This is a genomic window from Halocynthiibacter namhaensis (genome assembly GCF_000812685.1).
Classification (GTDB): domain Bacteria; phylum Pseudomonadota; class Alphaproteobacteria; order Rhodobacterales; family Rhodobacteraceae; genus Halocynthiibacter; species Halocynthiibacter namhaensis.
The window spans coordinates 1-57,248 of record NZ_JWIF01000012.1 but is presented as its reverse complement, the minus strand read 5'-3'; the positions used below and the strand labels follow the sequence as shown (position 1 = coordinate 57,248).

Sequence of the window (57,248 nt, the reverse complement as noted above, 5' to 3'; positions counted from 1 at the left end):
ACCAATATCGGTGCGGCGTTGGCGAATTCGGGTCCCTGTCAGGATGCGGGCGTTGTCACGTGTCATCGTCTATCACCTTGATTTTTCACAAACTCCCGCAAGGTTTGGAAATTTTTTTACAAGTTTTCACATTGTGCTGTGTATTTCTTTACAAGAATTTTCTTTTGTTGAAGTGATTTATTGTGAAATTTTCATACCCGAGGCGATAATACCACACGCCTGTAAAAGGCAGCACTCGCAGAAACGGTGGAGGAACCTGATCTGCAATCAGTGCATTTCATAAAGGGAGGAATACATGTCTAAGCTTATAACAAACCGTCGTGGTGTCCTGCGAGGAGGTGCCGCTTTGGGTGCTGGCCTGGCAATGCCGACGATCTTCACCGCGTCATCCGCCGCAGCCTTCACCAATGATCCAACCGGCTCAACCGTGACGCTGGGCTTCAACGTGCCACAGTCCGGCCCCTACGCTGATGAGGGCGCAGACGAACTTCGCGCCTATGAACTTGCTGTTGAGCACCTGAACGGTGGCGGCGACGGCGGCATGATGAACACCTTCAGCTCTAAGGTGCTGGATGGTACAGGCATCATGGGTAAAAAAGTTGAATATGTTACGGGTGATACGCAGACGAAATCTGACGCCGCCCGCGCCTCTGCCCGGTCCATGATCGAAAAAGACGGCGCTGTCATGATCACTGGCGGCTCAAGCTCTGGTGTTGCGATTGCGGTTCAAGGCCTCTGTCAGGAAGCTGGCGTGATCTTCATGGCCGGCCTAACCCACTCAAACGACACCACAGGCAAAGACAAAAAAGCCAATGGTTTCCGTCACTTCTTTAACGGTTACATGTCTGCTGCGGCGCTTGCACCTGTTTTGGCAGCGCGTTACGGCACTGACCGGACAGCCTATCACCTGACCGCTGACTATACATGGGGTTGGACACAAGAAGAATCCATCGCAGCTGCCACCGAGGCCATGGGCTGGAACACAGTTGAGAAAGTACGCACGCCGCTGGCGTCTACCGATTTTTCATCCTATATCGCACCGGTTCTGAATTCAGGCGCGGATGTTTTGGTTCTGAACCACTACGGCGGCAACATGGTGAATTCCTTGACCAACGCTGTGCAGTTCGGCCTACGTGAAAAAGTTGTGAACGGCAAAAACTTCGAAATCGTTGTACCGCTGTATTCCCGCCTGATGGCGCGCGGTGCAGGTGCAAACGTTAAGGGCATCTTTGGCTCAACCAACTGGCACTGGTCGCTGACCGATGAAGGTTCACAAGCCTTTGTACGCAGCTTTGGTACGAAATACGGCTTCCCACCAAGCCAGGCGGCGCACACTGTTTATTGTCAAACACTTCTATACGCAGATGCGGTTCAGCGCGCGGGTTCATTCAACCCATGTGCAGTTGCAGAAGCGCTGGAAGGCTATGACTTTGATGGTCTCGGCAACGGTCCAACACATTACCGTGCTGGCGATCACCAGTGCTTTAAAGACGTGTTGGTTGTGAAGGGTAAAGAGAACCCAGAAAACGAATTCGATCTTCTCGAAATCGTTGAAATCACGCCACGTGCGCAGGTTGAATACGCTGTAGATCACCCAATGTTCGCTGGTGGCGAATTGGGCGCTTGCAACGGCGGATAATTTTCCCACCCTGCCGCAGAACCTCCGTGGCAGGCACTTTATGACGGAGCCAGGCATCCACTGTCTTGGCGGCCTCGGCTTCGTCTCTTTTTTCTAAATTTTGGGTGGCATGAGATGGACGTGATCCTTCTACAAATTCTCAATGGTCTAGATAAGGGATCGGCCTATGCCTTGATCGCCCTTGGCCTGACCTTGATCTTCGGCACGCTTGGTGTAGTGAACTTTGCCCATGGCGCATTGTTCATGATCGGCGCCTTCTGTTCCGTAACAGTGCAGCGCATTCTATCGCTGTCGTTTGAAACCATTGATCCAACCAAGGTCGATTTTCTGGGCAACCCCGCCACGGTAAAGACGCCTTATGTGATGGAATGGTTTGGCGAAAGCACAGGTGCCTCGATCATCGATTGGTCCGTACCGCTGGCCATCCTATTTTCGATCCCCATTATGATCACTGTTGGTTTCATCATGGAACGTGGCCTGATCAAACATTTCTACAAACGCCCCCATGCGGATCAGATCCTTGTGACCTTTGGCCTTGCGATTGTTCTGCAAGAAGTGATCAAAGCCTTTTACGGCGCGAACCCAATCCCAACCCCCGCCCCTGCGGCCTTTACCGGATCCTTTGACTTTGGCTTGCTGCTAGGTTTTGCGGAAAACACCATCATCTATCCGTACTGGCGCATGGTTTACTTTGCCTTCTCGTTGGTTGTGATCGGCGGCGTCTTTAGCTTCCTGCAATTCACAACCTTTGGCATGGTTGTGCGCGCTGGCATGGCGGATCGCGAAACTGTTGGCCTTCTGGGCATCGACATCGACAAACGGTTCACCTTCATGTTCGGCCTTGCCGCCGCCGTCGCGGGTGTTGCGGGCGTCATGTATGCCCCGATCAATTCCCCGAATTACCACATGGGCATGGATTTTCTTGTTCTAAGCTTCGTGGTGGTGGTTGTCGGTGGCATGGGCAGCTTGCCCGGCGCGGTCCTTGCCGGCTTCATGTTGGGCATTCTGGAAAGCTTTGCATCCATGAATATGATCAAAAACATCATCCCAGGTATTGACCAAATCATCATCTACTTGGTCGCCATTCTGATCTTGCTTACACGCCCTCGCGGGTTGATGGGGCGCAAAGGCGTGATGGAGGAATAACCCATGCTAGGTCTAAATCAACGGGACACAAAGTTCCTTATAATCGTGATCGCGCTGACAGTGTTCACCCCGATCCTTCTGCAACCATTCCCAACCGACAGCGGGCTTGCCCAATTCAACGCGGGCTATCCTGACTTGATGCAACGCTTTGCAATCTTTGGGATTTTTGCCATTGGCTTTAACATTCTATTCGGGCTGACCGGTTATCTATCCTTCGGTCACGCCGCCTTCTTGGGTGTGGGCTCTTATTCCACCGTCTGGATGTTCAAACTGCTGAATTACAATGTGTTGCCCGGTCTTGTCTTGGCGATCATCGTCTCTGGCCTGTTTGCCCTGCTGATCGGTTTTGTGTCGCTGCGCCGTTCTGGGATCTACTTTTCGATCCTGACATTGGCCTTCGCCCAGATGAGCTTCAACCTTGCATATTCCGTGTTAACCCCGATCACCAATGGTGAAACAGGTCTGCAGGTTTACAATGACGACCCACAAATCCTGATGGGCGAAAACGGCATCACCACGACGCATTTCTTCGGCTTCAAGATGAATTCCAGCTGGATCATGGATCTTGGCCCTTGGCAGTTTACCTTTAACTTTGGGTATTACTTCTGTGCCGTTATCGCGATCTTGGCCTTCTACCTTAGCCTGCGCATCTTCCGTTCCCCTTTCGGATTGATGTTGCGTGCGGTGAAATCCAACCAGCAACGTATGAACTACACCGGCGTTTCCTCGCGTCCCTATACGCTTGCGGCTTTCGTTATTTCTGGCATGTATGCGGGTCTGGCTGGTGGTTTACTTGCCTCAATGGATCCCCTTGCTGGTGCGGAACGTATGCAATGGACCGCCTCAGGCGAAGTCGTCTTGATGACCATTCTTGGCGGCGCGGGCACCATGATGGGCCCCGTTCTTGGCGCAGGTTTCATCAAGTATTTTGAGAACATCTTTTCAAAGATCAACGACCAGGTTCTGCACGGTTGGTTCGCCTTCCTGCCCGATGGTTTGGAAAACGCGCTGGTTTGGTTGCTGCACCCATTTGTGGGCAAAGGCTGGCACCTGACCCTGGGTCTGTTGTTCATGCTGGTTGTGGTTTTCTTGCCCGGTGGGCTGGTCGAACTTGGCCAACGCATCCGCAACATGTTCCGCAAAAAACCTGACGCCAATGACGACAGCAACCATAAACCGCAACAATCGCCACATGTGGCCGAATAAGGAGGGCTGATCTAATGGGTCTTCTCGAAGTCAAAGACGTCGGCAAGCGGTTTGGAGGTCTCCAGGCGCTGTCAAATGTTAACCTTTCCGTTCAGGAAAACACGGTTCATGCGATCATCGGACCCAACGGGGCAGGCAAGTCTACTTTGCTGAACTGTCTCATTGGGAAACTGATCCCGGATACCGGGTCTGTTACCTTCCAAGGGCAATCCGTTCTGGGTAAGAAACCGCATGAAATCAACCAACTGGGCATTTCACGCATCTTCCAAACACCTGAGATCTTCGGCGATCTCACCGTGCTGGAAAACGTGTTGATCCCCTGTTTTGCCAAACGCGACGGATCCTTCCGCCTGCATGCTTTTGAAACCGTTGAGGCCGAAAAAGATCTTAACGAAAAAGCCTTGGCCATGCTGGAAGACGTGAACATGCAAGACAAGCTGCATATGCAGGCGTCTAGCCTGTCACGTGGGGACAAACGCCGTCTGGAAATGGCGATGTCACTGGTGCAAGATCCCAAGCTTTTGCTGCTGGATGAACCAACGGCAGGCATGGCACGCGCGGACACCAACAGCACGATTGATCTGCTCAAAGAGATCAAGGAAAAGCGCGATATCACCATGGCGATCATCGAACATGACATGCATGTTGTGTTCTCGCTGGCGGAACGGATCACCGTTTTGGCGCAAGGCACGCCATTGGTTGAAGACACGCCAGACAACATCCGTGATCACCCCAAGGTGCGTGAAGCCTACCTTGGCGAAACACAGCAGACGTAAAGGACGCGAACATGTCACAAAAAGCAAAAACCGCATCCGCACCCGCCTATTTCTCTGTCTGGGATCTGCACGCATATTACGGCGAAAGCTATATCGTGCAGGGCGTGTCCTTTAACGTCCACGAAGGCGAAATCTTGGCCCTTCTCGGGCGCAATGGCGCGGGCAAAACATCGACCCTACGTGCGATTGCCCGACTGGATGACCCAATGGTCACCCATGGCGAGATTTGGCTTGATCACCAACATCTGCATTCCATGAAAAGTCACCAAGCGGCCCAGGCTGGCATGGCATTGGTGCCGGAAGATCGCCGCATCATTCAGGGCCTGACCGTGGAAGAAAACCTGCAATTGGCCCAAATCATGGAACCGGTGGGTTGGTCGATTGAACGTCTGTATGATTTATTTCCTCGTCTTGGTGAGCGCCGCAAACAAGAAGGCACCACGCTTTCTGGTGGTGAACAGCAGATGCTTGCCATCGCGCGCGCCCTTGCACGTGACGTGAAAGTCCTGCTTCTGGATGAACCATATGAAGGCCTAGCCCCTGTTATCGTTGATGAAATTGAGAACACCCTCAATATCATTAAGGCGCAGGGCATCACCACCGTGATCGTGGAACAGAACGCTGTGCGCGCTTTGAACCTCGCGGATCGCGCGGTGATCTTGGACACCGGCAGTGTCGTATTTGATGGAACAGCGCAAGAAGTGCTTGATAACGAGGCGCTACGCGCCGAATATCTCGCCATCTGACCGGAACAAATTCCGGCAACGGGGGGCCAGTCCCCCCGCGCCCACAACAGGGAAACGGAAGAAATGACTGACAAAATGTACCCCCCGGCAGCGGATTTCGCAGCCAGCGCCCATGCTGACAAAGCAACCTACGAAAAGATGTATGCGGAATCGATCTCTGATCCAGATGCGTTCTGGGGCGAGCAAGGCAAGCGTATTGACTGGATGAAACCTTACACAAAGATTAAAAACACCAGCTTTGAGCCGGGCAACATCGATATCCGTTGGTATGAAGACGGCACAATGAATGTCGCCGCGAACTGTATTGACCGTCATTTGGCGGAACGTGGCGATCAAACCGCCATCATCTGGGAAGCCGACAGCCCCGATACGCCCGCGCGCCATATCTCTTATAAAGAACTACATGAAAACACCTGCCGCATGGCAAATGTGCTGAAGGACCTTGGCGTCAAGAAAGGCCACCGTGTCATTCTTTACCTGCCGATGATCCCAGAAGCAGCCTATGCCATGTTGGCCTGTGCGCGTCTTGGCGCGGTTCATTCCATTGTTTTCGCGGGCTTTTCACCAGACGCCTTGGCAAACCGCATCAATGATTGTGACGCACGCGTCGTGATCACCGCAGACGAAGCCCCCCGTGGTGGTCGCGTAACAGCTTTGAAATCCAACACCGATGCCGCATTGCTGCACTGTAAAGACAGCGTGAAAATGTTGGTGGTGAAACACACTGGTGGCCAAACGACTTGGACGCAAGATCGTGATTATGATTACAACGCAATGGCGGCTGACGTGTCCCCAGATTGCCCTGCGGAAGAAATGAACGCCGAAGATCCGCTGTTCGTTTTGTATACATCAGGTTCCACCGGAAAACCAAAGGGCGTTGTACATTCATCCGGCGGTTATCTTGTCTATGCGGCGATGACCCATCAATACACCTTTGACTATCATGATGGTGACGTCTTCTGGTGTACGGCGGACGTGGGTTGGGTCACGGGCCACAGCTATATCGTCTATGGTCCATTGGCCAATGGCGCGACCACTTTGATGTTTGAAGGCGTGCCAACTTACCCGGATGCATCCCGTTTTTGGCAGGTCTGCGAAAAGCACAAGGTCAACCAATTCTACACCGCCCCAACAGCTATTCGTGCTTTGATGGCTTATGGCGAAGACTTTGTAACCAAATGCGATTTATCCGATATCAAGGTTCTTGGCACCGTGGGGGAACCCATCAATCCCGAAGCTTGGAATTGGTATAACGACGTGGTTGGCAAGGGCACAAAGCCCATCGTAGACACCTGGTGGCAGACGGAAACGGGCGGCCACTTGATGACACCACTGCCCGGCGCGACTGCGACCAAACCGGGGTCTTGCACCTTGCCGTTCTTTGGCATTACACCCGTGATGCTTGATCCCACATCAGGCGTCGAAATCACCGAAACTGAGGCAGAAGGCGTGCTGTGCATGCGTGACAGCTGGCCGGGTCAAATGCGCACGGTTTATGGCGATCATGAACGGTTCGAGAAAACCTATTTCAGCGACTATAAGGGCTATTACTTTACCGGGGATGGCGCGCGTCGCGACAGCGACGGCTATTACTGGATCACCGGGCGCGTCGATGATGTGATCAACGTCTCAGGCCACCGCATGGGCACAGCCGAAGTTGAATCAGCTTTGGTCGCCCACGCCAAAGTGGCCGAGGCCGCGGTTGTTGGTTATCCTCATGATATCAAAGGGCAAGGCATCTATGCCTATGTCACTTTAATGAACGGCGTTGAACCAACAGATGAGCTTCGCAAAGAGCTTGAAAAATGGGTCCGCACCGAGATCGGTCCAATTGCGAAACCGGACCTGATCCAATGGGCACCGGGCCTGCCAAAAACCCGTTCAGGTAAGATCATGCGTCGCATTCTGCGCAAGATCGCGGAAAACGATTTTGGCGCACTTGGTGACACTTCAACACTGGCAGAACCCGCTGTCGTGGATGAATTGATTGAGAATAGGATGAACCGTCAATAACGACGCGCGACATCCAAATGAGAAACCCGCCGCTCTCTCCCCGGCGGGTTTCTTTTTGACCGAAACACGATCAACATCGATCCAAACTGATCAACCTTCAAACAGATCCGGCATTTGACTGCGCGGTGGCGTGACCTCTGGGGCTGCCATGCCTAGGTGAGTCCATGCTTTTTGCGCCAACATTCGGCCGCGTGGGGTGCGTTGGATCAAGCCTTGTTGCAAAAGATAAGGCTCAATCACATCTTCCAGCGCATCGCGGCTTTCCGACAAGGCGGCGCACATGGTTTCCACACCAACCGGACCGCCCTGATAGTTTTCCGCAATCACACGCAGATATCGACGGTCCGCCCCATCAAGACCTAGGTGATCCACACCAAGCCGTTGCAATGCGCCATCGGCAATTTCTTGAGTGATAATGCCATCGGCCTCAACCACGGCGAAATCCACAACACGGCGCAGCAATCGGCCCGCAATACGCGGCGTACCACGGGCACGTTTGGCGATTTCAAGCGCGCCGCCCGAGGTCGCCTCGACCCCCATTTTACGTGCACCCCGGGTGACGATTTCATGCAATTCTTGCGTGGTGTAGAATTGCAAACGGATCGGAATGCCAAAACGATCACGCAGGGGTGTCGTCAACAGGCCAAGGCGCGTCGTGGCTCCGACCAGCGTGAAGGGTTGAAGTTCAATGCGTACGGTGCGTGCGGCAGGACCTTCTCCGATCACCAGATCAAGTTCAAAATCCTCAAGCGCAGGATACAGGATCTCTTCCACCACCGGGTTCATGCGATGGATTTCATCAATGAACAACACGTCGCGCGCTTCTAAGTTGGTCAGGATCGCGGCCAGGTCACCGGCCTTGGCCAACACTGGCCCAGACGTCATCTTGAAGTTCACCCCAAGTTCACGCGCCATAATCTGTGACAGGGTCGTTTTCCCAAGACCGGGAGGGCCATGAAACAACGCGTGATCCATCGGCTCGCCACGACGGCGCGCACTTTCGATAAAGATCTTCAGGTTTGATCGCGCCTCAGCCTGACCGATGAAATCATCGAGCATTTGCGGACGCATGGCACGGTCAAATTCGGGCTTGGCTTCGCCCTCCATCGGGGTTGGGCGCAGGTGTGGGTCTGGCTGGTCCATGGGTTATCCTTTAGGCGCCAAAAGCTTTAACGCTTCCCGGATCAAAGTGGAGGTATCGGCATCCGCATTGTCACTGGCAGCTTGCGCCACAGCCGACGTCGCATCCGCAGGCGCATACCCAAGGTTCCCCAGCGCTGACAATGCATCGGCTTGGGCTGCGGCACTTGTATTGCGTTTGCTTGGCTTGGCTGCTTTGGGCTGGGAGGCGACAGGCGCATCCTCAATCACACTGTCATCAATGACCGGCGCAGATAGGTTGTCATCGACAGTGCCAAGCGCCATGACGGCATAGGCTTTGTCTTTCAATTCGTTCACCACGCGTTGCGCGATTTTAGGGCCAACACCAGGGGCTGCCTTCACCGACGCCCAATCCCCAAGCGCGATCGCGCGACCAATGCCATTGGGGCCAAGCGTACCAAGGATCGCCATAGATGCCTTCGCGCCAATCCCCTGCACCGAGATCAACAAACGGTGCCATTCCTTTTCTTGCAGCGACAGAAAACCAAACAACTGCAAATTATCTTCCCGCACCAACAGTTCTGTATATAGTGCACACCCCTCACCCAATGCGGGCAATGACGCCATGGTGCGATCTGATACATAGACAAGATAGCCCACGCCGCGCACGTCGATCAATACATGGTCTGCCGCGCGGTAATTCAGAATGCCTGCGATACGTCCAATCATGAGGTGGCCTTTTGTAATGCGGCCTGAATGCGACCAGATGATTGCATATGATAGCTGTGACACATGGCAATGGCGAGGGCATCAGCAGCATCCGGCCCCGCGATCTTCACGCCTGGCAATTGCATCTTCACCATATGTTCGACTTGGTTCTTATCCGCATGCCCCACACCCACCACAGATTTTTTAACCGAATTCGGGGCGTATTCCCCCACTTGCAAACCTGCACGCGCAGGCACAAGCATTGCAATGCCCCGTGCCTGCCCCAGCTTCAGCGTGCCCGCGCCATCTTTATTAACGAAAGTTTTCTCGACCGCTGCCGTGTCAGGCTGCCACATCTCGATCACTTCGGACAATTGATCAAACAACGACAGCAAACGCGGGGCCAAATCGGTGCCCGTTGAGTGACAAATACCATTGGCGATATGAGTGAGTCGGCTTCCATCCACCGAAATCATCCCCCAACCAAGGTTTCGCAGCCCTGGATCGATGCCTAAAACACGCATTTTTGCCGCCCTGTATAAATTTATTCAGTTTTTTCTGTTGAATTCGGAGTAGCACGAAACGCGAACATTTGCCAATTGCAAAAACACGACCACACGATGTGATACCGATAACAGGCCCAATACCGACCCAAAAACGACATCCGCAATTCTGTCACCGACAGAATGAACAGCTGTGGCATTACCCTTTATTTACAAGGACCAAACTGAAAGAACACCTATGCAAAAATTGCATAAAAGGCATGCAAAAAACGCGCTTGTCGAAGTTAAACGTCACAACTAAGTGGGGGTTAGAAACAACGCGCATAGATCAGCGCCCCAATCTGAAGGAATAGACAGATGGCAGTAATCGATCACACCCGTTCAGCGGTCGTCACCCAACCCTTCGGTGGGTTCGCAGAAACTCTACGTGCAACCGTTGCTGGCTTTCAAGCTTGGAACGACACACGCATCACACGGAAATCTCTGTCTTCGCTCAGCGATCACGAGTTGGCAGACATCGGCATTGACCGCAGCGACATCGACGCTGTTGCACGCAAGATGAAGCGCTAAGAATTTAGCCAAGCTTCAAAGGCTATACGAAGCTTCAAAGGCTATACGATCCGATGCCGCGTTCATCAGATCACAAAACCATAACGCCCACTCTGAAAATCAGAGATGGGCGTTTTTCTTTACCTATTCCAACCCTATGGATCTAGCACAGTATCAGTTCCACCCGATCCAACAACATGGGTCTAGGAAATGTCATCTGCATAAAACAGAGGCCTCATCTTATCAGAGATCCAAAGGCTAAGCGGGTCAACTTGCATCAAATATGCCCCGATACGTTCAGATTTATTGCCCTGCGCCAATATCGCCGTTCGTTCGGAATATTTGGCCTCTCCCAAGGCAGCGAAAATTGCGGCTTTAAAGACAAGGCCAAGAACCAAAAATAAGATCATAAATTTCCAAGGAAATCGAATTCTACGGGGTGGATGTGCTGAAATGAGCCCATCTTTCCCCATTTTGGTTACATATCCGTTTGCCATCTTTTTGTGCCGCTTGGTAATACGGCCCAATCTTTCATCAAATGGTTCAGCTTGAAATTCTCGCATGAATAGCTCCAGACACCAATACGCTCACGGGTTACCAATTCACTCGAAACGAAGACATAATCCTCCTGAATTGTGTCATAATTGTGTCCAGCCGCCTTACTCTGAAAAACGGGCTGTTACTTAATGCGACTTTTGCAAAATCAACGTTGTCCACTCACCAATTTCAGTACGCTCAACAAGATTGATGCCGTTCTCAGCGTAAACAGAAATAACCTCGTCAGCTTGATCATTCAAAATTCCCGAAAGAATCGCATATCCACCAGGGGCAATAAATTCAGCAATATCAGGCGCTAAGCCAATTAACGGAGCTTTGAGGATATTGGCAAATACCAAATCATAAGGGGCGGCATTTTCGATATCATCATGGGCAAAACCTGCGGCTTCGATACATTCCACACGCCCCACAAGATCATTTGCCGCGACATTTGCTGCCGCCACGTCAACAGCCTGCTGGTCAATATCGCTGGCACGTACGTTTTCTGGCCAAGTGCGGGCGGCCGCCATAGCCAAAACAGCTGTACCACATCCCACGTCAATGCAGTTTTTCGCATGAAACCCTTCGCCAATCAGACGATCCAAGGCCTTCAGACAACCCAAAGTCGTGCCATGATGCCCGGTGCCGAAGGCCATCGCCGCCTCAATCAACAAAGGTTCGCAATCGGCAGGAACTTTATCCGCATCATGGCTGCCATAGACAAAGAAACGGCCCGCCTCGACCGGGGCCAATTCACGGCGTACATGCGCAACCCAATCGGTTTCAGGCAGTTCTGACACCACGAAGGATTTCGCGTCAAATGCCATCGCCAACAACGCAAGCCCGGCTTGATCAGGGTCTTCTAGGAAATACCCCCCAACTTCCCAAACACCTGAGCCATCTTCGACTTCAAAAACGCCAACGCCATAAGGTTCGGGGTTCAGACGTTCCAACGCTTCGCCAAGATTCTCGGCTTTTGACTTGTCGGACAAGGTTGTGAAGGCTGTGAAAGTAGGCATGTGTTCGTCCGATCAATGTGTAGGTTGTGCAGCACGCGCCGCAAAGATGGTTTCATGTCCCGGTTCTGGATGACGCGGGATCAAAAGCGCCAAAAGGAAGCTGCCACAGGCAATGCCTGCCGCAAAAACGAAGACCGCCGCAGGTGAAATCACCCAAAGCAGACCCAAGAGCACGGGCAAAAACACCGCGCTGATATGGTTGATGGTGAAAGCCACGGCCGCGGTCGGTGCGATGTCTCCGGGGTCCGCGATTTTTTGAAAATAGGTCTTCAAAGCAAGCGCGAGCGCAAAGAAAATATGATCCACCACATAAAGCGCCGATGCAATGACCCAGCCCCAATGGAAGAAATAGATCCCCCCATATAGCGAAAACACGACAATTAGCCCCGCATATTCAAACAGCAGCGCTCGGCGTTCTCCCCAATATGCTACAACATGGCCCATAATAGGCGCAAAGATCATCGTTGCTGTGAGATTGATCAGGTAAAGCTTTGTAATTTCATGCACTTTAAAGCCAAACAATTCGACCATCATGAAACCTGCAAATACAATAAAGATTTGTCGGCGCGCACCTGCAAAGAATTGCAATGCGTAATACAGCCAATACCGCTTACGCAGGATCAATTGCTTTTTTTGCGGATGTGGTGCTTCGAATTGTGGATATGCAAAGAATGCAAAAACCGCGAGGCCCGCCGTAATTCCACCCGACAACAAATAGACAAAATTATATGATAGATCGAAAGCCTTCCACGTTAATACGATCAGGATATAGGCCGCAGCCGTGGCTGCGGACCCGGCAGATCTAAGCCAGCCCAATGTTTGTGGAGCCTTCGATTTATCAATCCATTGCAATTGCAGCGATTGGTTTACTGTTTCGTAATAATGGAACCCGATGGAGCTGAGCATCGTGATGGTCAAAATTCCGCCATAGCTTGGAAATTGCGCAGTCACGGCGGTCGCAACGCCTAGCATTAATAGTGACACAATCCCAAGTACTTGCTCGCGCATGAACATCAAGATTGCGATCACGCCAATGGCCAGGAAACCTGGAATTTCGCGGACCGAGTGCAGAACCCCGATCTCTTTGCCGGTGAAATTTGCGAAATCGATCACGAAGTTATTCAGCAAAGCCGACCAAGTCGAAAAGGCTATGGGCATGGCCGCAGCCATCAGGAACAACAGCGTTATGGGCCTGCGCCAAAGCGGTAGGTTTTGCGCATCAGAGAGGGTCACGTTTTTCATGCCTTTCGCCATACGCCTGTTTTGCGAGAAGGGAAAGGGGAAGCCCCCTCAAGAAACATTGCACCACCTGCAAGCCATATGCCGTAAGCTTTGTTGCCCAAGTTGGGTAGACAACAAGATCAGAAAAAATTGACGGGATCGATATCGACGGCCAGCCGGATCGCGTTGGGCACGCGGAATTGATTGACCCATTGGCTAATGGCATGTTGCAAGGGGGCAGACTTATCGGATTTGATCAGCATGCGCACCCGGTGACGACCACGCACCCGGGCAATTGGGGCGGGGGCCGGTCCAAAAACCTGTGCTCCAATGGATTGTAGCGGGCCGTCACGGCGGGCCATTTCACCAGCGAATTCAAAGACCTGCTGTGCGTCTTCGGCCGATAGGATAATCCCCGCCAGTCGACCAAATGGCGGCACCGCGGCCTGCTGGCGCTCGCCGCATTCAGTTCGCCAAAACCCCTCTTCATCGCCCGACAGAATTGCACGGATTACCGGATGTTCGGGCTGAAAGGTCTGCAACATGGCAACACCAGGTTTTTCACTGCGCCCTGCACGGCCTGCGACCTGGCGCATCAGCTGAAATGTGCGTTCGGCCGCCCGCAAATCTGATCCTTGCAAGCCCAGATCAGCATCGATGACCCCCACCAAAGTAAGATGTGGGAAATTATGACCTTTTGCGACCAATTGAGTTCCAACAATAATGTCCGCTTCGCCCGCTGCGATGCTTTCTATGCGTTCTTTCAAGGCACGCGCAGATCCGAACAAATCGGACGACAAGGTCGTGACGCGGGCATCGGGAAAGCGTTCTGCCACTTCTTCAGCGAGGCGTTCTACCCCTGGACCAACCGGGGCCATTTTCCCTTCAACTTCGCAGGATGGGCAGGTATCTGGCACGGGTTTGCTTTCACCACATTGATGGCAAATCAAACGGTTTTGGAAACGATGTTCGACCATACGCGCATCGCAAAAATCACACCCCACCTGCTGCCCACAGGCACGGCAAACGGTTGTGGGCGCATAGCCGCGACGGTTGATGAACAAAAGCGCCTGCTCGCCCGCTTTCATCCGTGTTTCGACCGCATTGGCAAGGCTTGGCGAGATCCAATGGCTGGCCGGAAGTTTTTCCTGGCGCATATCAATGGCGCGCATCTCAGGCATTTCCGCGACGCCATAGCGCGCAGTCAAATTCACACGGTTGTACTTCCCGGTCTGAGCATTGTTCCAAGTTTCCAGCGAAGGCGTTGCAGAAGCCAAAATCACCGATGCGGAGCACAGGCTCGCGCGTAAAACTGCCATGTCGCGGGCATTGTACAGCACGCCCTCTTCTTGCTTGTAAGATCCATCATGTTCCTCATCTACAATGATCAGCCCAAGGTCACGGAAGGGTAAAAACAACGCCGAACGCGCGCCAACAACCAGTTCTGCGCCACCTTCGCCCACCATACGCCAGGTACGGCGGCGATCGGTCATGGTTACACCCGAATGCCATTCCGCCGGACGTGCACCAAACCGGGCCTGTACACGTGTCAGAAATTCAGCAGTCAAAGCAATCTCAGGCAACAGGACCAAGGCTTGACGCCCTTTCCTCAGGCAGGTCGCTATGGCCTCCATGTAGGTTTCGGTCTTGCCGGACCCCGTGACACCCTTCAAAAGCGTCGTGTTATAGCGACCCGTTTCCACACTGGCACATAGCGCAGCCGAGGCCTCAGCTTGTTCCGGCGAAAGAATAATGCCACCAAAATTCGGGTCTAAGGTGGGGAAAGGAACATCCCTGGGTGCGTCAAATTCTTGTACAACACCTTGTTTTACAAGCCCCTTCACAACTGTCGGCCCTGTGTCAGCCAATGTCGCCAATTCTTTCAGCGTAAAGGCTGCACCGCCATGATCTTTCAGAATTTGCAACACCCGAGTGCGCGCATCAGTCACGCGGTCAGGCGTCCCCGTACCCAGCCGATAAATCTTTCGCATTGATGGCGGACTCATCAATCCAGGCGCGCGAGTCGCGAGGCGCAACATCTGCGATATTGGCGTTAAAGTGTAAGCGCCCGAGCGGGTTAGAAAATCGCGCATCTCGGTGCGCATAGGGGCGACATCCATCACACGTGTTGCTGCGCGAATTTTTGCCGGGTTAAAACGTCCTTCGCCCGCGCCCCAAACCACACCCAACACCTTACGTGGACCCAGAGGCACTTCAACAAATGCCCCTTCGAAACAGCCTCCTTCAGGTGCCTTATAGTCCAAAAAGCGGTCTATTGGTTCCGCCGTCAAAACACTGATCAGACCACCTTCGGGGAAAAAACTTTGTTCTGTCAAAACGATACGGCCCCCTGCAGGTGTTTCTTGATGTGTCTATCGACAGTTTTACAAAAAAATCTGTAAATTTTTTGTTATTCTTGCTATAGCTGGAAAAAATCAAACAATCGAGTGCAGTAACAGGTATGAGCGACACAGCCGAAAGCGCAGAACTTTTGCGTGAAAAAATCATGTCCGAACCCGAAGTGGTTCTGGAAGACCCCGATGTGATGCGCGCCCTCATTAGCGCTGACGAAGGCCGGATGGGCAACAATGTTGTGGATCTACGGTCGGTCGCAATGGGGCGTCTAGAAACCCGTCTTGGCCAGCTGGAAGACACCCATCAAACGGTTATTTCTGCCGCCTACGAGAACCTCGCAGGGACCAATCAGGTGCACCGCGCAGTTTTGAAGATGTTAGACCCTCTCAATTTTGAGGATTTTCTACTCAACCTAGGTGGCGAAGTTTCTGAAATCTTGCGTGTGGATTCCGTACGGTTGGTGCTTGAAACCCATCAGGAGGAAACTGATGCATCTCTTGATCGTCTCGGCACGGTTCTTGCCGCCGCCGCACCAGGCGTGATTGCCGGGTATCTCGGCGCAACGGATGAAGAAACCCAGCGCAAAGTGACCCTGCGCAGCGTTTCAGATGGTGCCGATTGGCTTTACCTTGAAGGCGATGGGCATATCCAATCTGAAGCCGCAATGTTGCTTGATTTCGGGCCGGGGAAATTGCCAGGGATGCTATTGATGGGGGCACAAGACCCCGATCAATTTCAACCGTCCCAAGGCACCGACCTTCTGACATTTTTTGCAGGCGTGCTTGAACGGTCCATGCGACGCTGGCTGGCATGAGTGCCAAACCGACAGAGCTTGATCACCATATAATTGCGCCTGCCCTGTCGGATCTGCTGGCACGTTGGTTGACAACGGACAGTGCCCTTGGGCGCATTTCGGCGAACACAGTTACGGCCTATCAAAACGATTTGCTGCTGTTTTTCGCATTTCTGTCAAACCACATGGAAGGCGCGCGTGGTGTCGAAATGTTGCGAGATATCTCTGTGACGGATATGCGTTCCTTCATGGCGCATGAGAAAAATCGTGGTATTTCAGCTCGTTCCTTGGCGCGCGAGCTATCCGCTGTCAAAAGCTTCTATCGTTGGTTTTCAGAACGTGACGACTTTGACGCAACGGCTGTGATGATGACCCGCGCACCAAAATTTCACAATAAGTTGCCTCGCCCCTTGGGCAAAGATGCTGCGAAAGCCGTGCTTGAAACTGCGGCAATGCAATCGGACGAACCTTGGGTTCAAGCCCGTGATGTTGCTGTTTTGACCCTGCTTTATGGCTGTGGATTGCGGATTTCAGAGGCGCTCAGCCTGACCTTTGCAGACGTGCCATTGACCGACAAACTGCATATTCGCGGCAAAGGTGACAAAGACCGCATTGTGCCTGTCATTCCCACCGCGCGCCAAGCTGTGGCGCGTTATGTTGCGGTATGGCCAGGATCTGACGCTGCTGATCAAGCGTTATTTCGAGGCGTACGAGGTGGCCCTCTGTTGGCGCGCCAAGTACAAAAGACACTGGAAAATGTACGCATGCAGCTTGGCCTTCCGGCAAGTGTTACCCCCCATGCCATGCGCCATTCTTTTGCCACGCATTTGTTAAGCGCCGGCGGGGATCTGCGGTCTATCCAAGAACTGTTGGGGCATGCGTCGCTCGCGTCGACAGAAGCCTATACAGCCGTTGATACAGCGCGTTTGCTTGAGGTTTATGAAGACGCTCACCCGCGGAGCGCGCCCGAAAAATAACAGGGTCCTGGCATTTCGTTTAGCCCAAGTTAATTGTTGCGTTGCCTTCACTCGTAAGATGCGGCATGAGGGGCTATGACCCAAAAAATCAAAGCATATTCCGTACATCTTCTCACGGCGACTGGGGCTGTTTTTGCCATGCTCGCCATGCTTGCAGCCGTTGACGAAAAATGGAGCCTGATGTTTGTCTGGCTGGTCGTGGCCTTTGCTGTCGACGGCATCGATGGCCCCCTTGCCCGACGTTTTGACGTAAAAACCAACGCACCAATCTATGATGGTGTTTTGTTGGACTTGATCATCGACTACCTCACTTATGTCTTTGTTCCCACCTATGCTTTGTTTAAATCGGGTCTCCTTGATGGTTGGTCTGGATGGCTTTCGATCATCGTGATCACCTTCACATCGGCGCTGTATTATTCAGATAGCCGCATGAAAACAGACGATAATTCTTTCTCTGGGTTTCCTGGATGCTGGAACATGGTGATCTTGGTTCTTTTTGCAACCGCGCCAAGTTGGCAGGTTATTCTGTTCATCGTCTTGGCATTTTCAGTCGCGATGTTCTTGCCCATCAAATTCGTCCACCCCATGCGCACCGAGCGCTGGCGCACACTAACAGCCCCTATGGCAATTGCTTGGACCGGATTTGCAGGTTGGGCGGCGATGGTTGAATTCCACCCAGAAAGCTGGGCCCTCTGGGGATTGATCATCACCAGTATTTACCTCGCCCTCGCCGGGATCGCACAAAGCTTAATCCCCGCCCGTAGCGTTTAAATAATCAATACGGCAGGCGCGTGATAACCACACCTGCTACGATCAGCAAAGCCGAAATCGCTTTTCCACGCGACATTTTTTCGCCAAAAACCAGCCATCCCAGTAGAACCGCGAATAGGATCGATGTCTCTCGCATTGCTGTAACAAGCGCGATCGGTGCCTGTGTCATGGCCCAAACCGCAATGATGTAGGATGTGTAGGATGCAGCCGCACCGCACATACCCAATAGCCAAGTTTTACGATTAATGCGTAAAATGGATGTGCCATGCACGCTGATCATCAAGGCAGGATATGTCACCGCAGCTATTACAAAAAGCCATCCGACATAGGCAACAGCATTGTCCATCTCTCGCGCCCCCAGGCCGTCCACAATTGAATATCCAGCTGTGGCGAAGGCAGATCCGATGGCGAACGGCAACATTTTGCGCGACTCTCCTGATGTGAAAACACCCCGCGCCATAAGGACAATACCTACCCCCAACAGCCCGATACCCACATAGCTGGACAACGACAGATATTCCCCCAAAGCAATGCCGTTCACCAGAAGAACCAGCATGGGTGCGCCACCACGTGCGATGGGATACACACGGGACAAATCCCCCTGCTGGTAAGCATAACCAAGGAAGAACTGATAGGCCGTATGAAAGGTCGCGGACCCCAACAACCAAAGCCAAACTGTTCCCTCGGGCATGGGCTGAGTGGCAATCGTGATCAAACCAATCACCCCATGGCCAAGCGCCATCACCATCATACCCGCGAGCTTGTTATCCCCCGTCTTGATGAGCGCGTTCCAGCTGGCGTGCAACAGAGCCGCCATAAGAATTGAGACAAAAATAAAGGCTGACATTTCCGGCACCTCAAGCATATGTGGCAGTTGCCCAAGCTGAAGCCTATTCGCCTAATCGGTGCAATCGAAATTGTCATAAATCTGCAGCATTGATCCGATCTCACCCAAACGCTGCGTAAATATCACGACGCCACAGAAAGTTGCCTGAAGGATAGATCCAGTTCATCCGCCGATCCGCAATATCTGGTCAAACTGCACATCGCGCAAGGGTTTCCAACCCTCATCCACCGTAATGCTACGTAGAATCAAACCAACATCTGGGGCATAAAATTTCACCATGCGAATTGTGCCATAACCCTCAAGTTCCATACGTTCATGAAACTGACGCACAGGGTACCTACAGCGGCCAATGGTTACATGATCAAAGCGTTCCACCACCCATGTCACCCGACCGTTAACCTCGACCCCATCCGACATTGTCAACGTAACATTCCGTTCAATACGTCGGCCCGGAACCAAGGCATCTAATTCTGCAGCGCTCGCATCATATTGTAATGACATGTGGTCGTTTCCTGCGTCGCTCCAGCGTTCAGACACCATCAGCGGATGACCATAGCGCGCATGAATAACCCGCCCCTGCGCGCTGCGTGCCTCTGACAACATGCCATCATTTTGTTGAAAAACTGTGTTGAAATTATCTTGATCACGCTGCAACCTGATCCCTTGATCCAAATCAGACACATCGGGGCAAGCCGCGCCATATGCGGGCATCCCAAAACAGATCACAAAGATTGCAAAACGGGCACGCAAAACCCCAAGCATGTCACCCTCCACCCTAGGGAACGAAAATCAAATCAAAAGGCCAGCGGCCCCTTCATGCTTTAATAGCGTGACTTTCATTTCAATCCCGTTAAGCCCACCACCTGCGCCAGAGAACCCACCAAGCCCATTGGCGCCTAGCACCCGATGGCACGGAATAATCAAGGGGATAGGATTGGCCCCACAAGCGTTACCCACCGCCTGTGCCGGTGTTTTCGTGGCTTTCGCAATATCGCCATAGGTGACTGTATCGCCAAAAGGAATGCCGTACATAAAGTCACACACAGCCCTCTGGAAATTACTTCCCTTCACCCACAGCGGCAGATCAAATTCGGTCAGTTCGTGATTGAAATAAGCCAACAATTGTTTTGATCCATCGCGCAAGACGCTGCTGTCGTCGCCTTGCATATCTGCATTCCACAAAAGCTGTGTGATCAGTCCGTCTTCTTCCACCAAGCCAAGCCGACCGATGGGCGTATCTGTAATGCCAATATTCATAAACGCAGAATGCGCGTTGCATCGCCCCAACACAAGTCCAAACCCGCCCCGGAAATTGCGCAAAGCTACAGACGGAACGCCTTCACATGGTTCGGCGCGCCCTCCCCGGCATCCCAGCCCTGGGTGTCTTCTGCCATCAACAACGAATTCAAGATCGCCTCTTCCGTTGCCTCAATCACTGCCTCAAAATAAGGTGAGGTTTCCGCATTGGGCACATCCCCCTCACGCGCCGTGGAAAAGGCAATGGCATAATCCCCCGATCCGTTGGACAAAGACGAACCAATGCGCGCAAGACCTGCGCGGCATTTGTCCTGAAAGATATCGCCGTCATGAGGGATGATCACAGTTGCCCCGGTCTGTGTGCGTTCCCCGTCACGACAACTCACATGCCCCACCCGCACACCAGCCACATCCGTAATCGCATTCAGTACCCCTGCGCAAACCGTCCGATTTCAATTCCGTGATCTCTGGCGTGTGATTCTGTCATGCGGTCTACACCCTTCATCCATGTCCACGATTTCGTTTATCTTCTGCCCGAAGGTTTTCCTGAATACCAGAAATGTCCAGCAACTCTTTCTCGCTAATACAAAACTTATCGCTAAGCGCAGAAAACACCCCCATTTTCCTCTGTACGGAATGGCGCGGCCTAGTCAAATGCCAGTGAAATACAAAACCGCCACCGACAAATGTGACTTCAACATCACCGCGCGTATTGTTTCTGTGGAAAGCACAATTGAGATATTTGCTGTCGCTCAAGTTCCGCAACGCCATCAACAATAGCATTCATGGAGTAACGGTACTTTCCCCTTTTCAAACTTCCCCAATTCCACAACTCAGTGTGCATAGCGTCGAGAATTTCATCATCGAGTTTGAAATCTCTATACAAATACGTATCTAACAGTGCCGCACGCCAGATTACCGATACAATAAACCCGGCCAGAGAACTGCCACTGAATCTGAAAAAGCACCTAGAAGGGTATTTCGCACGATCCTGAGAAATCCGTCGCAACATCCGCTGTACAGGATGGTCAAAATTTCTGTTCAATATACTTTCACATTCGTTGCACAGCAGGAATCCACTGCCGTCATCCTGCCTCTCCGAAGCGCCGCCATTAACGCTTAGATACAACACCTTTCCACTGTTTTCCCTCTTAATTGCTCTTGTGAAGGCATCAGGCAAGGCATGAGGCCGAACAAGGCGTTTCTCGAGAAGGCAATAAGGGCATCGTCCTATGCGCATATCAATAACCTAAGTGACAAAAGAAAAAGGCCCGCATTTCTGCAGGCCCTTATCTCGTTTATCCCAGCGCATCGTTGCAGCGCGAACAGGTGGCAACGTGGCTGTGGGTGCCAACATCAGGCAGGATCTTCCAGCAGCGTTGGCATTTGTCGCCATCGGCCTTTTCAAACACCACGCCAACACCGTCAGCTTCCGGCATGCGGAAGGCCTCGGCAGGGCTAGGGTCATTTGTCAGGGACACGGCCGACGTGATACAAACATCTGCGAAATCAACGGATTGCAGCAAAGCCAAGACATCGGCGTCATCCACATGCACAACGGGTGCTGCTTCAAGGCTGGCCCCTATGACTTTGTCGGTGCGTTGCACTTCCAACGCCGCCGTTACAACACGGCGCACCTTACGGATCTCTGCCCATTTCTCGGCCAGTGGTTCATCAATCCAATCCGCAGGTGTCTCCAGGAAATCCACCAGGTGAACAGAACTGTCGTCGCCACCAAAACGTTCCAACCAAACCTCTTCCATTGTGAAGGTCAGAACCGGAGCAAGCCAGGTGGTCAGGCGTTGATGCAACATATCAAGCACCGTCAAAGCCGCCAGACGTTCGGCACTGTCGCCATCGCAGTACAAGGCGTCCTTGCGAATGTCGAAATAGAAGGCCGATAAATCCTGGGTGGCAAAGTTGAAGATCGCCTGGAACACGCCCTGGAAATCAAATGCACGGTAGCCCAGGCGCACGGTTTGGTCTAGCTCGGCCATGCGATGCAGAACCCAACGTTCCAGCTCTGGCATATCAGCGGGTGCCACGGTTTTCGCCGCGTCAAACCCATCCAATGCCCCCAGCATAAAGCGCATGGTGTTGCGCAAACGGCGATAGCTGTCAGCCACACCTTTCAGGATTTCCGGGCCGATCCGTTGGTCGGCGGTGTAATCTGTCTGGGCCACCCAAAGACGCAGAATATCCGCGCCATATTGCTTGACCACAGTTTCTGGAACGATGGTGTTGCCCAAGGATTTTGACATCTTGACGCCCTTGGCGTCCAAGGTAAACCCATGTGTCACAACGTTTTTATAAGGCGCACGGCCTTTGGTACCACAGGCTTGCAACAAGGAAGAATGGAACCAACCACGGTGTTGATCGGTGCCTTCCATGTAAACATCCGCAATGCCGTCATGCGCACCATCTTCACGATCACGCAGAACAAACGCATGTGTGGACCCTGAATCAAACCACACGTCCAACACGTCAAACACTTGATTATAATCGTCAGGGTTCGCCGCATCACCGATGAAACGTTCCTTTGCGCCGTCCATGTACCAGCAATCAGCGCCCTCAGCATCGAACGCCTCAACGATACGTGCATTCACCGCAGGATCACGCAGCAGGTAATCCGCATCCGTCGGCAAGCTGCCTTTCTTGGTGAAACAGGTCAGCGGCACACCCCAGGCGCGTTGACGTGACAGCACCCAATCAGGGCGGTCCGAGATCATCGCATGCAGGCGATTGCGGCCCTTTTGCGGGGTCCATTTCACCAGTTTATCGATGGAATTCAGCGCACGTTCACGGATGGTCTCGCCCATCTCGTTCTGATCATCACCCACCGCACGATCCACAGCCGCAAACCATTGTGGCGTGTTGCGATAGATGATCGGCGCTTTGGAACGCCAGGAATGTGGGTAGCTGTGTTTGATCTTGCCACGGGCCAGCAGACCGCCGACTTCTGCCAGCTTATCGATCACGGTCTTGTTGGCGTTGCCTTCCTTGCCCTTGCGATCAAGGATGTATGTGCCGCCAAAGAACGGCAGATCCGCGCGGAAACCACCATCGTCCATGATGTTATAGGTGATGACCTGTTCCAACATACCCAGATCACGGTAGAGTTCAAATTCCTCCATCCCGTGGCTTGGCGCACAATGCACAAAACCCGTGCCTTCGGTGTCGGTCACAAAGTCAGCCGCGCGGAAATCACGGATGTCATCCCATTCGCCATTGCCACCTTCAGCGCCCGCAAGCGGGTGAGCCAACTTCAAATACTGCAGTTCATCTGAAGTCACATCGCAAGTACGCTCATATTGGTTTTCTTCCAAGCGCGCGCGTTTAAAAACATCGGCCGCTAGATTATCCGCCAGCAGGTACTTATCGCCAACATTGACCCAGCTTTCATCAGGTGTGTCAGTCACTTCGTACAACCCGTAGGCAATATCTTGACCATAAACGACCGCTTTGTTGGATGGGATTGTCCAAGGGGTCGTAGTCCAGATCACCACATGGGCATTACGAAACTTTTCAAATGCCTGTGTGAACAATCCAGTTTCATCATTGCCGGAAATGATCGGCATTTCCGAAGCTCTGTCCAGAAACTCAGCTTTAGCACCCTCAACAACCTTAAACTTCACCCAGATCGTGAAGCTTTCTTTGTCGTGATACTCAACCTCGGCCTCGGCTAGGGCGGTTTTCTCAACCGGGGACCACATGACAGGTTTAGAACCCTGATACAGCGTGCCGTTCATCAGGAATTTCTGGAATTCCGCAGCGATAACAGCTTCGGCGTGGTAATTCATGGTCAGGTAAGGATCGGCCCAATTGCCGGTGATGCCCAGACGTTTGAATTCTTCGCGCTGGATGTCGACCCAACCGTCGGCAAACTTGCGGCATTCCTGACGGAAATCAACGATATTGACCTCGTCTTTGTTTTTGCCCTTTTTGCGATATTGTTCTTCGATCTTCCATTCAATCGGCAGACCGTGACAATCCCAACCCGGCACGTAACGCGCGTCATGGCCCATCATCTGGTGGCTGCGCACGATCATGTCTTTGATGGTTTTGTTCAGCGCGTGCCCGATGTGCAAATGACCATTCGCATAGGGGGGGCCATCATGCAGGATAAATGGTGTGCGGTCTTTTTTGGCACGCAATTGATCATAGACGCCCAGCTTTTCCCAACGGGCCAGCCATTCGGGCTCACGTTTGGGCAGGCCTGCGCGCATCGGAAAATCGGTTTTCGGCAGGTTCAGAGTGTCTTTATAGTCAACAGTTTCAGTCGGCGTATCGGCGCACATGGCTGCGGTCCTTGATCTAGGAATTGGGGAAGATATGAGGGCGGCGCGCGCGTTGCATACGCCTTGTCCCGGCGGCTCGGATTAGTGGAGCGCCGGGCATATAATTCGAATAATAATCGCCATCATATGTCGCATAGGCGCCTTATAGGCCTGTGCTGCTCGGGCGTCCAGCGCGAAGGGGTAAATTTAGCGCAGGTTCCGGAGTTTTTCAAAAACTCCGGCCAAATTTCTTTGAAAGAAATTTGCAGCTCGCGTAGCGATAACTCACGACACATTTAAGGCATCAATATTATGAAGATTCTACACATCGGAATTGTTGGCGCGGGCGTTGCTGGTTTATGTGCCGCTGCAGGCCTTGCAAGGATCGGTCATCGCGTTCAAGTTTTTGATCAATTTGACACTCCTGCCCCCGTTGGTTCCGGTCTCATGATCCAGCCTGTCGGGCAATCAGTACTTGATATCATGGGGTGTCTGGGGCGTGCAAAAGATTTGGGTGCAACCATCAATGACATGCATGGCACCGTCGAAAAATATCCATGGCCCGTTTTAAATGTCGCATATGATCCTGACGGATTAACGGGCGAAACCGGCCTCGCAATGCCACGAAGCGCTTTGTTTCAGGTTCTCATGGATGCGGCATTAGCAGCCGGTGCGCAGTTACAGCCCGGCCATACGGTCACCAACCTAAACATCGACATCAACATCCCAGAAAAGCGCAGACTGACATTTGAGAACGGGAAGGAAAGCCAAAGTTTCGATCTGGTTATTGATGCTGCTGGTGCACGCTCGCCCATCAGCCCGATCACAGCGAAACCTTTGAAATACGGCGCACTTTGGGGATCGGTAGACTGGGTGGATGCCCCAGAAATTCCCGCGACACGTCTGACACAGCGGTATTTACAGGCGAAACATATGGCCGGCGTTCTGCCCTTGGGAACGCCACCGGGCAGCGACACCCCGAAAGCCGCAGTATTCTGGTCGATGAAACGCGATGACTTTCAGGTTTGGCAAGACGCTCCGATTGAAGATTGGCTAAATATGGTCAATCACATCTGACCCGAGGCCGCGCCGTTTTTCAACCAAATCACCCATCACGATCAAATGACACCGGCGTTTTATAGCCACGGCAGCCTGCGCAAATGGCACGCGCCCGGCTTGATCCACATCGGGGATGCCGCCCATTGCGCCAGCCCCCAACTTGGTCAAGGCGCCAATATGGCACTGCTGGATGCATGGGCTCTGGTCATGGCATTGGAACACTGCGACGACCTACCAACAGCCCTGCGCACGACGCAGAAAATGCGCATGCGCCACGTCATGCTTTACCAAACCATGAGTCGGTTTTTCACTTCCATGTATCAATCCGACAGCCGTATCTTACCCTTGATCCGTGATTGGATCCTTGCGCCTCCGGCCTCAATCCCCCTTATCAGACGGCAATTATCAAAGGTCGCATCAGGCGCGCTTGTGGCGCCGCTGCGAGATGGAATTATTACACGGCGGTAACGCAGTTCATCTGCGGCAAGTCACCTCAATGACACCGGGGCTAAACTTGGTATCTTCACGAAGACCAACACAGAGGCGACCATGTCCAATCCACTGCAACGCTTTCCGATCACGCCCGATGAAATAACACGCGTGATGACCCGGTTCTATGCCCGCATTCGGCTACATCCCGTGTTGGGGCCCGTTTTCAATGGGATCCTTGGCGATGATCGCGCGGTCTGGGGCGAACATGAAGATAAGATCGCAGGATTTTGGCGCAACGCACTTCTGCGTGAGCAAAGCTATTCCGGAAACCCTATGCAAGTGCATCTGGCCACGCCGCAAATCTTGGACGAACATTTCCCGCTGTGGCTGGACCTGTTTGAGGAGGTTTTGACAGCGGAACTGCCGCCGGAAACAGCAGCGGCCTGGGGCGCATTGGCCCATCGGATCGCACGCGGATTTCGCATGCGCATGTCTGAGGATCGCGCACCCAAAGATGCGCCACCTCAACTGTCATTTTAACAGAGTTAAGAACCGGCGTTCTCTGATCGTCCAAACAACCCGGCCAGGCCACGGCTTAGGATGTTGGTCACCCGTGGTGGTTTTTGGGTTACGAAGGGCATGGGGCGGCAGACCTCCATCGCGGCAATGCCCACGCGTGCAGTTAACGCGCCGTTCACGATGCCCTCGCCAAAGCGGCGCGAGAACTTCGACAAAACCGATCCCCCAGCGACCGAGCCGATCAAATCATCACCAACCGCCACCGCGCCCGTGGCCGCCAGATGGGTCAAGACAGATCGCATCAAACGCCAATTCCCCAAGCTTCCAGTGCGCCCGCCGTATAATTCAGCGATCCGACGGATCATGCGCAGGTTTGACACAAACGCGGTTAACACATCGGCAAAGGCCAATGGCACAAGAGCCGTGACCGTCGCCACATGCCGAGTCGCGGCTTCAACCTCGCGTTGGGCCGCTTGATCAATCGGGGCCAAAATTTCACGTTCTGCCAAGGCTAAATGTCCATCCACATCAAAGCTATCGGATTGTTTTTCCTGAAAATTCTGCAAAGCCCAAGACAGGGTTTCACGCCCCTGATACAAACGCGCCAAACGTTTCGTCAGTGCACGCGCTTGGGTCAAATCGCCATGTGCACGCAGCTGGAGGGCCTCGTCGTGAATACGATCAAGGCGCTTTAGACGCAAAAACCCCAAAAGCTCACGCAGGCAAATCAGCAGGATAACCCCTATCAACAGCACGGAAATTCCCAAGACAACCTGGCTAAGCACTGTGTTGCGCGCAATCAATGCCGTCACGATATCCCAGCCCCAAAGCCCAAGCGCCAACGAAATAAGCGTGCCCAATAGCCACCAAAACAAACGCGACAAGACAGATCGCCGTCGCCCCGCCAAGCGCACGATCTGTTCCATAGCAGCGCCCTGTCTCGTGCCATATTGATCAGGCACGGCGGGGGCATCCGATGGCGCAACGCGTGTCTCATCTGGCGCAATGTCAAACCGAACCGGGCCGCGGTGCGTTCTCTCTGTGTCAATCATTATTCTGATCCCCTGCACGATACATCTGAATATCCGGCAAACCTTCGTCATTGTCGCCATCCGTGCGCGCAACCTCACGAAACCCCGCGCGGGTGTAAAACCGAACCGCCGCTTGATTTTGTGCAAAACACCAGAGATGCAAGCCCGTTGGGTTCAAGCGCGCGGCATGGTCGATCAGCATCTTTCCCTGCCCCAGCCCGCGCGCATGTTTCGCCACATACAGACAATTCAACCAACCGTCTTTAGCGTCAATAAAACCCGCGACCGCATCATCACCTTGGCGCAGCACGCTGACACTGCCGCGCTTGATCAAGGATCGGACAAAGGTCTCGGTTTCGGGATGGGTCCAAAGTTCTGGCACCCATGGCGTCTCACGCACCCAATCGAGCAAAATATCCGCGCAAGCCCGTGCATCATCCGCATATCCCCGTTGAATTTCCGGCTGCATCTGCGCCTGCATAACCGCCATATTCATAAGCGGTCCCCAAGCAAAAACTGCGCAGCCTTATCAAGTCGGATATGCGGCGGGCCAGACCCTGGACGCATGGCATCCGGGGCGGGCAAAAACTGCATCGCATCAAATTCATGCGCCAGCCATTTGCGGTTTTGATCACGCGATTGCGCCAATAAAATTTGCGGGTCCGCAGGCAGGTCACCGGCGTAAAACAACGCCTCTTGGCCCGGTGCGCGCAGCCCGCGCACACAGTCAAGATCCGCACCATTTTGACGATGCGTTTCTTCCACGGTGGTCCGCAGGGCGGCGATCGACAAGGCTTCGGTTTGGGCGCCTGCGAAATCCGCCCGGTCGCGGGCATCACGCACAAGCGCTTCCATAATCGCGGTCAGGCGTGGATGCTGACTGTGATGCAAAAGATCGACGCGAGTTGCGGCAAATAGGATTTTCTCAACCCGTCTGCTGCCCCAAATCCACGACAGCAGGCCATTTCCGCCCGGCTTAAACACCTTCAAAATACCCGCCATCGCCTCGCGCATATCATCAACGGCGGCGGGGCCTTGATGGATGGCCCCCAGCGCGTCGACCAAGACAATCTGTCGGTCCACACCTGAGAAATGCGTTTGAAAGAACGGCTTTGCGACCTGGGATTTATAGGCTTCAAAGCGGCGCTCCATCTCGCGCCACAAGGATTTACGCGCGGGCCGCCGGCCATCAACCGCGGGCAAAGGTGCGAAGGACAATGCGGGCGCCCCTGCCAAATCACCGGGCATTAAGAAACGACCCGGCGTACACAGGGAATAGCCCGCCGCACGCGCATCAAACAGATGTTGGGTATATAGTGTCGCAAGTTCTTTCGCTTGGAGTTCCTCAAACTTTTCAGCCCCTCCAAGTGCTGTGGCACGCGCCAAGAATTCATCACCTTGGTCGCGTTGTTCCATCATGGCAAGGGTTTGGGCGCTCCAATCGCCATAGCTTTGTTCAAGCAGGGTCAAATCGGTCAACCATTCCCCGGGATAATCCATGATATCAAGATGCAGGGTCTTGGGACCAGACATGCGCCCCAAAATGCCACCGGGTTGAATGCGAAAAGACAGGCGCAATTTGGACACGGAAGCCGTGCCCTCTGGCCAATGCGGATCCGCCCCAGTCAGGGCCGCGAGACGATTTTCATAATCAAAACGGGGCACAGTGTCATCGGGATGGGGTTGCAACCAGGCGGCCAGAATACGCCCATCAGAGGCGCCGATCAGCTGACTCATCCGGCCACGATCCAAAAGATTGGCCACAAGGGACGTGATGAACACCGTCTTGCCCGCCCGCGACAGCCCCGTCACACCAAGACGCACAACCGGTTCAAACATGCCATTCACACGGTCGCCCGTGCGTTCAATTTCGCGGGTAATGCCCTCAGCGATACGTGTGATAACCAAACCGTGCTCCTGCCTGTTGATCCCAAGATAAGCACGCAGGCACGGGAATGCAAAAGCCAAGCGCAACCCCAAAGGCCTTCCCGTGATTGCAAAGGGCAAATTTGCACGCTAATTGGGGGCATGACCAAATATGCGCTTAAAATTGAATATGACGGAAAACCCTTTAATGGTTGGCAAAGACAGGCGGGTCACCCTTCTGTTCAGCAAACCATTGAGCAGGCTTTGGGGAAACTTGAGGATAATGTCCCCTCAATCGTTACAGCCGGTCGCACGGACACGGGTGTGCATGCTTTGGGACAGGTCGCGCATTGCGTTCTACAGAAAGCTTGGACGCCATTTAAACTATGTGGCGCGTTGAATTTCCACCTGAAGCCCAACCCCATTGCCATCACAGATGTGGTTGCCGTGCCGGATGATTTTTCCGCGCGTTTTTGGGCCGTTGAGCGTCAATATATCTTTCGCATTTTGAACCGCCGCGCCCCTGCGACGGCCAATCGTGGCCAAGTGTGGCAAGTCCCCTATCATCTTGATGTGGACGCCATGCGCGAAGCGGCGCAATACATGTTGGGGACCCATGATTTTACGGCGTTCCGCTCCGCCATGTGCCAAGGAAAATCCCCCATCAAAACCATGGACGAGGCCCGCATTGAAGAGGTTCAAACCTTCGAGGGCCGTGAACTTCAATGTCATTTTCGGGCGCGGTCTTTCCTGCACAACCAAATTCGATCCATTGTGGGCACACTTGAACGCGTCGGGTCTGGCCATTGGGCCCCAGAACGTTTCAAAGATGTTTTGGATTCGCGTGACCGTCACAAATGTGGGCCGGTTGCGGCCCCTCAAGGCTTGTATCTCAGCAAGGTGAAATACGAAATCGATCCGTTTGACACAGCCATCACCGCGGCCAATGAACAATAGTTAACGCCGCCGAACACGTATTTTACAAAAAACACTATACCTTAAGACGTTACGCTGCAAAACTGGCTTTAAACCCAGAAGGAGCGCAGATGCAGCATAGCAAAACCACCTCGTTGAACGCCCATTTCGGCCTTGAAATACATGATTACGACCTGCGCAAAGCCGCCCATGATGATGGCGAATTTGCACATTTACGGGATGCGTTTGATCGACATACGGCCCTGTTGTTTCGTGCCCAAGATTTTGGCGATGCCGATCATCTGGCATTGGCACGGCGCTTTGGCCCCATAGAAAACCGTGAAACAGACACGCTTGAGGAAGGTGATGCGTTCAAGATCTCTCAGGTCTCAAATGAAACTGCCGATGGCGGTGTCACGGGCGAGATGGATATGCACACATTGAACCTAAAGGCCAATTTCTTGTGGCATACAGATTCGATCTTTTTGCCAGTCCCTGCACTTGTGAATATCCTTATTGGTCGTGTGGTAACAGAAAGCGGCGGCCAGACGGAACTGGCCTCAACCCGGGCGGCTTGGGCCGCCATGCCCGATGACATCAAAAATCGCCTGAAAGACGCAACCATCTGGCACAAGTTAAGTCATTCTCGGGCACAAATTTCACCTGAGTTGGCCGAACTTCCAATGTTTCACAAATGGGATGATCAGCATTGGAAGGCACTGTGGCGCAACCCTGTCACCGGCGAAGATGCTTTGTATTTCGCATCCCATAGTTTCCGCGTGGATGGCCTGTCAGAGGCGGAAAGCAAAATTCTATTGGATCAGGCGATGGCGTTTTGTACCCAGAAAAAATTCACCTATTCGCATCAATGGCAGGAAGGTGACATTCTTATTTGGGATGAACGCGCTGCCCTGCACCGGGGTCAGCCTTGGGATTATACAAAACCGCGCACCCTTTCGAGCATCTGCACATCCGCCACGTCCGAAGATGGCCTGGACAGCATTCGAGTCTGATTAAACCCCCAGATTGCGGCGGATCACGCCCGGGTCTGCCGCCAATTCGGCCTGTGTTAGGGTCTCAAGGTTGCGGCCATTTTCGATGAAAACTGCCTTATCCGCCAAAGATAGAATTGCATCGACCCGCTGTTCAACCAGAACCACCGCCAGCCCCTGAGCACGCATAGTCCGAATAACATCTTGGATTTGTTCAACGACCGATGGTTGCAACCCCTCGCCCGGCTCATCCAACAGAAGAACTGCGGGATCAATCGCCAGCGCACGCGCCGTGGCCAACATCTGTTGCTCGCCCCCCGATAAAGTGCCCGCCTGCTGTTTCAAACGTTCGCGCAATCGGGGAAACAGCTCCAACACTTTTTCGCGCATTTCCAAACGCTTCTTGCCTTTGAAACTTCGCGCCATCAAGCCAACTTCGATGTTTTCGCCAACCGTCAACTCTGGAAACAAGCGACGCCCCTGAGGCACCAGCGCAATACGATGTTTCGGCGTGTCATGAGGGGGCAAGATACTAACGCAAGTGTCATTCAAATTGATGGCACCCGAGGTGGTCGGCAGCAGGCCCATTATCACCCGCATCAGGGTCGATTTCCCCGCACCATTGCGACCAAGCACGCATGTGATCTCGCCTGCCGCAGCGGTTATATTAAGGTCATACAGCACTTGCACTTTGCCGTAAGAGGCAGAAACACCTTGGATATCAAGCATCAAACACCCCCCAAATATGCGGCTTGAACATCCGCATTTTCCCGGATCTCATCCGGGGTGCCCCGCGCCAGAACTTCACCGTGGTTCAGAACCGTCAAGCTGTCTGAGACCTCCATCACCACGTTCATATTGTGTTCAATCAACAAGATCGTCGTCTCGCCGCGCAGGTCGTTCACGAGGTTTTTGAAAGCTTCGACTTCCGGCAAGGCCAGGCCTTGGGTCGGTTCATCCAGGATAAAAAGTTCCGGGTTTTGCGCAAGCCCCATGCCGATTTCAAGCACGCGTTGATGGCCATAGGACAGATCCCCTGCAAGCTGATACGCCTGATCCACCATGCCAACCCGTTCCAACACGCCATCCACTTTTGCACGTACAGCCGCGCGATCACGACCTAAAATACGGCGTACCGCCAGCGCTACATTTTCGCGCACCGGCAATTTCGCGAACACCGATGTGATCTGAAACGTATAGGCAATCCCCAAGCTGATACGCTTATGGGCGGGCAGTCGCGTGACTTCGGCCCCATCGAACCACACCTGGCCACGTGTCGCAGGGATTCGCCCGGACAACATGCCAACAAAGGTTGATTTTCCGGCACCATTTGGGCCGATCAGAGCATGAACATCACCACGCGGCAGGGCGAAATCGATGTCTCGGTTTGCGTCAAGGCCGCCATAGGTTTTGGTCAAGCCTTTAGTCTCTAAGATATTCACGGCAGCCATGTGATCAACCTCCGACGGACTTCGCCCAAAATGCCTGCGGGCGCGAACAGGGCAAGTGCGACCAAAACAAACCCCGCGACCATCATGTTCCCGCCCGACCAATCGATGAGATAGAACATGAACAACGTCCCAACAAAGGGCCCAAGCGTTGTGCCCATGCCCCCCAACAGCACATAAAGCAGCGGAAAGATCGAATAAGGCACCGCCACAAATGCCGCCTGAGCTGAGCCAAACAACAAGCAATAAGCCGCGCCAGACAGACCCGAGATCGTGCCCGACATGATCACGGCCATCAGCTTGTGGCGCGTGATGTCATAGCCCAACATCCGCGCGCGTTCTTCGTTCTCTCGGATGGCGACAAGGCAGCGGCCAAAGGGCGTGCGCACCAGCCAACCGATGAAAAAGAGCACTGCGGAAAACAACAGAAGGGCTGCGAAATATCGGTTCTGTGCATCCGACAGATCAACGCCCAACAACGCGCGTGTGGCCTGAGGCAAAACAAACCCCTCGTCGCCGCGCGTATAGGTGCCAAACAGTAAAACCGCCAGATAACCGGCCTGGGCGAACATCAATGTGACGATCATGAAAGCGACGCCGGTTGTGCGCAGGGCAAGAAAACCCACGATCCCAGACACAACCAAGGCCGCAATAAGGCCCGCCAAAATTCCAGGCCCGGCAGAGACCCCGCCCAAATGCATCGCAAGGCCCAGGCCATACATACCCGCCCCAAAGAACAACGCATGTCCAAGGGACAGAAGCCCCGTGTAGCCAAACAGTAAATTATAGCCCATGGCGTAGATCGCAAAGACCATGATCCGCGCCAAGTTGCCCGCGTGATAGACCGGAAGGACAAACCAACAGATCACCAAAGCGGCGACCATGGCGGCGTGTAAAAGATGAATGCGTGAGATCTCTGACATCAGTGGGTGCCCTTCCCAAACAGGCCTTGTGGTCGGAACACCAAGACCATGGCGACCAATAGGGTTGCGATGATTTTGGCAAGCGTGGGCGAGAAGAAGACCGAAATGATCCCGTCACTCATGCCAATCAAAAGCGCGGCCAAAACTGTCCCGCGCAGACTGCCCAACCCACCGATGATCACAACGATAAAGGACAGCAAAAGTGGATCATGCCCCATCAAATAATAGGCTTGTTGCACAGGCACAATCAGCACCGCACCAAGGGCCGCAAGCGCCGCACCCAAGCCAAACGTCAGGGCATAAACACGTTCGACGGGGATGCCAAAAGCCGTTGCCATATCGCGATCTTGCTGGGTTGCGCGCATGACCAAGCCAATCTTGGTCCGCGTCATGATCACCCACAGGCCCATCAAAATCGCACAGGCCGCAAAGATGATGAACAGCTTGTAAGAATTCGTGGAAAGCCCCCAAGGATAATACATCTCAAACCCACTTTCGCCCCATTCGAACCAAGGCAATGCAATACGATGGCTAAACGGTGCCTCAACCGGTTGGGCATTCGGGCCAAAACCAATCAACGCCCCTTGTTGGATGATGTAAAGCAGGCCGATGGTGGCAACGATTGTGCGTTCAGGGTCATATTCCAGGCGCTTAAGAACCAGCCAATCCGCACTGGCCGCAAGCAGCCCGATGATCAAAGGCGCAAACACCACAGCGGCGATGAAACCAAGTGCTGGATGACCGCCAATGGCCGTGGAAATGAACCAGGCCGCGACGGCGCCAAGCATGAAAAATTCACCGTGGGCGACGTTGACAACGCGCATCACACCAAAGGTGAGCGAAAGCCCAACCGCCGTGAGCGCCAAAATCGCTGCCGTGATCGCCCCCTCAAGGGTGGCCAGCATAAGATGTGGACCAAATTCCATCTGTGTCTCTGCTTTTGTGGGGATAAATATGACAGGCCCAATGCTTTGGACCTGTCCGTTTTAAAGCCTATTAGAAGCTTTGCGTGGTGTAATCGACTTCATCTTCATAGAAGCCATCTTCAATCGCGGTCGTGTGTTTGACGTTCAAACGGCCCTCTTCCACTTGGGAAATATATTGATGGCCAAAGACCTGGTGGGTTTTGCCATTAAAGACCTTTGCCCCCTGGGGATGATCGTCAGAATGGGCCATGTCGGTCATGTCCTCAATCGCCTCGATCAGTTTCACGCGATCAGCCGGGCCTTGGTAACCAGCAGCTTCCATACCACGCTTGATGACATTCAACGTTTCCCAGCAACTGAACATATGCGCATAGGTCGACACATCTGCACTGTCTGACACGCTTGCCCCGTTTTCATCAATCCCGATGGCGGCGCGGTAGGTTTTGTCAAACTCGGTTTGATCCGCTTGCGCATAGCGCGGGTTGCCTTCCCAGAAATAGGTGCCTTCCAAGAATTCAAGGCCAGGCGATGACAGATCAACCGCTTCCAATGAATCGATAAAGCCGAAGATCTCCGGGCTGGATGGGCCAAAGAACTCACCCATTTCTTTCACAAATGTCAGAACCGCTGGGCCGACCATCACGTGATAGATGACTTCGGTTTCGCGGGGGATTTGTGGAAAATATTTGGTAAAGCTGGTCTCTGTCGGTGGGATCGCGATTTTTGCGACCACTTCGCCGCCCTGTGCCTCAATCGCTGCCGAGAAGAAATCACGGTGATCATGGCCAAAGGCGAAATCAGGGAAGATCATGGTGACCTTCTTACCCAGGTTATTCGCCACAAAGGGCGCCATCGCCTGAACTTGGCTTTTCACATCTGTAATACCGGGTTGCATGACATAGCGATTAAGCGCACCCGAAGCCACGTGATGCCCTTCCGAGCACACGAAATAAGGCAGTTTCAATTCGCCCGCCCGTGGGGCCGAACCGTAAACCACGTGGGAAAATAGCGTGCCAAACCCGATATCACATTCATGCTGGGTAGCGAATTTCTCGACCACCTCAGCGCCACGTTTCGGATCGGTGCCGTCATCCTCAATCACCAATTCCACCGGGCGCCCATTGATGCCCCCCATGTCGTTGATGCGCGCGACGGCGGCGTTTGACGTACGCTCGTACCAACGGCCATAAGCTGCACCAATACCGGTGCGGTGCAGTTGAAAACCTATCTTAATTGGCGCGGAACTCTGCGCCTGAGCAAAACCGGACAGGCCAGGTAGAACCGCTGGCGCAAGCGCTGCCCCACCCAGCAAACCTAATGTGCTGCGGCGTGAAATCGCTGTTTTCTTTGTGGAATTCATGGTGTAATCCCCCCGTAAGCTGGAATATGTCTCTGGCTTCTATGGCCGTTCATTGAGGTCAGTTTGTATGTATGCAAACGATCTGTCCAGAATTTTATTCAAAAATTATATTACACCCCTCGTGGGCTGGCCAATAACCACAGCCCCAGAAACGTGTAACCGATCATAAAGACAATCAGCGGAGCTTGGCTTTTGAGCGCCGTAATCCGGTTATTTGTTATCCCAAGCGCAAAGCTATGTGACAATAAAATTGCAAGCATATGCCCAATCACAATCGCACAAGATTGAACAACATAAATGTCCCGCACATAGGAAGGGCGATTGAAAAACCCGGTTGTTATATAAACTTCTGCATGATCGGCCGCATGTGAAAAGTGAAACATCTCAGTCACCGCGATCTTCAAATACTGTCCATTCACCAAGAAAGCCGTCAGGTAATGCGCGACATGATACCCAGCAGCAATAGGCAGCAGCGCCAAGGACATTACAGTAAAGAAATCTTGGAAATGCCCTGGCCGTGATGCCAAGCGCCACCCCAAGAAACAGATTGCTGAAAAACCAATCAGAAGCGTCAGTTGTGCCATGACAAAGCCCATGAGCATCGGCGCGACCACTTGTGATCGCCCCGGAAAAGCCAAGGGGTTCACCCCGATTTGCGACAACCACCAGAATGTCTCATTGATCCCATCATAGCTGCCCGCAGCCAACATCGCGATTGCAAAAACGGCCACAGATAGCATAGGGTTGTTCCCGCATTGTCCTCTGGGATGGAGGTCTTGGTGCAACTTATGTCCGGGCAATCCAATCCGCCCTCCGGCCATCGGTGACAAGCGAGCAAGCAACGCGAACAGAACCGTGAACCCTTCCCCTCGTGCCAACCACCCCGGCCCTTTCCACAACATCATCCCCAAATGAAACAGCCAATACAAACCTGAAAATACGGCCAAACGCGCGGGTGCATCCGGTGCTACATCCACCATGGCGAATAAATAAATCACGAGAAAGAAAACCAACGCGAACCAACAGGGCTTGCCGGTTTGATCTGTGCTTTCTTTTAGAAACAGCGCGACAAAGGCCCATGGGTTCATCCTTGACCAAACATCCCCAAAGATCATCTGCACTGCAGGTAAAATCAGCCAAAGCAACGTCCACAGATATAGGGGCATCAAGTTTTCAAGCGGATGCTGTTCGCCCAAAACACCTGCCAAGAATGCCGCGATGAACACCATCAGGCCAGCAGCGGGCATGATGAACCGCAGCCCCCCTATCCGGGGCAAATATATCTTGCGCGAGGCAAATAACCTTGCCGCGCCCGTGGGTGTTAGAAAGGCAGCAACCACCACCGACACCAAAACAGCGGACACACCAGCAACCGTGTAAAACCCGGTAGGCATGAGCAATACCAACGCACCTTCGGACACATGCGCCCAAGCGGTCACGGGCACAATCAGCAGCAACGCCACCAATGCCAAGCGATGTCGAACATCCATGAATCTCTCTCCCCATTGCATAAACTTAAGCACCGCTTTCACCCCATAGCAAGGAAGATGCGGGCTTGTACAAGTCAAAATTCATGTTAGCATGCTAACAAATATTCAGGGAGATAAGTCATGGCCGGCCCCACGAAAGAAAACACCACCATAGGAAAACTTGTCATTAAAAACATTGGCATGATCCTGTCTGGAAAAATGGAAGCCCCGATATATGATGGGGATTGTCTGGTTGCTGTTGATGGTAAGGTCCATGAATGGGGCTACGAGAAAGACATCGACTGTGAAGGTGCCGACATATTGGTTGACGCCCATGGCGTGACCTTGGCCCCTGGTTTGATCGACAGTCACATCCACCCGGTTGTCGGCGATTACACCCCCCGACAAAACCAATTGAACTGGATCGATTCCACCTTGCATGGCGGTGTCACGACCCTGATTTCAGCGGGTGAAGTTCATATGCCGGGCCGCCCCAAAGACATCGTCGGCCTTAAGGCGATGGCGATCGCGGCACAACGCTGGTACGATAATTTCCGCCCCTCAGGTATGAAGGTGCATGCGGGGGCGCCGGTTATTGAACACGGCATGGTCGAACAAGATTTCAAAGACATGGCGGATGCGGGCGTGAAACTGTTGGGCGAGGTCGGCCTCGGCACTGTGAAAGACGGTAAGACGGCAAAGCAAATGGTCGATTGGGCACGTAAATACGGAATTCAATCAACAATCCATACCGGCGGGCCTTCCATCCCGGGGTCGGGCTTAATCGACGCAGACATGGTTCTGGAAACAGGCACAGATGTGATCGGCCATATCAACGGCGGCCATTCCGCTCTGCCCGATGATCAAATCATGTGTCTCTGCGAAAGCTGCACAGCCGGCCTAGAGATCGTGCATAATGGCAATGAACGCGCTGCACTGCTGACCCTGAACACGGCACGTGAATTAAAGCAAATGGATCGAATTATTCTGGGCACCGATGGCCCTGCAGGTTCGGGCGTGCAACCGTTGGGGATCATGCGAATGATTGCCATGTTGTCGGCCCTTGGAAATATTCCTGCTGAGATCGCATTTTGCTTTGCCAATGGAAATACATCCCGCCAACGAGAATTGGATACGGGCCTCGTGGAGGTTGGAAAATGTGCTGATTTTGTGCTGATGGATCAGGCTCAGCATGCGCCAGGCAAAAACATGTTGGAATCCGTGCAACTCGGAAACCTTCCCGGCGTTGGAATGACCATCATCGACGGAAAAGTAACATCACACCGTTCGCGCAACACGCCCCCCGCCACACGTTTACCCGAGGTGGTCGGCTAAAATACATACGACTTAGATGCTATGGAGACGGCGTTTTTCAAAAACGCCGTAGAAATTTCTTTGAAAGAAATTTACCGCGCCTTACAGCATCTTTTTCAACAAGATCATAAGCTGCTCTGCTTCTGCATCACTTAGCGACTTCAGCGTTTCGGCAGTAATCTGCGTTCCGGTCTGCTTCAGCAGCGGGATCAGTGCTTCACCCGTCTCTGACAAAGTGATTTTTGTACGGCGGCGGTCTTCGGGATCTGGGGCCAACTCGATCAATCCCTTTCGCTTGAGACGATCTACGACCCCTTTGATTGTCGCAACATCCATCGCAGCCATCCGGCCCAATCGGTTCTGTGAACAGGTCCCAACCGAATGGATCCGCAACAATGCCGAAAACTGCGTCGGCGTTAAACCACCGGGCAAGATCCCCTGCGCGCATTCCTGAAAAATCGCGGTATGGCGCTGTGTGATCAGGCGTAAAACATAGCCAATCTGATCATCAAGCTGGTACCCATCTGTATACTGTGGTTCTTGCGCCATTGGACCTCCGATATCCGTCTGACGTTATTACACCAACAAATCTGTCTCGGAAAGAGCCGATCTTTCACCCCACGTCTAACATGCGTTTGCCGCGAAAATCATTGCGAATGTAACAAAAACAGCCTAACTCAACAAAAAGCGTAACAGATACTAAGCCGGAGTCCGCACCATGAGTGAAGCCGTTTCCTATGAAAACCACGGGCCAATTGCCATTTTATCCATCAACAACCCACCGGTGAATGCGCTTGGGTTGGCGGTGCGTCAAGGATTGAAGGCGGGGATTGAACGGGCCGAAAGTGACAACCACGCCTTAGTCGTCTTGATAATTGCATCAGGTCGCACATTCCCAGCTGGCGCTGATATCCGCGAATTTGGCAAACCTCCGGTTAACCCTTCTTTGCCCGACGTCGTTCGTCGCATTGAAGCTTGTTCAAAACCTGTCATCGCTGCCCTGCACGGAACGGCCCTTGGCGGAGGGTTTGAAGTCGCCTTGGCAGCCCATTACCGCATCGCAGATAAAACCGCACGCATTGGATTGCCCGAAGTGAATCTTGGCATTCTTCCCGGTGCAGGCGGCACCCAACGCACGACACGCATTGCAGGCGCAAAAGCCACACTTGATCTGGCCACCGGCGGCAAACCCATCGGCGCGGACAAAGCAAAAGCCTTGGGCCTGATTGACGTCATTTCTGGCGACGACTTGAAAGACGCCGCGATTGCTTACGCACATGAATTGATTGCGTCCAACGCCGCTCCGCGGCCTTCGGGTGCCCGCAGCGAAGGCCTTTTGAATGCCGCAGAAAATACCAAGGCCATTAACGATACCGCAGGCATTATAGCCAAGCGCGCGCGCGGCCAATTCGCGCCGTTCCGCATTGTTGAATGTGTCGACGCCGCGCTGACCCTGCCGATCGAAGATGGCCTTGCCTTTGAGCGTGAACAGTTTTTGAAATGCATGGAAACCCCGCAACGCCAAGGCATGATCCACGCCTTTTTTGCAGAGCGCAGCTGCACGAAAACCCCCGAAGCCTCCCGCGCGGCGCCCCGCCCCCTGAACCAGATCGCAGTGATCGGCGGCGGCACCATGGGTGCAGGCATCACGGTTGCGGCCTTAAACGCCGGCCTGCCCGTTGTGATGGTGGAACGTGACACTGAAAGCATCGCTCGTGGCCAAGCCAATGTTGAAAAAGTTTACGACGCCATGGTCAAGAAAGGCCGTATGGATGCGGCCACTAAAGCCAAACGTATGGCTCTGTACACACCCGCAACCGATTATGCGGCAATGTCTGACTCTGATCTCATTATCGAGGCCGTATTTGAAAACATTGAGGTCAAACAAGATGTCTTTCGTCAATTGGATCAAACCGCAAAGCCTGGTGCAGTGCTGGCGACAAACACCTCATATCTGGATGTAGACGCCATCGCCAACGTCACCTCACGCCCCCAGGATGTGATTGGTCTGCATTTCTTCTCGCCCGCCAATATCATGAAACTGTTGGAAATTGTCGTCCCTTCCAATCCTGCGGATGATGCTGTGGCGACGGGTTTTGCCTTGGCGAAAAAGCTGAAGAAAACCCCAGTTCGCGCCGCCAATCACGACGGCTTTATCGGCAACCGCATCTATAAAGCCTACGGTCTTTGCGCGACCTATATGATGGAAGACGGCGCATCGCCCTATGCCATCGACAAAGCGATTTATGATTTCGGCTATCCCATTGGCATCTTCCAGGTGCACGACCTTGCGGGCATGGATATTTCCTGGGCGAACCGTAAACGTTTGGCTGCAAACAGGAATCCGGCGGAGCGGTACAGTGCCGTGCAGGATAAACTGTGCGAGGCCGGGCATTTTGGCCAGAAAACCGGGCGGGGCATGTATGTTTACCCTGAGGGTATGCGCATGGGCGAAGAAAACCCCGATGTCTTGCAAGTGATTTCAGAAGAACAGGCCCGTCTTGGCATCAGCCCACGCGACTTCACCGCTGATGACATCATGCGCCGTTACATGGCGGCGATGGTGAATGAAGGCGCGAAGGTCCTGCAAGAAGGCGTGGCCCTGCGTCCATCCGACATCGACGTTGTGGCGCTTTATGGCTATGGTTTTCCGCGTTACCGTGGTGGGCCGATGAAATACGCTGACATGTATGGGCTGGACAATCTGCTGGCCGATCTGCGTGAATTCGAGGCCGAGGATGCGCATTTCTGGAAGCCTGCGCAATTGTTAGTTGACCTTGTCGCCAATGGCCGCTCTTTTGAGGATCTGAACAAAGACAGCTAACCTTCTGAAAGGATCTCCAATGCCCGCAAAAACCGCCATCATCACAGGTGCGGGCAGTGGCATTGGCCGTGCCTGTGCACAGATCCTATTAGACACAGGCTGGCATGTGGGACTGATTGGACGGCGCGAAGCAACATTGCATGAGACCGCACAGGGCTATGACAACGCATTGGTTTTGCCTTGTGACGTCACCTCTGAAACGGAGGTGGATGTCGCTTTTGATCAAGCCCAGACCACTTGGGGGCACCTTGACCTTCTGTTCAACAACGCGGGCAAGCTGACGCCGGGCAAGCCTCTGGATGAGATCAACATTGATGACTGGCGATCCATGGTGGACGTCAATCTGAACGGCGCATTTATCTGCGCGCGTAAGGCATTTGGCCTGATGCGCCATCAAACGCCCCAAGGCGGGCGCATCATCAACAATGGGTCGGTGTCCGCCCATGTGCCCCGCCCAGGCACCGCCCCCTATGCAGCCACCAAACACGCAATTTCCGGGCTGACCAAGACGATTTCCCTTGATGGGCGCGCCTTTAACATCGCCTGCGGACAGATTGACATCGGCAATGCCGCCACCGAAATGGTTGATCAAATACGCGCAGGCGTGTTGCAAGCGGATGGAAGCACCAAGGGCGAACCCGTCATGGAAGTCCCTGATATCGCCAAGGCATTCCTATATATGGCTGCGCTTCCCGAAGGTGCGAATGTGCAAAACATGACCGTCGTGGCCACCAACATGCCCTTTATTGGGCGCGGCTAGAAAGTTAAGTTACACCGGGCGCAAACCTAGGATTTCACGAGTTTGTGCGGGTGTCGCGATGGGCCGTTCGTATTTCTCGCAGAAATCTGCGGCACGTTTGATCAGCGCCGCATTGCTTGGGGCAAGCGTGTTCTTATCAAGGCGGATGTTATCTTCCAGACCCGCGCGCGTGTGACCACCCGCCGCAATCGCCCATTCATTCACCAAGACCTGTCCAGGCCCAACGCCGGCGGCACACCAAGGCGCGCCAGGTGCGCGGGTTTCCATCGTGTGGCGGTAGAAATCAAAGATTTCCTTATCCACGGGCATGGCGTTTTTCACACCCATCACGAACTGCACATAAAGCGTGCCAAACAGATTGCCCGCTTCATGGTGGCGAATGGCTTGCAGGATGTGAGACAGATCAAAAGCCTCGATTTCCGGCACGATCTCGTATTTCTGCATCTCAGACGACAGCCAAGTGATCAACTCGGGGGAATTTTCATAAACACGCGTCGGGAAGTTGTTCGATCCTACAGACAAAGACGCCATATCCGGGCGCAGGGGTAACATGCCACCACGGTCTTTGCCCGCACCAGAACGACCACCAGTTGAGAATTGGATCACAACACCAGGGCAATGTTTTTCCAGGCCTTCTTTGAGACGTGCAAAACGATCAGGATCAGAACTTGGCGTGCCATCTTCATTGCGCACATGGGCGTGAATGATTGATGCCCCCGCTTCCACCGCTGCATGGCTGCTTTCGACCTGTTCCGCCACAGTGATCGGCACGGCGGGATTGTCCGCTTGTGTCGGCACAGAGCCCGTAATCGCGCAGCACAGAATGCAGGGTTTGCCTGCGACTTGATTGACTTCGGACATGTGAACCCCTGTGGTTTTAGCGTGGATCTAACCTTATTTCCTCAAAGTCATACCTCTGATGTGGGGGCAGCTTCAAGCACCTTCCCTGAGATCAAAGCCTGAATATCCTGATCCGTAAATCCCCAGCCGCCCAGCGCGTGGGGCGCGTGTTTGTTTGCGTCAATTGGCGATGCAGAAATCGCACCCGGCGTGGCACTGAAACGCGGCGCCGGGGCAGGTTGCAACACATCATTTAGGGTTTCAAACACGCCACGCGCTTGGTTATGCGGGGCAGTTGCGGCCTCAGGCACCGACAACACAGGCGTCACGCAACCATCGGTATCCTGAAACCGATCAACCCAATGCTGCCGGGGGTGGCTTGCAAAAACACCGGAAAGCTTCGCAACACAGACGGCTTCGTTATCAGCCGTCGGGCGGGTCAAATCTGGGTCTAACAACAGATCAAGCCGTTCCAACAGGGTCTTGCGAAACGCCCCTTCAATCGCGCCAACCACGACATATTCACCATCAGCGCAAATATAAGTTCGATAGAAATGCCGCCCACCATCAAGGGGATTTTCACCCGCCGTATAATCTTGCTGGCCCATCGCATTAAGGCCGGACAACAGCGCAAACAAGCTGGCCGATCCATCGACAATCGCTGCATCCACGACCTGCCCTGCCCCACCTGCACGCGCTTGCATCACAGCTGCCAGAAGGCCCAGAACCATGAACATTGCACCACCGCCCATATCCCCTACAAGCGGCGGAATGCCCTGTGTGGCGGCACCGTCGCGGCCAAATAGAGACAAAGCCCCCGACAAGCCCAAGTAGTTCATATCATGTCCCGCCATCTGTGACATAGGGCCGGTTTGTCCCCACCCCGTCATGCGCACATAGGCAAGTTTCGGGTTAGCGTTCAGACAGATATCAGGCCCAAGACCCAGCTTTTCCATGGTGCCGGGGCGATAGGCTTCGATCACCGCATCGGCTTGCGAAACCAAACGTAAAACCGTGGCGCGACCTTGTTCTGACTTCAAATCAAGGCGAATCAAATCACGGGATCGATTGCACACCGCGGCCGCATCCATCGAAGACAGATCCAAACCATCCGCAAGCGCAGGATAGCCGCCGGGGCGATCAATGCGAATGATCTTCGCCCCTAAGTCGGCCAGCAACATCGCACCGTAGGGCGCAGGGCCGATGCCAGCAAATTCTACAATTTTCAGATGGGTCAGAGGCCCTTGTCGTTTGCTCACCGGTTTCACCATCAGTCCAAGGACGCCGCTATTTCACGGAAAATTGCAATGTTCTGCTGTGAAACACCGTCTTCGCGAAACTTGCGATCTGCCGCGTTCGACGCGATTACAACATCCCGTGCGGTGTCAATATAGATGTATTGCCCATAGACCCCGCGCGCCATGTATTCACCAGGTGCAGCCCCAACAGGGATCCACCATTGATAGCCATATCCGGTTTCACCCGCCTCGGTTGGTGCCGATGCGGTGGTTGATGCGGTGATCCATTCCTCTGGGACAATCTGCTGGTCATTCCATGTGCCACCATTGGCAAACATCAGGCCAAAACGCGCATAATCACGAGTCGTCATGTTAAGCCCGCCCAGCACAAAGGCCGTGCCATCCCCGTCGGTGACGTAATGCGGCATGGCCTCAAATCCCATGCGGGCGATGACTTTCTCAGACAGAAGATCTGCAACATCACGCCCTGTCGCGCCGCGTACAACCATGCCAATAATATGCGTATCAATAGAAACATATTGCCAAGTCTCGCCCGGCGTAAATTGACGTGTCTCAAGCCCGGCACTGAAGTCATCCAATGACCCACCCAGTGCGACTTCCCGACCCATCTTATTGATATCAGAGAAAAACGCGAGGTAATCCTCGTCAAATTCAACGCCGGACGCCATGTTTAACACGTTGCGGATCGTCGCCCCATCATAGGCAGAACCTTGTAAGGCGGGCACATATTGCGTGACCTGCGCGTCCAAATCAGGGATCGTGCCATCGTGATGTAAGATGCCAATCAACGCAGAAAGAAAACTTTTCGCAACCGACCATGAAATGCGTAGGTCATCCGCGCCCGTGCCAAGGTGATAGCTTTCGTGACGCAACGCACCGTCTTTCAAAACCACCAAGGCCGTGACATTGCGCGCCTCAATCCAAGGGGCAACCGCAGTAGGCAACACCATGTCAGCCCCGGGGGGAAGATCAGATACAGGCCCATCACCAATCGCCACATCGCGGGTTAGAAACGCTGCATTCATATGGCTGAAATTTTGAACGATCCGATCCTCATTGAACAGGGTCAGCACTGCCTGCAAACGCCCCAATTCTTCACGTTTCCAAATCCCCAAAACGACGGCAATCACCGCCAGACCCAAAACAACTTTCAACATCATTTTCAGAATTCGCTTCATAAAATATCCCCCTGCCCAAACAGAGACCACGTCAGGCCGCCGCTGACAATTCTAACGCAGGGTTACTTTGTGCAAAGTCCCACCGAGCCTAACGGTCATGGAAATTTAGCCACCCCAAAGACGTTTTGCTCTCTAGGTGCAAATGACAGGATTGAGCCCATAGGCCCGAGATCACCAAGGGGAAAGTCGGGTGGCGTAGTTAGGTGAATTATCCTAAGCCGAAATTCTTTTTGTTGCAGTAGTAAATTTTCCTACCTATTCTCCCAGCGTTTCAACCAACGGGAACATCACAACATGCGGAAAATTATTTCAATCTCTTTGTTTTCTGCCACTCTGCCGGCCTTGGCTGCTGCACAACACGCGCAAGAAATCATCACATTGCAATCTGAGGGGCAAGATTTTGTTGGCACATTGATGCTCCCCAGTGGCGACCCGGCCCCGGTTGTTTTACTTTTGCACGGGTTCACCGGATCAAGGGACGAATTAACTATTCCAAGCACAGAGCAAGGCGTGTTTGTCCACACGGCCAACAGCCTTGCGACAAATGGATACGCAAGCTTGCGTATTGATTTTCGAGGCTCAGGCGAGAGTACATCAGACTTCACATACGAAGCGACTACTTTTGAGGGCCAAGTCGCCGATGCTATGGCCGCTGTGGCGCACCTCAAGGCGTCTAACAAGGTGAATGGGGACGATATCCATGTGATCGGTTGGAGCCAGGGGGGGCTTGTTGCCTCGGCTGTCGCAGGTCGAAGCGGCAATCTTGACGCCGTCGCGCTCTGGCAGGCGGTTGGCGACGCGGACGCCTCTTATGGCGGGCTACTGAGTACTGAAACGCTGGACGCGGGCAAAGCCACCGCGCCGGATCAGACAATCACTGCGAAGTTGCCATGGGGTGCAGAAGTAATGCTGAATGGGGCATTTTTTGATGGAATCGAAGCCTTTGATCCAATGGCCGAAATTACGGCTTATTCAGGGCCACTATTTGTGTCTCAAGGAATGGCCGATACCACGGTGTTGCCAGAAATAGCTGCCGCATTTATTGCCGCACATGAGGGCCCAGAACAGCTTTGGTCCGCTGAAATGGATCACGTATTCAATGTTTTCGCAGAGACTGAAACCCTCGACTCCCTGATTGGCGCAACCCTGGCATTTTTCAAAGAAAACGAGGATTGACCTAACAAACTGCGCTCAAATGTTTGCCAATGGAATTGCATTTGAGTGCAGGCCTTAAGGTCGTTTTATCCGCATAGCGACTAGTGAAGCAGAACATCATGGCACACAAATTTAACTGAATTTATCCATCAATTTTTGCATGGGGCTGCGCGTATCCTCTGCCAAAGGCTTTGGCTGTGCGGTTGCGCCCTGCGGTGGCTTTTCTTTTAGCTCTTTCTTCGCTGCTGGCTTCATGCGCAGACCAATCGCGTTCATGAATTTTGCGCTGTCGCCTTCGGCCAAATGCGCAGCACCATCGGAACAGCCACGCAGAAGGTCATCCAACCAGACCTCATCCGCTTTGGCGAAATCATGCAAAACATAGCCGGACACGCGGTCTTTATGGCCCGGATGCCCAATGCCCATGCGCACGCGACGATAGGCATCGGTGATATGCTGATGCATGGATCGTAAGCCATTGTGCCCCGCATGTCCCCCACCAGTTTTGACCTTGATCCTGCCAGGTGCGAGGTCCAGTTCATCATGGAACACTGTCACATCTTTGGCACTCAATTTGTAAAACCTCATGGCCTCGCCCACGGATTGCCCCGACAGGTTCATGAAGGTTTCCGGTTTCAACATGACCACCTTTTCACGTCCCAAACGCCCCTCGGTCACTTGACCTTGGAACTTACGGCGCCAAGGCGCAAACCCGTGATCTGAGGCGATCTCATCCAACGCCATAAAGCCAATGTTATGGCGGTTACGGGCGTATTTCGTACCGGGGTTACCGAGGCCAACAAACAGCTGCATTGCGTTCTCCTGTGTTGAGGATGTTTTACGGGGTCTGTTGCCCCGCGACAAGCATCCGTTGCAATCCCCCGCTATCCCATTTGTTTGATTTTACCTTTCGTGCCCGTTGCTGTATCAGCCCGCCCAAAGGAGGCCTCAGCCCAATTTGATGAGGCGCCAGTTCGTCCAAAGGATCTCGCCGTGAAAAAACTCATCCTCATCGCCCACCTTGTCCTAATGTTCTTCGTCACGGCCTGTGGCGTCACCCCCGGCAGTAAGGATCCCGCTGATTTCAATGCAGAAATCGCGGCTTTGACCCAGGAAATCATTGCGCTGGACGCATCTATTGACCCGACTGAGGCCGCGCGCGCGGCGCGTATTTCGGTCGAATACCCCTTGCAGTTGCGCCAAGATTGGAACGTCACGGATTCCGCTATTGTCCATAATATTAAGGTCAATTCTGGTCGCCGCGAGATGGGCCTGTGTTACCAATGGGCGGATGCGCTGCAAGCCCGGCTTGCCCGTGAGGAGTTCCAAACCTTGGCCATGCACCGCGCCATTGCGAATGCGCAAACCCTGCGGCTTGAACACAGCACGGTCATTCTAAGTGCCGTTGGCGAGACGATGAACGAAGGTATTATACTTGACCCTTGGCGCTATGGCGGCACTTTGTTTTGGGCACCTTTACTGGAAGACACCCGATATACGTGGATCGCGCGCGAAAACGTCTTTGCTGAAAAGCGTCGTCGCGGTCAATTGTAAACACCGATCACAATCAAGGTAGGTCATCTGGCTGAGTCACTTATTTTCCCTCAATGACAGCAACACCGCCACTAGGACCAATGCCCCGCCAAACACCGTACGGCTGCCCGGCACTTCGGACAGTACCAAAAAGGCAAGGATTGGGGCCACGGGCACTTCCAAAGTGCTTAACAATGCCGCCTGCCCGGATGGAATATGCTTGGCCCCTTCCACAAGCGTGACCGATGCCACCGCGAAAACCAGGCCAAACCCGCTTAGGATCAAGATCTCATGTAATGGGATGGAAAACGGGTCACCCCACAGCATCGCGCAGGGCACAAGCAACAAAGATGACAAGGCCGAAGGCCCGGCCCCAGGTGTTGATGGGTATTTGCGATAGATCACCATCATCAGGGCTAAGGCCAGCGCCATGCAAAACGCTAACATATCCCCCCGAAAGCTTGCCCGGCCCAATGAACCCGACACAATAATGGCGACACCTCCAAGCGCCAGAACCGCCCCGCATACCACATGACGTGTCATGCGCTCGCCCATCCAGACCCAGGCGAATACGCCAGCTAACAAGGGCACAACCGCGTATATCAGCGATACATTCGCAATCGAGGTCAGTTTGAATGCCGCAATGAACGCTGATGTCCCAAGCGCGCCAATGACTGCAACGGAAAGCCCGCTGATGCCCATGAGCAAGAAGTTTTCACGAAGCCTTTGCCGATGACAAATCCAACATAGGGTAAACCCCGCCGAAAACACGCCGCGCCAAAAGATAATGTCCCAAGGTGCCGCGGCAACCCCTTTGGAAAACAGCCCAGCCGTGCTGAATGTGAGGGCCGAAATTACGACAAAGATAACCCCAAGTTTCTTACTGCTGTCCATCATATGCCCGCATGTGTGATGCCCCATGCAACATCTATAACAGTTGACGCATGTACCATGCTTCGGATATTTCCGAAGTATGGATAGAGAACCTCCCATGTCGCGCATTGGCGCGTTGATCGGCTCGCCTGCTCGCGCTTTGATGTTGACCGAGTTGTTTGACGGGCGCGCGTTGACCGCAACAGAATTGTCGGCCGTCGCCGGGGTGACCCCAGCAACCGCCAGCGAACATCTGGCGCAGTTGTTGTCCGGTGGGTTAGTCACGCGTGAGAAAAGCGGGCGACACATGTATTACCGCCTGGCCTCTCCTGAAATCGCAAGCGCATTAGAACAACTGGCCGTGCACACTACCCAAATCATACCCGGCCGATCCGTGTCCCGCCGCGTGCGAACGCCGATCCAGAACGCGCGCTTATGTTATGATCACATCGCGGGGCGCTTGGGCGTTGCGATCGCAGATGCGTTGGTCACCAAAGGCGCATTAATCATTTTGGACAGCGATTACGCCTTAACAGTCACGGGTGAGGATCTGTTTGAAACCTTAGGGATTGATGTCACCGCCCTGCGCAAATCCAAACGCATTTTCGCCCGCCAATGCTTGGATTGGAGCGAACGCCGTCATCACGTGTCCGGCGTCATTGGTGCCGCCCTTGCGGATCTGGCCTTTGATCAAGGGTGGATTATCCGCGATAGCGAGCGCCGCGTGGTGACCGTCACCCCAAAGGGCCTGCGCGAAATGAACAAACACTTTGGCCTGCAGTTCGTCACCGATGGTTCACAGATCAGAGCAAAGGTCACCGCCCAATGAAGCAGGCAAAGGCGCCTCGCCCATCCACAACAAAAAACGCGGCACCCAAAGGTACCGCGTTTCTTTATTCATTGATGTGCGAAGATTACTCTTCTGCAGCAGCTTCTTCAGCAACTTCTTCGCCTTCTTCGTTCTCAGAAGAACGCAGGCCGGAAGGTGCAGAGATGTTGCCGATCACGAAATCACGGTCGATGACGGATTTTGCGCCAGCAGGCAGTGTGATTGCTGAGATATTGATGGTGTCACCAACGTCAAGACCAGTCATATCAACGGTCAGAACATCAGGGATATCGCCAGCAGTTACGAGCAGTTCAACTTCGTTGCGAACAACCGTCAGAACGCCGCCTTTTTTGATGCCGGGTGCTTCTTCTTCGTTCACAAATTCAACTGGGATAAACAGTTTAACTTTGGAAGTCCGACGCAGGCGCATCAGGTCGATGTGTGTTGGCAGATCTTTAACAACGTCGCGCTGAACGCCACGGCAGATGACGCGTACGTCTTCCTGACCTTCAACCTTCAGGTTGAAAAGGGTCGAAAGGAAACGGCCTTCTTTAAGTTTCTTCAACAGCACGTTGAATGGGATTTGGATCGCAAGTGGGTCAGAACCACCACCGTAAACGATACCAGGAACAACGCCATCGCGACGTGCTTGACGAGCGGCGCCCTTGCCTGTCCCCGTGCGTTCTGCTGCGATAAGATCAGGAATCTGTCCAGCCATGTGTATTCTCCATATATATAATGTGGGACTCCTCCAAGGCTGTAGCCCCACGTGAAGTCGCGCGTATAGACGGATTCACATGGGTTTGAAAGTGGTTTTTCGTGTAGGTGGCCACCCAAGAGCGAATGGCGGAAACGTCAACACAAAAACAGCCTGTATTTTCACTTTGGGAACCCAAGTCACCTTTAGGGCAGTCTCACGCATGTTTCATCCGCCTGGCCACGTCCGTCCAGCGCAACCAACCTTCCGAACATCACATAAATCACTGTATAGCAACGCATTACGACTGCCAGCTTGATCATGTATGTCGCGATAAACATGGCCACTCTCAGAAACCAAATCGGAATCGCTTCTACGTACCATAGCGGATCATAAGGCCCCCAAGGCGCAAGCGCTCCCAATGCAGAAACTCCGAGCAACAGAAACATCAACACTGTCACGAAGATTGATCGCGTGCGAAGCTCTAGCTGCTTGCCACAATCTGGGCAGGGGGTGTGATGCCCCACAAACTTCGCCACTGCCGACGCAATGAGACCTGATGTACGCGACAGTTGGGGCAAGTTCTCGTGAACATGGCTTCCTAGTTTCAAGCACCTCGGAGCAACCGAAGCTGGTCACATTATGACTGAGGGCAGTGCGGACGTGCAGAGTTGTCGCCACCGATAACGCAGGGGCCACGATCAACGTTGTTCTGAACCAATGGGTCGCCCAAGGTGGTCGTGGTAATTGCATCTGTCTGTGGGATAGCAGTCGAAACGCTTTCAGCCTGTTGTGTCGCCGTCGTTTCCGGTGATGTCGTCGTCTCGTGTTTGGAGAAACCGCCGCGCCAATCCGGGATCTCGACCCCAGCACAACCACCCAACGTCAGGGCCATTGCGCCCACCACTACTGTTTTCAAAATCGTCACACCGCTCACCTTTATTAATTATCTTGGGAATAAGCTTACGACGCTGTCCGCGCCCCGACAAGTGGGGACGCGGAAGCTCGCCAGGTCATGCCCAACGGCCCTCAAAGTCCTCCGGCACCAACACGACATTTTCATCGACATCATTAACGTCTCGATGTCCGCACAGCGCCATCGAGACATCCATTTCCTTGTGCAGCACCTCAAGCGCCTTGGTGACACCTTCTTCCCCCATCGCCCCAAGACCATAGATATAGGCCCGGCCGATCATCACGCCTTTGGCCCCCATCGCTAGGGCCTTTAAGATATCTTGCCCCGTGCGAATGCCGCTGTCCAAATGCACTTCGACCTTATCACCCACTGCGGCAACAATCGGGCGCAACATGCGGATGGAACTAAGAGCCCCATCCAACTGTCGCCCGCCGTGGTTGGAGACGATGATCGCATCAACCCCAAGGTCAGCCGCTTTCTTCGCGTCTTCCACATCCAGGATCCCCTTCAGGATCACCTTGCCATCCCACCAGTCGCGGATCTTGGCGATTTTTTCCCAGTTCAGGGTTAAATCGAAACGATCCCCCGTCCAGGCGGCAAGATCAGCAGGGTCTTTGATACCCTCGACATGACCAACAATATTACCAAACATCCGACGCTTCGTACCCAACATGCCAAGCCCCCAACGCCAGCGCGTCGCAAGGTCTGCAATGGATTTCGGCGTCAGTTTGGGCGGGGCCGACAGACCATTTTTCAGATCTTTATGGCGTTGCCCAAGGGTTTGCAGGTCAAGAGTGATCACCAAGGCCGAACATTGCGCTGCTTTGGCCCGCGCCAATAGGCTTTTGGTGAACGCATCATCGTTCATCGTATACAGCTGAAACCAAAACGGCGCCTGGGTATTGGCAGCTACATCTTCAATCGAGCAAATAGACATGGTCGATAATGTATAAGGCACACCAAATTTTTCCGCAGCTTTCGCGGCTTTTATCTCACCATCAGCATATTGCATTCCGGTCAGGCCAACGGGCGCAAGCGCCAAAGGCATCGCTACATCTTGGCCGATCAATTGGGTCTTGGTTGTGCGGTTCGACATATCCACGGCCACACGTTGACGCAGACGGATTTGTTCAAAATCAGAGCTGTTCTCGCGGAAGGTTTGTTCCGTCCAGGACCCGCTTTCCGCGTAATCGTAAAACATACGCGGCGCCCGTTTCTTATGCAGGCGCTTCAGGTCATCGATACAGGTGATCACGGGCATGGTGGCCTCCTTGGCGTGAATTGGTAAGGTTTCATTACCAAGCCACAACAGGCAACGCAACATTAGGCAAAAGAAAACCTCGCCGAAGCGAGGTCTTGACGAGCCCAACTAAGGGGAAGGCGCAGGATTCTATCGGGCTGCCCTCGATCAGGCGCGATGCGCTCCGTCAGCCAAGGTTTTGACAAATGCCAGAACATCCGCAGTGCTTTCGCCATCGCCGATTTTTTTGACAATCGCTGAACCAACAACCGCCCCATCAGCGATCGTTGCGATTGTCTCTGATTTCTCTGGGGTGTTGATGCCAAAACCCACGATCACCGGCAAATCTGTCTTGGATTTGATGCGCGCGACCTCTGGGCCAACGTCGCCTGCTTCGGCTTCGGCCGCGCCGGTCACACCTGTGACGGAAACGTAATACACAAAACCAGACGTGTTCTGCAAAACCGTGGGCAAGCGTTTGTCGTCAGTGGTTGGGGTCGCAAGGCGAATAAAGTTCAGACCCGCATTCTGCGCCGGAATACACAACTCACTGTCTTCTTCAGGTGGCAGATCCACAACGATCAAACCATCGATACCCGCCGCCTTTGCATCCGCCAGAAACGTATCAACGCCGCGCGAATAGATCGGATTATAATACCCCATCAAGACGATTGGGGTGGTGTCATCTTCCTTGCGAAACTCAGCGGCAAGATCCAATGTCTTTTGCAATGTCATGCCGCTTTCAAGCGCACGTTGACCGGCCAATTGAATGGTTGGGCCATCCGCCATGGGATCCGTGAAGGGCAAGCCCAGTTCGATGATATCGACACCGGCCGCTGGCAGACCTTTCACGATCTCAAGGGAAGCATCATAATCTGGGTCCCCCGCCATCACATAAGAAACGAAAGCTTTTTTACCTTCAGCTTTCAGCGCGGCGAATTTAGCATCAATACGGGTCATGAGCAGTCCTTTATCTCTTGCGAATGACTTGTGCTTGAAACTGGCACGAAGATCAATCCCAAGGTGCCATCCGCGTCTCTAAATCCGCGCCCCCTCCCGATTGTGCCTTATGATCCCAACACGGGATTGCTGTACCATGCCAAATGAAACCACTTCGGTCGCGTCGATATTGCACCCAATTGCACACAGAAGACACGACGCAGAAGCAGCATGCTTGCATGGCGGGCGATCCCGGCCTAGAAGCCAGTCAGAAACTGCAGCCAGGAGAATACGCATGGGCTTTAAAATGGGGATCGTCGGCCTTCCGAATGTCGGCAAATCAACGCTGTTTAACGCGCTGACAAAAACTGCCGCCGCCCAGGCTGCGAACTTTCCGTTCTGTACGATTGAACCCAATGTCGGCGAAGTTGCGGTGCCAGATGCGCGCCTTGATAAACTTGCCGCAATCGCCGGTTCCAAGCAGACCATTCCCACACGCATGACCTTCGTTGACATCGCGGGCCTGGTTAAGGGCGCGTCCCAAGGTGAAGGTCTGGGCAACCAATTCCTTGCCAACATTCGCGAGACCGATTCCATTGCGCATGTTCTGCGTTGCTTTGAAGATGGCGACGTGACCCATGTTGACGGCCGTGTTGATCCTGTTGCGGATGCAGAAGTCATCGAAACAGAATTGATGCTGGCGGATATGGAATCCATCGAAAAGCGCATGGCAAACCTTGTGCGTAAATTGAAGGGTGGCGACAAAGATGCCGCCCAACAAGAACGCCTGTTGCGCGCTGCACTGGCCCAGTTGGAAGAGGGCAAACCTGCCCGCACCGTTGAGATTGACGAGGATGACAAAAAGGCTTGGGGGCTTCTGCAACTTCTGACGTCAAAGCCGATCCTATACGTTTGTAACGTTGGCGAATCCGAGGCCGCAGAAGGTAATGAACATTCCGCACGTGTCGCAGAAATGGCTGCGGCCCAAGGTGCGGCACATGTTGTGATTTCCGCTCAGATTGAGGAAGAAATCTCCCAGCTTGAAGCCGAAGAATCCCAAATGTTCCTTGAAGAAATGGGCTTGGAAGAAGCCGGTCTCGACCGTTTGATCCGTGCGGGTTACGAATTGCTACACCTGCAAACCTATTTCACCGTCGGCCCGAAAGAAGCCCGCGCCTGGACAACAAAATCCGGCGCGACTGCCCCCCAAGCGGCAGGTGTCATCCACACCGATTTTGAACGTGGCTTCATCCGCGCAGAAACCGTGGCCTATGATGATTTCGTCGCCCACAATGGCGAATCCGGTGCAAAAGAAGCGGGTAAATTGCGCGTGGAAGGCAAAACTTACATCGTAAAAGACGGTGACGTGCTGCACTTCCTCTTCAACGCATAACCCTAAATACATACGTCGCGCCCCATCAGCCCGGACTGCACAGCCCCACATCGGGCGCGACGTTAATCCCGATTATCCTATTCAGGGCAATTTTGCCAAGCTTCAAAGTCTTCCTCGCTGTCCCAAATGACATGGTTGGAATACAGCATGTGATCCTCGCCCTCAGGGTCTCTGAGCAGGCGGAATTCACGGAACCCTTGCATTTCTGTCAAGCGACCTTTGTGGTTTTCGGATGTTTTCGAACTCTGCTTCTGCGCCTTCACGGATCCTAAAACGGTTAGCTCATGGCCAGTATTCCCTCGTCTAATTTAGGAAATCGATTGGCTGTGGAACGCTGGTATGTGTGGCGGCAATTTGCACCGTATCGGCTTGAGTGTCACGCATGAAAGGCCCTTTGTGGGGGGCTATTGAGCGTGACCATGCAGGCCGATGGGTGAGGTATCGCCGCCGAACTTAAGCCCAAAGTGGCGGTTCATTTCACGCAAGCCCTTTGGTGTCACATGCAGCACGCGCCGTTCCTTGGCGCGGGTGATCCAGCCTTGATCAAAGGCGAGATCGGCCAACGCGGCCCCGATGGCCCCAGACACATGATGCCTACGTTCGCTCCAGTCTAGGCATTGGCGGGCGAACACACGCTTGGATTTGCGCAAGGCGGTCACATCCATGCCCAAAGATACGAACAGATCCACACCCAGTTGCGTCAAAGCGTAATCGCTGTCCAGTACGATTAATATCCCTTTCGCGACCAATGCATCCGCGATCGCCACCCCTAAACGCCCGGCGATGTGGTCATAACAGAGGCGTGCGTTTTGGATGGGTGTCTGTTTGCGATAGCTCGTGACATCCTTGGGGGCGATCTGGGCGGTGTGTACGGCAAGCTGTTCCAATGCCTGCGCAATTTCAGGGGACGCCAGCCGATAATACATGTGTCGGCCGCTTTTCTCGCGGGTGACCAATCCACCCGATAACAACAACGCCAGATGCTCGCTTGCGGTCGGCTGAGACGCCGGCCACATTTGACAGCTCTGTCGCGGTTAACGCGCGCCCATCAAAGAGTTCAGTTAGTATCAAAGCGCGGACAGGGGATCCGATCAGCGCACCAATACGCGACATGGGAGGTTCATTTTCCATACTTCGGAAATATCCGAAGTATGGCGCATGCGTCAACTGTTATAGATGTCGCATGGGGAATCACACATGCAGGCATATGGTGGACAGCAGTAAGAAACTTGGGGCTAAGCGAGGAACAAATGACACGGTTACGGCCGTATTTCCCAAAGAGCCGAGGAAGGCTCGGGTTGATGATCGTCGCGTTTTGAGCGGCATTATATTCATCAATCGCAATGGTTTACGATGGTGCGATGCACCTGCAGAATATGGCCCACCAAAGACGTTGTACAATCGCTGGAAACGTTGGAGTGATCTTGGGGTCTTTGTGAACATCATGAATGGCCTGGCGGCCGAAGCACCTGACAACAAGACCATTTCTATGGACGCTACTTATCTCAAAGCACACCGTGCGGCTTCCAGTCTGCGACTTTAAAGGGGGGCGTCAAAGGCTGAGAGGCCAAACCAATGGCGGTATGAATACAAAACTGCACGCAGTTACCGACACCGCAGGACGGCCCATACGATTTGTCATGACTGCAGGACAAGTCAGTGACTACAAAGGTGCAGCCGCTTTGATTGATCTATTGCCCAAAGCCGAATTTCTGCTGGCAGATCGAGGGTATGATGCTGATTGGTTCCGTAAGGCATTGTCGAATAAAGATATTAAGCCCTGTATCCCAGGGCGAAAGTCACGCAAAAAACCTGTGAAATATGATAAGCGTCGATACAAACGGCGTAACCGTATTGAGCGTATGTTTGGTAAACTCAAAGATTGGAGGCGGATCTCCACTCGATATGATCGCGGCCCCAACGTATTTATGTCCGCAATTGCGCTCGCAGCTACCGTGCTGTTTTGGTTATGAGTCCTGAACCTACAAGAATCTGCTGATAAATTAGCATCAGACTGAACCAGACCGGGTTTATCGGAGACAGTTGAGTTCCTATTCTGCGGCGAGAGTAACAGTGTTCAGGCTGTCATAGAAGTTCCTTTCTGCATGTGCTGGAGC

The 57,248-nt window shown here is 53.4% G+C and carries 58 protein-coding genes and 1 pseudogene (1 of these 59 running past the window's edge); 23 read left to right on the top strand and 36 right to left on the bottom strand.

What is annotated here, in order from left to right:
* On the bottom strand, positions 1-66 hold the 5' portion of the coding sequence (locus RJ38_RS01775; RefSeq protein ID WP_039017203.1) for a helix-turn-helix transcriptional regulator. It extends 1,305 nt beyond the left edge of the window; the window shows 66 of its 1,371 coding nt (coding positions 1-66); its start codon is at positions 64-66; its stop codon lies beyond the left edge, outside the window.
* 229 nt (positions 67-295) lie between these two features.
* On the opposite strand from RJ38_RS01775, the gene RJ38_RS01770 reads away from it, so the two are divergent.
* From RJ38_RS01770 to acs, 6 genes are all read left to right on the top strand, one after another.
* Positions 296-1,639 (top strand): substrate-binding protein, encoded by a 1,344-nt coding sequence (locus RJ38_RS01770; protein WP_039017202.1) that lies wholly within the window; start codon positions 296-298, stop codon positions 1,637-1,639.
* 114 nt (positions 1,640-1,753) lie between these two features.
* Positions 1,754-2,785: a branched-chain amino acid ABC transporter permease gene (locus RJ38_RS01765; RefSeq protein WP_039017201.1), complete on the top strand. Its 1,032-nt coding sequence runs from the start codon at positions 1,754-1,756 to the stop codon at positions 2,783-2,785.
* A gap of 3 nt (positions 2,786-2,788) precedes the next feature.
* Complete coding sequence (locus RJ38_RS01760; RefSeq protein WP_039017200.1) at positions 2,789-3,991, top strand: branched-chain amino acid ABC transporter permease; 1,203 nt, start codon at positions 2,789-2,791, stop codon at positions 3,989-3,991.
* Between the two features lie 14 nt (positions 3,992-4,005).
* The gene (locus tag RJ38_RS01755; protein ID WP_039017199.1) at positions 4,006-4,767 is read left to right on the top strand and encodes an ABC transporter ATP-binding protein; all 762 of its coding nucleotides are present in this window, start codon (positions 4,006-4,008) and stop codon (positions 4,765-4,767) included.
* 11 nt (positions 4,768-4,778) lie between these two features.
* Entirely contained in the window at positions 4,779-5,513 is a 735-nt protein-coding gene (locus tag RJ38_RS01750; RefSeq protein WP_039017198.1) for an ABC transporter ATP-binding protein, read from the top strand.
* A 63-nt stretch (positions 5,514-5,576) separates the two neighbouring features.
* The gene (gene acs / locus RJ38_RS01745) at positions 5,577-7,526 is read left to right on the top strand and encodes an acetate--CoA ligase (RefSeq protein ID WP_039017197.1); all 1,950 of its coding nucleotides are present in this window, start codon (positions 5,577-5,579) and stop codon (positions 7,524-7,526) included.
* A 90-nt stretch (positions 7,527-7,616) separates the two neighbouring features.
* Here acs and ruvB read toward each other — a convergent pair whose 3' ends face one another.
* Genes ruvB through ruvC form a run of 3 tightly spaced genes read right to left on the bottom strand, consistent with a single transcriptional unit; the run spans position 7,617 to position 9,859 of the window.
* A complete protein-coding gene (gene ruvB, locus RJ38_RS01740; RefSeq protein ID WP_039017196.1) occupies positions 7,617-8,669 on the bottom strand; it encodes a Holliday junction branch migration DNA helicase RuvB in 1,053 nt (350 codons plus the stop codon).
* Between the two features lie 3 nt (positions 8,670-8,672).
* Positions 8,673-9,356, bottom strand: a complete 684-nt coding sequence (gene ruvA / locus RJ38_RS01735; protein WP_039017195.1) for a Holliday junction branch migration protein RuvA — start codon at positions 9,354-9,356, stop codon at positions 8,673-8,675.
* A complete protein-coding gene (gene ruvC / locus RJ38_RS01730) occupies positions 9,353-9,859 on the bottom strand; it encodes a crossover junction endodeoxyribonuclease RuvC (RefSeq protein ID WP_039017194.1) in 507 nt (168 codons plus the stop codon). The genes ruvA and ruvC overlap by 4 nt, the downstream gene beginning before the upstream one ends.
* A 336-nt stretch (positions 9,860-10,195) precedes the next feature.
* On the opposite strand from ruvC, the gene RJ38_RS01725 reads away from it, so the two are divergent.
* The gene (locus tag RJ38_RS01725; RefSeq protein WP_039017193.1) at positions 10,196-10,408 is read left to right on the top strand and encodes a DUF1127 domain-containing protein; all 213 of its coding nucleotides are present in this window, start codon (positions 10,196-10,198) and stop codon (positions 10,406-10,408) included.
* 182 nt (positions 10,409-10,590) lie between these two features.
* On the opposite strand, the gene RJ38_RS18725 is transcribed toward RJ38_RS01725, so the two are convergent.
* From RJ38_RS18725 to RJ38_RS01705, 4 genes are all read right to left on the bottom strand, one after another.
* Complete coding sequence (locus RJ38_RS18725) at positions 10,591-10,797, bottom strand: hypothetical protein (protein WP_156121718.1); 207 nt, start codon at positions 10,795-10,797, stop codon at positions 10,591-10,593.
* A 273-nt stretch (positions 10,798-11,070) separates the two neighbouring features.
* Positions 11,071-11,943 carry a 50S ribosomal protein L11 methyltransferase gene (locus RJ38_RS01715; RefSeq protein ID WP_039017191.1) on the bottom strand — a complete coding sequence of 291 codons (873 nt, stop codon included), beginning with the start codon at positions 11,941-11,943 and terminating at the stop codon, positions 11,071-11,073.
* Between the two features lie 12 nt (positions 11,944-11,955).
* Positions 11,956-13,185, bottom strand: a complete 1,230-nt coding sequence (locus tag RJ38_RS01710; protein ID WP_039017264.1) for an MFS transporter — start codon at positions 13,183-13,185, stop codon at positions 11,956-11,958.
* Between the two features lie 119 nt (positions 13,186-13,304).
* The gene (locus tag RJ38_RS01705; protein ID WP_039017190.1) at positions 13,305-15,500 is read right to left on the bottom strand and encodes a primosomal protein N'; all 2,196 of its coding nucleotides are present in this window, start codon (positions 15,498-15,500) and stop codon (positions 13,305-13,307) included.
* Between the two features lie 125 nt (positions 15,501-15,625).
* On the opposite strand from RJ38_RS01705, the gene RJ38_RS01700 reads away from it, so the two are divergent.
* From RJ38_RS01700 to RJ38_RS01690, 3 genes are all read left to right on the top strand, one after another.
* A complete protein-coding gene (locus RJ38_RS01700) occupies positions 15,626-16,333 on the top strand; it encodes a DUF484 family protein (RefSeq protein WP_039017189.1) in 708 nt (235 codons plus the stop codon).
* Positions 16,330-17,289, top strand: a complete 960-nt coding sequence (locus RJ38_RS01695; protein WP_039017188.1) for a tyrosine recombinase XerC — start codon at positions 16,330-16,332, stop codon at positions 17,287-17,289. Before RJ38_RS01700 ends, RJ38_RS01695 begins: the two co-directional genes overlap by 4 nt.
* A gap of 75 nt (positions 17,290-17,364) precedes the next feature.
* Positions 17,365-18,060 (top strand): CDP-alcohol phosphatidyltransferase family protein, encoded by a 696-nt coding sequence (locus RJ38_RS01690; RefSeq protein ID WP_039017187.1) that lies wholly within the window; start codon positions 17,365-17,367, stop codon positions 18,058-18,060.
* Between the two features lie 4 nt (positions 18,061-18,064).
* On the opposite strand, the gene RJ38_RS01685 is transcribed toward RJ38_RS01690, so the two are convergent.
* From RJ38_RS01685 to ileS, 6 genes are all read right to left on the bottom strand, one after another.
* Positions 18,065-18,907: a DMT family transporter gene (locus RJ38_RS01685; RefSeq protein ID WP_039017263.1), complete on the bottom strand. Its 843-nt coding sequence runs from the start codon at positions 18,905-18,907 to the stop codon at positions 18,065-18,067.
* Between the two features lie 162 nt (positions 18,908-19,069).
* A complete protein-coding gene (locus RJ38_RS01680) occupies positions 19,070-19,669 on the bottom strand; it encodes a hypothetical protein (RefSeq protein WP_039017186.1) in 600 nt (199 codons plus the stop codon).
* 27 nt (positions 19,670-19,696) lie between these two features.
* Complete coding sequence (locus RJ38_RS01675) at positions 19,697-20,164, bottom strand: methylated-DNA--[protein]-cysteine S-methyltransferase (RefSeq protein WP_039017185.1); 468 nt, start codon at positions 20,162-20,164, stop codon at positions 19,697-19,699.
* 65 nt (positions 20,165-20,229) lie between these two features.
* Complete coding sequence (locus RJ38_RS01670) at positions 20,230-20,583, bottom strand: P1 family peptidase (protein WP_272945931.1); 354 nt, start codon at positions 20,581-20,583, stop codon at positions 20,230-20,232.
* Between the two features lie 82 nt (positions 20,584-20,665).
* Positions 20,666-20,920 carry a hypothetical protein gene (locus tag RJ38_RS18720; RefSeq protein WP_156121717.1) on the bottom strand — a complete coding sequence of 85 codons (255 nt, stop codon included), beginning with the start codon at positions 20,918-20,920 and terminating at the stop codon, positions 20,666-20,668.
* Positions 20,921-21,462: 542 nt separating this feature from the next.
* Positions 21,463-24,462, bottom strand: coding sequence for an isoleucine--tRNA ligase (ileS, locus tag RJ38_RS01665; protein WP_039017183.1), 3,000 nt, complete (start codon positions 24,460-24,462; stop codon positions 21,463-21,465).
* A 291-nt stretch (positions 24,463-24,753) separates the two neighbouring features.
* On the opposite strand from ileS, the gene RJ38_RS17915 reads away from it, so the two are divergent.
* The 3 genes from RJ38_RS17915 to RJ38_RS01655 all read left to right on the top strand — a co-directional run bounded on the left by RJ38_RS17915 (position 24,754) and on the right by RJ38_RS01655 (position 26,472).
* A complete protein-coding gene (locus tag RJ38_RS17915) occupies positions 24,754-25,518 on the top strand; it encodes an FAD-dependent oxidoreductase (protein WP_052245128.1) in 765 nt (254 codons plus the stop codon).
* A gap of 45 nt (positions 25,519-25,563) precedes the next feature.
* Complete coding sequence (locus RJ38_RS17910) at positions 25,564-25,968, top strand: FAD-dependent oxidoreductase (protein ID WP_156121716.1); 405 nt, start codon at positions 25,564-25,566, stop codon at positions 25,966-25,968.
* 81 nt (positions 25,969-26,049) lie between these two features.
* Positions 26,050-26,472 carry a group III truncated hemoglobin gene (locus tag RJ38_RS01655; protein ID WP_039017182.1) on the top strand — a complete coding sequence of 141 codons (423 nt, stop codon included), beginning with the start codon at positions 26,050-26,052 and terminating at the stop codon, positions 26,470-26,472.
* A 5-nt stretch (positions 26,473-26,477) separates the two neighbouring features.
* Here the strand turns inward: RJ38_RS01655 and RJ38_RS01650 are convergent, their stop codons facing one another.
* From RJ38_RS01650 to RJ38_RS01640, 3 genes are read right to left on the bottom strand one after another with little or no spacing between them, the layout of a single operon-like run.
* Positions 26,478-27,503, bottom strand: a complete 1,026-nt coding sequence (locus RJ38_RS01650; RefSeq protein ID WP_039017181.1) for a YcjF family protein — start codon at positions 27,501-27,503, stop codon at positions 26,478-26,480.
* A complete protein-coding gene (locus tag RJ38_RS01645) occupies positions 27,496-27,978 on the bottom strand; it encodes a GNAT family N-acetyltransferase (protein ID WP_052245126.1) in 483 nt (160 codons plus the stop codon). Before RJ38_RS01645 ends, RJ38_RS01650 begins: the two co-directional genes overlap by 8 nt.
* On the bottom strand, positions 27,975-29,390 hold the full coding sequence (locus tag RJ38_RS01640) for a YcjX family GTP-binding protein (RefSeq protein ID WP_039017261.1): 1,416 nt from the start codon (positions 29,388-29,390) through the stop codon (positions 27,975-27,977). The genes RJ38_RS01645 and RJ38_RS01640 overlap by 4 nt, the downstream gene beginning before the upstream one ends.
* A 120-nt stretch (positions 29,391-29,510) precedes the next feature.
* On the opposite strand from RJ38_RS01640, the gene truA reads away from it, so the two are divergent.
* Positions 29,511-30,305: a tRNA pseudouridine(38-40) synthase TruA gene (gene truA, locus RJ38_RS01635; RefSeq protein ID WP_039017180.1), complete on the top strand. Its 795-nt coding sequence runs from the start codon at positions 29,511-29,513 to the stop codon at positions 30,303-30,305.
* 89 nt (positions 30,306-30,394) lie between these two features.
* Entirely contained in the window at positions 30,395-31,276 is an 882-nt protein-coding gene (locus tag RJ38_RS01630; protein WP_039017179.1) for a TauD/TfdA dioxygenase family protein, read from the top strand.
* Here the strand turns inward: RJ38_RS01630 and RJ38_RS01625 are convergent, their stop codons facing one another.
* From RJ38_RS01625 to RJ38_RS01600, 6 genes are all read right to left on the bottom strand, one after another.
* Positions 31,277-31,984, bottom strand: a complete 708-nt coding sequence (locus RJ38_RS01625) for an ABC transporter ATP-binding protein (protein ID WP_039017178.1) — start codon at positions 31,982-31,984, stop codon at positions 31,277-31,279.
* A complete protein-coding gene (locus RJ38_RS01620) occupies positions 31,984-32,697 on the bottom strand; it encodes an ABC transporter ATP-binding protein (RefSeq protein WP_202903856.1) in 714 nt (237 codons plus the stop codon). The genes RJ38_RS01625 and RJ38_RS01620 overlap by 1 nt, the downstream gene beginning before the upstream one ends.
* Positions 32,694-33,626 (bottom strand): branched-chain amino acid ABC transporter permease, encoded by a 933-nt coding sequence (locus RJ38_RS01615; protein ID WP_039017176.1) that lies wholly within the window; start codon positions 33,624-33,626, stop codon positions 32,694-32,696. The genes RJ38_RS01620 and RJ38_RS01615 overlap by 4 nt, the downstream gene beginning before the upstream one ends.
* Complete coding sequence (locus RJ38_RS01610; protein WP_039017175.1) at positions 33,626-34,552, bottom strand: branched-chain amino acid ABC transporter permease; 927 nt, start codon at positions 34,550-34,552, stop codon at positions 33,626-33,628. The genes RJ38_RS01615 and RJ38_RS01610 overlap by 1 nt, the downstream gene beginning before the upstream one ends.
* Positions 34,553-34,622: 70 nt before the next feature.
* A complete protein-coding gene (locus tag RJ38_RS01605; protein ID WP_039017174.1) occupies positions 34,623-35,912 on the bottom strand; it encodes an ABC transporter substrate-binding protein in 1,290 nt (429 codons plus the stop codon).
* A gap of 110 nt (positions 35,913-36,022) precedes the next feature.
* Positions 36,023-37,402: a hypothetical protein gene (locus RJ38_RS01600; protein ID WP_039017173.1), complete on the bottom strand. Its 1,380-nt coding sequence runs from the start codon at positions 37,400-37,402 to the stop codon at positions 36,023-36,025.
* A 120-nt stretch (positions 37,403-37,522) separates the two neighbouring features.
* On the opposite strand from RJ38_RS01600, the gene RJ38_RS01595 reads away from it, so the two are divergent.
* Complete coding sequence (locus tag RJ38_RS01595; protein ID WP_039017172.1) at positions 37,523-38,716, top strand: amidohydrolase family protein; 1,194 nt, start codon at positions 37,523-37,525, stop codon at positions 38,714-38,716.
* An 81-nt stretch (positions 38,717-38,797) separates the two neighbouring features.
* Here RJ38_RS01595 and RJ38_RS01590 read toward each other — a convergent pair whose 3' ends face one another.
* Positions 38,798-39,244, bottom strand: coding sequence for a MarR family winged helix-turn-helix transcriptional regulator (locus RJ38_RS01590; protein WP_039017171.1), 447 nt, complete (start codon positions 39,242-39,244; stop codon positions 38,798-38,800).
* Between the two features lie 169 nt (positions 39,245-39,413).
* Here RJ38_RS01590 and RJ38_RS01585 point away from each other — a divergent pair, with 169 nt between their 5' ends.
* Positions 39,414-41,519: a 3-hydroxyacyl-CoA dehydrogenase NAD-binding domain-containing protein gene (locus RJ38_RS01585; RefSeq protein WP_039017170.1), complete on the top strand. Its 2,106-nt coding sequence runs from the start codon at positions 39,414-39,416 to the stop codon at positions 41,517-41,519.
* A gap of 19 nt (positions 41,520-41,538) precedes the next feature.
* The gene (locus RJ38_RS01580; protein WP_039017169.1) at positions 41,539-42,279 is read left to right on the top strand and encodes an SDR family oxidoreductase; all 741 of its coding nucleotides are present in this window, start codon (positions 41,539-41,541) and stop codon (positions 42,277-42,279) included.
* Between the two features lie 9 nt (positions 42,280-42,288).
* On the opposite strand, the gene RJ38_RS01575 is transcribed toward RJ38_RS01580, so the two are convergent.
* Genes RJ38_RS01575 through RJ38_RS01565 form a run of 3 tightly spaced genes read right to left on the bottom strand, consistent with a single transcriptional unit; the run spans position 42,289 to position 45,556 of the window.
* Complete coding sequence (locus RJ38_RS01575) at positions 42,289-43,140, bottom strand: 3-oxoadipate:acetyl-CoA acetyltransferase (RefSeq protein WP_039017168.1); 852 nt, start codon at positions 43,138-43,140, stop codon at positions 42,289-42,291.
* A gap of 47 nt (positions 43,141-43,187) precedes the next feature.
* A complete protein-coding gene (locus RJ38_RS01570; RefSeq protein ID WP_202903855.1) occupies positions 43,188-44,378 on the bottom strand; it encodes a CaiB/BaiF CoA transferase family protein in 1,191 nt (396 codons plus the stop codon).
* Between the two features lie 11 nt (positions 44,379-44,389).
* Positions 44,390-45,556, bottom strand: a complete 1,167-nt coding sequence (locus tag RJ38_RS01565; RefSeq protein ID WP_039017166.1) for a serine hydrolase domain-containing protein — start codon at positions 45,554-45,556, stop codon at positions 44,390-44,392.
* A 294-nt stretch (positions 45,557-45,850) separates the two neighbouring features.
* On the opposite strand from RJ38_RS01565, the gene RJ38_RS01560 reads away from it, so the two are divergent.
* Positions 45,851-46,732, top strand: a complete 882-nt coding sequence (locus RJ38_RS01560; protein WP_052245125.1) for an alpha/beta hydrolase family protein — start codon at positions 45,851-45,853, stop codon at positions 46,730-46,732.
* A gap of 111 nt (positions 46,733-46,843) precedes the next feature.
* Here the strand turns inward: RJ38_RS01560 and pth are convergent, their stop codons facing one another.
* Positions 46,844-47,524: an aminoacyl-tRNA hydrolase gene (gene pth / locus RJ38_RS01555; RefSeq protein WP_039017165.1), complete on the bottom strand. Its 681-nt coding sequence runs from the start codon at positions 47,522-47,524 to the stop codon at positions 46,844-46,846.
* Between the two features lie 180 nt (positions 47,525-47,704).
* On the opposite strand from pth, the gene RJ38_RS01550 reads away from it, so the two are divergent.
* Positions 47,705-48,265, top strand: coding sequence for a hypothetical protein (locus tag RJ38_RS01550; RefSeq protein WP_039017259.1), 561 nt, complete (start codon positions 47,705-47,707; stop codon positions 48,263-48,265).
* Between the two features lie 36 nt (positions 48,266-48,301).
* On the opposite strand, the gene RJ38_RS01545 is transcribed toward RJ38_RS01550, so the two are convergent.
* Positions 48,302-49,141 carry a DMT family transporter gene (locus tag RJ38_RS01545; RefSeq protein ID WP_039017164.1) on the bottom strand — a complete coding sequence of 280 codons (840 nt, stop codon included), beginning with the start codon at positions 49,139-49,141 and terminating at the stop codon, positions 48,302-48,304.
* A 76-nt stretch (positions 49,142-49,217) separates the two neighbouring features.
* Between RJ38_RS01545 and RJ38_RS01540 the strand changes: the two genes are divergently transcribed.
* Positions 49,218-49,946: an ArsR/SmtB family transcription factor gene (locus RJ38_RS01540; RefSeq protein ID WP_039017163.1), complete on the top strand. Its 729-nt coding sequence runs from the start codon at positions 49,218-49,220 to the stop codon at positions 49,944-49,946.
* An 85-nt stretch (positions 49,947-50,031) separates the two neighbouring features.
* On the opposite strand, the gene RJ38_RS01535 is transcribed toward RJ38_RS01540, so the two are convergent.
* The 5 genes from RJ38_RS01535 to trpA form a co-directional block, all read right to left on the bottom strand.
* Positions 50,032-50,664 carry a 50S ribosomal protein L25/general stress protein Ctc gene (locus RJ38_RS01535; protein WP_039017162.1) on the bottom strand — a complete coding sequence of 211 codons (633 nt, stop codon included), beginning with the start codon at positions 50,662-50,664 and terminating at the stop codon, positions 50,032-50,034.
* Between the two features lie 185 nt (positions 50,665-50,849).
* Positions 50,850-50,984, bottom strand: a complete 135-nt coding sequence (locus RJ38_RS19370; RefSeq protein WP_272945930.1) for a hypothetical protein — start codon at positions 50,982-50,984, stop codon at positions 50,850-50,852.
* 299 nt (positions 50,985-51,283) lie between these two features.
* Positions 51,284-51,571: a hypothetical protein gene (locus RJ38_RS01525; RefSeq protein ID WP_156121714.1), complete on the bottom strand. Its 288-nt coding sequence runs from the start codon at positions 51,569-51,571 to the stop codon at positions 51,284-51,286.
* Between the two features lie 85 nt (positions 51,572-51,656).
* Complete coding sequence (locus tag RJ38_RS01520; protein ID WP_039017258.1) at positions 51,657-52,820, bottom strand: alpha-hydroxy acid oxidase; 1,164 nt, start codon at positions 52,818-52,820, stop codon at positions 51,657-51,659.
* 147 nt (positions 52,821-52,967) lie between these two features.
* On the bottom strand, positions 52,968-53,759 hold the full coding sequence (gene trpA, locus RJ38_RS01515) for a tryptophan synthase subunit alpha (protein WP_039017159.1): 792 nt from the start codon (positions 53,757-53,759) through the stop codon (positions 52,968-52,970).
* 274 nt (positions 53,760-54,033) lie between these two features.
* Between trpA and ychF the strand changes: the two genes are divergently transcribed.
* On the top strand, positions 54,034-55,131 hold the full coding sequence (ychF, locus tag RJ38_RS01510) for a redox-regulated ATPase YchF (protein WP_039017158.1): 1,098 nt from the start codon (positions 54,034-54,036) through the stop codon (positions 55,129-55,131).
* Positions 55,132-55,208: 77 nt separating this feature from the next.
* Here the strand turns inward: ychF and RJ38_RS01505 are convergent, their stop codons facing one another.
* Positions 55,209-55,334 carry an antibiotic biosynthesis monooxygenase family protein gene (locus RJ38_RS01505; RefSeq protein WP_082005598.1) on the bottom strand — a complete coding sequence of 42 codons (126 nt, stop codon included), beginning with the start codon at positions 55,332-55,334 and terminating at the stop codon, positions 55,209-55,211.
* A 201-nt stretch (positions 55,335-55,535) separates the two neighbouring features.
* Positions 55,536-56,147, bottom strand: a complete 612-nt coding sequence (locus RJ38_RS01500; protein WP_052245123.1) for an ArsR/SmtB family transcription factor — start codon at positions 56,145-56,147, stop codon at positions 55,536-55,538.
* Positions 56,148-56,381: 234 nt separating this feature from the next.
* Here RJ38_RS01500 and RJ38_RS18390 point away from each other — a divergent pair.
* Positions 56,382-57,104: pseudogene (locus RJ38_RS18390) on the top strand (IS5 family transposase).
* Positions 57,105-57,248: the final 144 nt, after the last annotated feature.

Coding starts and splice junctions, on each gene's coding strand:
- RJ38_RS01770 (WP_039017202.1), top strand. CDS start 296: ATGTCTAAGCTTATAACAAACCGTCGTGGTGTCCTGCGAGGAGGTGCC.
- RJ38_RS01765 (WP_039017201.1), top strand. CDS start 1,754: ATGGACGTGATCCTTCTACAAATTCTCAATGGTCTAGATAAGGGATCG.
- RJ38_RS01760 (WP_039017200.1), top strand. CDS start 2,789: ATGCTAGGTCTAAATCAACGGGACACAAAGTTCCTTATAATCGTGATC.
- RJ38_RS01755 (WP_039017199.1), top strand. CDS start 4,006: ATGGGTCTTCTCGAAGTCAAAGACGTCGGCAAGCGGTTTGGAGGTCTC.
- RJ38_RS01750 (WP_039017198.1), top strand. CDS start 4,779: ATGTCACAAAAAGCAAAAACCGCATCCGCACCCGCCTATTTCTCTGTC.
- acs (WP_039017197.1), top strand. CDS start 5,577: ATGACTGACAAAATGTACCCCCCGGCAGCGGATTTCGCAGCCAGCGCC.
- ruvB (WP_039017196.1), bottom strand. CDS start 8,669: ATGGACCAGCCAGACCCACACCTGCGCCCAACCCCGATGGAGGGCGAA.
- ruvA (WP_039017195.1), bottom strand. CDS start 9,356: ATGATTGGACGTATCGCAGGCATTCTGAATTACCGCGCGGCAGACCAT.
- ruvC (WP_039017194.1), bottom strand. CDS start 9,859: ATGCGTGTTTTAGGCATCGATCCAGGGCTGCGAAACCTTGGTTGGGGG.
- RJ38_RS01725 (WP_039017193.1), top strand. CDS start 10,196: ATGGCAGTAATCGATCACACCCGTTCAGCGGTCGTCACCCAACCCTTC.
- RJ38_RS18725 (WP_156121718.1), bottom strand. CDS start 10,797: ATGATCTTATTTTTGGTTCTTGGCCTTGTCTTTAAAGCCGCAATTTTC.
- RJ38_RS01715 (WP_039017191.1), bottom strand. CDS start 11,943: ATGCCTACTTTCACAGCCTTCACAACCTTGTCCGACAAGTCAAAAGCC.
- RJ38_RS01710 (WP_039017264.1), bottom strand. CDS start 13,185: ATGAAAAACGTGACCCTCTCTGATGCGCAAAACCTACCGCTTTGGCGC.
- RJ38_RS01700 (WP_039017189.1), top strand. CDS start 15,626: ATGAGCGACACAGCCGAAAGCGCAGAACTTTTGCGTGAAAAAATCATG.
- RJ38_RS01695 (WP_039017188.1), top strand. CDS start 16,330: ATGAGTGCCAAACCGACAGAGCTTGATCACCATATAATTGCGCCTGCC.
- RJ38_RS01690 (WP_039017187.1), top strand. CDS start 17,365: ATGACCCAAAAAATCAAAGCATATTCCGTACATCTTCTCACGGCGACT.
- RJ38_RS01685 (WP_039017263.1), bottom strand. CDS start 18,907: ATGTCAGCCTTTATTTTTGTCTCAATTCTTATGGCGGCTCTGTTGCAC.
- RJ38_RS01680 (WP_039017186.1), bottom strand. CDS start 19,669: ATGCTTGGGGTTTTGCGTGCCCGTTTTGCAATCTTTGTGATCTGTTTT.
- RJ38_RS01675 (WP_039017185.1), bottom strand. CDS start 20,164: ATGAATATTGGCATTACAGATACGCCCATCGGTCGGCTTGGCTTGGTG.
- ileS (WP_039017183.1), bottom strand. CDS start 24,462: ATGTGCGCCGATACGCCGACTGAAACTGTTGACTATAAAGACACTCTG.
- RJ38_RS17915 (WP_052245128.1), top strand. CDS start 24,754: ATGAAGATTCTACACATCGGAATTGTTGGCGCGGGCGTTGCTGGTTTA.
- RJ38_RS17910 (WP_156121716.1), top strand. CDS start 25,564: ATGACACCGGCGTTTTATAGCCACGGCAGCCTGCGCAAATGGCACGCG.
- RJ38_RS01655 (WP_039017182.1), top strand. CDS start 26,050: ATGTCCAATCCACTGCAACGCTTTCCGATCACGCCCGATGAAATAACA.
- RJ38_RS01650 (WP_039017181.1), bottom strand. CDS start 27,503: ATGATTGACACAGAGAGAACGCACCGCGGCCCGGTTCGGTTTGACATT.
- RJ38_RS01645 (WP_052245126.1), bottom strand. CDS start 27,978: ATGAATATGGCGGTTATGCAGGCGCAGATGCAGCCGGAAATTCAACGG.
- truA (WP_039017180.1), top strand. CDS start 29,511: ATGACCAAATATGCGCTTAAAATTGAATATGACGGAAAACCCTTTAAT.
- RJ38_RS01630 (WP_039017179.1), top strand. CDS start 30,395: ATGCAGCATAGCAAAACCACCTCGTTGAACGCCCATTTCGGCCTTGAA.
- RJ38_RS01625 (WP_039017178.1), bottom strand. CDS start 31,984: ATGCTTGATATCCAAGGTGTTTCTGCCTCTTACGGCAAAGTGCAAGTG.
- RJ38_RS01615 (WP_039017176.1), bottom strand. CDS start 33,626: ATGTCAGAGATCTCACGCATTCATCTTTTACACGCCGCCATGGTCGCC.
- RJ38_RS01610 (WP_039017175.1), bottom strand. CDS start 34,552: ATGGAATTTGGTCCACATCTTATGCTGGCCACCCTTGAGGGGGCGATC.
- RJ38_RS01605 (WP_039017174.1), bottom strand. CDS start 35,912: ATGAATTCCACAAAGAAAACAGCGATTTCACGCCGCAGCACATTAGGT.
- RJ38_RS01600 (WP_039017173.1), bottom strand. CDS start 37,402: ATGGATGTTCGACATCGCTTGGCATTGGTGGCGTTGCTGCTGATTGTG.
- RJ38_RS01595 (WP_039017172.1), top strand. CDS start 37,523: ATGGCCGGCCCCACGAAAGAAAACACCACCATAGGAAAACTTGTCATT.
- RJ38_RS01590 (WP_039017171.1), bottom strand. CDS start 39,244: ATGGCGCAAGAACCACAGTATACAGATGGGTACCAGCTTGATGATCAG.
- RJ38_RS01585 (WP_039017170.1), top strand. CDS start 39,414: ATGAGTGAAGCCGTTTCCTATGAAAACCACGGGCCAATTGCCATTTTA.
- RJ38_RS01580 (WP_039017169.1), top strand. CDS start 41,539: ATGCCCGCAAAAACCGCCATCATCACAGGTGCGGGCAGTGGCATTGGC.
- RJ38_RS01575 (WP_039017168.1), bottom strand. CDS start 43,140: ATGTCCGAAGTCAATCAAGTCGCAGGCAAACCCTGCATTCTGTGCTGC.
- RJ38_RS01565 (WP_039017166.1), bottom strand. CDS start 45,556: ATGAAGCGAATTCTGAAAATGATGTTGAAAGTTGTTTTGGGTCTGGCG.
- RJ38_RS01560 (WP_052245125.1), top strand. CDS start 45,851: ATGCGGAAAATTATTTCAATCTCTTTGTTTTCTGCCACTCTGCCGGCC.
- pth (WP_039017165.1), bottom strand. CDS start 47,524: ATGCAGCTGTTTGTTGGCCTCGGTAACCCCGGTACGAAATACGCCCGT.
- RJ38_RS01545 (WP_039017164.1), bottom strand. CDS start 49,141: ATGATGGACAGCAGTAAGAAACTTGGGGTTATCTTTGTCGTAATTTCG.
- RJ38_RS01540 (WP_039017163.1), top strand. CDS start 49,218: ATGGATAGAGAACCTCCCATGTCGCGCATTGGCGCGTTGATCGGCTCG.
- RJ38_RS01535 (WP_039017162.1), bottom strand. CDS start 50,664: ATGGCTGGACAGATTCCTGATCTTATCGCAGCAGAACGCACGGGGACA.
- RJ38_RS19370 (WP_272945930.1), bottom strand. CDS start 50,984: ATGTTTATCGCGACATACATGATCAAGCTGGCAGTCGTAATGCGTTGC.
- RJ38_RS01520 (WP_039017258.1), bottom strand. CDS start 52,820: ATGCCCGTGATCACCTGTATCGATGACCTGAAGCGCCTGCATAAGAAA.
- trpA (WP_039017159.1), bottom strand. CDS start 53,759: ATGACCCGTATTGATGCTAAATTCGCCGCGCTGAAAGCTGAAGGTAAA.
- ychF (WP_039017158.1), top strand. CDS start 54,034: ATGGGCTTTAAAATGGGGATCGTCGGCCTTCCGAATGTCGGCAAATCA.
- RJ38_RS01505 (WP_082005598.1), bottom strand. CDS start 55,334: ATGCAAGGGTTCCGTGAATTCCGCCTGCTCAGAGACCCTGAGGGCGAG.
- RJ38_RS01500 (WP_052245123.1), bottom strand. CDS start 56,147: ATGTGGCCGGCGTCTCAGCCGACCGCAAGCGAGCATCTGGCGTTGTTG.